This window comes from Kitasatospora sp. NPDC043949 (assembly GCF_056435365.1).
Window position 1 is genome coordinate 43,623 of record NZ_JBWKEQ010000003.1, and the last position, 57,671, is coordinate 101,293.

The 57,671-nt window shown below is 71.7% G+C and carries 46 protein-coding genes and 4 tRNA genes (1 of these 50 only partly in view); 41 read left to right on the plus strand and 9 right to left on the minus strand.

Translation table 11 applies throughout. The features are described 5' to 3' along the window. The first annotated feature begins 698 nt into the window (after nt 1–698). The 8 genes from AC07AL_RS03840 to AC07AL_RS03875 all read left to right on the plus strand — a co-directional run bounded on the left by AC07AL_RS03840 (nt 699) and on the right by AC07AL_RS03875 (nt 13,193). Complete coding sequence (locus tag AC07AL_RS03840; RefSeq protein WP_478316755.1) at nt 699–2,531, plus strand: APC family permease; 1,833 nt, start codon at nt 699–701, stop codon at nt 2,529–2,531. 272 nt (nt 2,532–2,803) lie between these two features. Beyond that, entirely contained in the window at nt 2,804–4,801 is a 1,998-nt protein-coding gene (locus AC07AL_RS03845; protein WP_363580293.1) for an APC family permease, read from the plus strand. Between the two features lie 411 nt (nt 4,802–5,212). Beyond that, the gene (gene kdpF / locus AC07AL_RS03850) at nt 5,213–5,302 is read left to right on the plus strand and encodes a K(+)-transporting ATPase subunit F (protein ID WP_037971201.1); all 90 of its coding nucleotides are present in this window, start codon (nt 5,213–5,215) and stop codon (nt 5,300–5,302) included. Nucleotide 5,303: 1 nt separating this feature from the next. Beyond that, nucleotides 5,304–6,965, plus strand: a complete 1,662-nt coding sequence (kdpA, locus tag AC07AL_RS03855) for a potassium-transporting ATPase subunit KdpA (protein ID WP_363580036.1) — start codon at nt 5,304–5,306, stop codon at nt 6,963–6,965. Continuing rightward, complete coding sequence (gene kdpB, locus AC07AL_RS03860) at nt 6,965–9,079, plus strand: potassium-transporting ATPase subunit KdpB (protein ID WP_363580038.1); 2,115 nt, start codon at nt 6,965–6,967, stop codon at nt 9,077–9,079. Before kdpA ends, kdpB begins: the two co-directional genes overlap by 1 nt. Nucleotides 9,080–9,093: 14 nt before the next feature. Further along, complete coding sequence (kdpC, locus tag AC07AL_RS03865) at nt 9,094–9,729, plus strand: potassium-transporting ATPase subunit KdpC (RefSeq protein WP_363580040.1); 636 nt, start codon at nt 9,094–9,096, stop codon at nt 9,727–9,729. Nucleotides 9,730–9,905: 176 nt separating this feature from the next. Beyond that, nucleotides 9,906–12,458 carry a sensor histidine kinase KdpD gene (locus tag AC07AL_RS03870; RefSeq protein ID WP_363580042.1) on the plus strand — a complete coding sequence of 851 codons (2,553 nt, stop codon included), beginning with the start codon at nt 9,906–9,908 and terminating at the stop codon, nt 12,456–12,458. Between the two features lie 60 nt (nt 12,459–12,518). Beyond that, complete coding sequence (locus AC07AL_RS03875; protein WP_363580044.1) at nt 12,519–13,193, plus strand: response regulator; 675 nt, start codon at nt 12,519–12,521, stop codon at nt 13,191–13,193. 248 nt (nt 13,194–13,441) lie between these two features. On the opposite strand, the gene AC07AL_RS03880 is transcribed toward AC07AL_RS03875, so the two are convergent. Next, nucleotides 13,442–14,713 (minus strand): amidohydrolase family protein, encoded by a 1,272-nt coding sequence (locus AC07AL_RS03880; RefSeq protein WP_363629363.1) that lies wholly within the window; start codon nt 14,711–14,713, stop codon nt 13,442–13,444. Nucleotides 14,714–14,999: 286 nt separating this feature from the next. On the opposite strand from AC07AL_RS03880, the gene AC07AL_RS03885 reads away from it, so the two are divergent. The 8 genes from AC07AL_RS03885 to AC07AL_RS03920 all read left to right on the plus strand — a co-directional run bounded on the left by AC07AL_RS03885 (nt 15,000) and on the right by AC07AL_RS03920 (nt 19,862). Then, nucleotides 15,000–15,072 (plus strand) — tRNA-Thr (locus AC07AL_RS03885). A gap of 43 nt (nt 15,073–15,115) precedes the next feature. Continuing rightward, nucleotides 15,116–15,188: transfer RNA gene (locus AC07AL_RS03890), tRNA-Met, on the plus strand. An 83-nt stretch (nt 15,189–15,271) separates the two neighbouring features. Next, nucleotides 15,272–15,436 (plus strand): 50S ribosomal protein L33, encoded by a 165-nt coding sequence (rpmG, locus tag AC07AL_RS03895; RefSeq protein WP_006604855.1) that lies wholly within the window; start codon nt 15,272–15,274, stop codon nt 15,434–15,436. 156 nt (nt 15,437–15,592) lie between these two features. Then, nucleotides 15,593–16,051: a MaoC family dehydratase N-terminal domain-containing protein gene (locus tag AC07AL_RS03900; RefSeq protein WP_363369376.1), complete on the plus strand. Its 459-nt coding sequence runs from the start codon at nt 15,593–15,595 to the stop codon at nt 16,049–16,051. A gap of 5 nt (nt 16,052–16,056) precedes the next feature. Further along, complete coding sequence (locus tag AC07AL_RS03905) at nt 16,057–16,479, plus strand: MaoC family dehydratase (protein ID WP_063351327.1); 423 nt, start codon at nt 16,057–16,059, stop codon at nt 16,477–16,479. A 109-nt stretch (nt 16,480–16,588) separates the two neighbouring features. Beyond that, nucleotides 16,589–17,170 (plus strand): TetR/AcrR family transcriptional regulator, encoded by a 582-nt coding sequence (locus AC07AL_RS03910; protein WP_363580047.1) that lies wholly within the window; start codon nt 16,589–16,591, stop codon nt 17,168–17,170. 87 nt (nt 17,171–17,257) lie between these two features. Then, nucleotides 17,258–18,757, plus strand: coding sequence for an MFS transporter (locus tag AC07AL_RS03915; protein WP_478316760.1), 1,500 nt, complete (start codon nt 17,258–17,260; stop codon nt 18,755–18,757). Between the two features lie 61 nt (nt 18,758–18,818). Further along, nucleotides 18,819–19,862, plus strand: a complete 1,044-nt coding sequence (locus AC07AL_RS03920) for a UDP-N-acetylmuramate dehydrogenase (protein WP_478316762.1) — start codon at nt 18,819–18,821, stop codon at nt 19,860–19,862. A gap of 21 nt (nt 19,863–19,883) precedes the next feature. Here AC07AL_RS03920 and AC07AL_RS03925 read toward each other — a convergent pair whose 3' ends face one another. After that, nucleotides 19,884–20,918, minus strand: a complete 1,035-nt coding sequence (locus tag AC07AL_RS03925; RefSeq protein ID WP_350877043.1) for an adenosine deaminase — start codon at nt 20,916–20,918, stop codon at nt 19,884–19,886. A gap of 128 nt (nt 20,919–21,046) precedes the next feature. After that, the gene (locus tag AC07AL_RS03930) at nt 21,047–22,294 is read right to left on the minus strand and encodes a pyridoxal phosphate-dependent aminotransferase (RefSeq protein ID WP_363580053.1); all 1,248 of its coding nucleotides are present in this window, start codon (nt 22,292–22,294) and stop codon (nt 21,047–21,049) included. A 284-nt stretch (nt 22,295–22,578) separates the two neighbouring features. Between AC07AL_RS03930 and AC07AL_RS03935 the strand changes: the two genes are divergently transcribed. The 17 genes from AC07AL_RS03935 to AC07AL_RS04015 all read left to right on the plus strand — a co-directional run bounded on the left by AC07AL_RS03935 (nt 22,579) and on the right by AC07AL_RS04015 (nt 42,105). Then, nucleotides 22,579–22,651: transfer RNA gene (locus AC07AL_RS03935), tRNA-Trp, on the plus strand. 147 nt (nt 22,652–22,798) lie between these two features. Then, nucleotides 22,799–23,158, plus strand: coding sequence for a preprotein translocase subunit SecE (gene secE / locus AC07AL_RS03940; RefSeq protein ID WP_350877047.1), 360 nt, complete (start codon nt 22,799–22,801; stop codon nt 23,156–23,158). A 212-nt stretch (nt 23,159–23,370) separates the two neighbouring features. After that, nucleotides 23,371–24,258: a transcription termination/antitermination protein NusG gene (gene nusG, locus AC07AL_RS03945; protein WP_363580055.1), complete on the plus strand. Its 888-nt coding sequence runs from the start codon at nt 23,371–23,373 to the stop codon at nt 24,256–24,258. A gap of 165 nt (nt 24,259–24,423) precedes the next feature. Continuing rightward, nucleotides 24,424–24,858: a 50S ribosomal protein L11 gene (gene rplK / locus AC07AL_RS03950; protein ID WP_063348931.1), complete on the plus strand. Its 435-nt coding sequence runs from the start codon at nt 24,424–24,426 to the stop codon at nt 24,856–24,858. 77 nt (nt 24,859–24,935) lie between these two features. Continuing rightward, nucleotides 24,936–25,658, plus strand: a complete 723-nt coding sequence (gene rplA, locus AC07AL_RS03955) for a 50S ribosomal protein L1 (RefSeq protein ID WP_363580057.1) — start codon at nt 24,936–24,938, stop codon at nt 25,656–25,658. A 171-nt stretch (nt 25,659–25,829) separates the two neighbouring features. Beyond that, nucleotides 25,830–26,615, plus strand: a complete 786-nt coding sequence (locus AC07AL_RS03960) for an SCO4651 family lipoprotein (RefSeq protein WP_363580059.1) — start codon at nt 25,830–25,832, stop codon at nt 26,613–26,615. A gap of 111 nt (nt 26,616–26,726) precedes the next feature. Next, nucleotides 26,727–27,539 (plus strand): SCO4651 family lipoprotein, encoded by an 813-nt coding sequence (locus AC07AL_RS03965; protein WP_478316765.1) that lies wholly within the window; start codon nt 26,727–26,729, stop codon nt 27,537–27,539. Between the two features lie 267 nt (nt 27,540–27,806). Then, the gene (locus AC07AL_RS03970; RefSeq protein WP_363580063.1) at nt 27,807–28,670 is read left to right on the plus strand and encodes an SCO4651 family lipoprotein; all 864 of its coding nucleotides are present in this window, start codon (nt 27,807–27,809) and stop codon (nt 28,668–28,670) included. Nucleotides 28,671–29,036: 366 nt separating this feature from the next. After that, a complete protein-coding gene (gene rplJ / locus AC07AL_RS03975) occupies nt 29,037–29,600 on the plus strand; it encodes a 50S ribosomal protein L10 (RefSeq protein ID WP_063348937.1) in 564 nt (187 codons plus the stop codon). An 84-nt stretch (nt 29,601–29,684) separates the two neighbouring features. Then, entirely contained in the window at nt 29,685–30,068 is a 384-nt protein-coding gene (gene rplL, locus AC07AL_RS03980; protein WP_208869184.1) for a 50S ribosomal protein L7/L12, read from the plus strand. 722 nt (nt 30,069–30,790) lie between these two features. After that, nucleotides 30,791–34,267 carry a DNA-directed RNA polymerase subunit beta gene (gene rpoB, locus AC07AL_RS03985; RefSeq protein ID WP_350877059.1) on the plus strand — a complete coding sequence of 1,159 codons (3,477 nt, stop codon included), beginning with the start codon at nt 30,791–30,793 and terminating at the stop codon, nt 34,265–34,267. 98 nt (nt 34,268–34,365) lie between these two features. After that, complete coding sequence (locus AC07AL_RS03990; RefSeq protein ID WP_350877062.1) at nt 34,366–38,259, plus strand: DNA-directed RNA polymerase subunit beta'; 3,894 nt, start codon at nt 34,366–34,368, stop codon at nt 38,257–38,259. Nucleotides 38,260–38,427: 168 nt separating this feature from the next. Beyond that, nucleotides 38,428–38,501: transfer RNA gene (locus tag AC07AL_RS03995), tRNA-Met, on the plus strand. A 180-nt stretch (nt 38,502–38,681) separates the two neighbouring features. After that, nucleotides 38,682–39,356 carry a DUF4097 family beta strand repeat-containing protein gene (locus AC07AL_RS04000; RefSeq protein ID WP_363580066.1) on the plus strand — a complete coding sequence of 225 codons (675 nt, stop codon included), beginning with the start codon at nt 38,682–38,684 and terminating at the stop codon, nt 39,354–39,356. Nucleotides 39,357–39,438: 82 nt separating this feature from the next. Next, nucleotides 39,439–40,626 carry a sensor histidine kinase gene (locus AC07AL_RS04005; RefSeq protein WP_363629370.1) on the plus strand — a complete coding sequence of 396 codons (1,188 nt, stop codon included), beginning with the start codon at nt 39,439–39,441 and terminating at the stop codon, nt 40,624–40,626. Beyond that, complete coding sequence (locus AC07AL_RS04010; RefSeq protein WP_363580070.1) at nt 40,623–41,303, plus strand: response regulator transcription factor; 681 nt, start codon at nt 40,623–40,625, stop codon at nt 41,301–41,303. The genes AC07AL_RS04005 and AC07AL_RS04010 overlap by 4 nt, the downstream gene beginning before the upstream one ends. Nucleotides 41,304–41,493: 190 nt before the next feature. Beyond that, complete coding sequence (locus AC07AL_RS04015; RefSeq protein ID WP_363580072.1) at nt 41,494–42,105, plus strand: hypothetical protein; 612 nt, start codon at nt 41,494–41,496, stop codon at nt 42,103–42,105. 81 nt (nt 42,106–42,186) lie between these two features. Here AC07AL_RS04015 and AC07AL_RS04020 read toward each other — a convergent pair whose 3' ends face one another. Further along, on the minus strand, nt 42,187–43,986 hold the full coding sequence (locus AC07AL_RS04020; protein ID WP_363580074.1) for a vWA domain-containing protein: 1,800 nt from the start codon (nt 43,984–43,986) through the stop codon (nt 42,187–42,189). Beyond that, nucleotides 43,983–45,047 (minus strand): ATP-binding protein, encoded by a 1,065-nt coding sequence (locus AC07AL_RS04025; RefSeq protein WP_363369345.1) that lies wholly within the window; start codon nt 45,045–45,047, stop codon nt 43,983–43,985. Before AC07AL_RS04025 ends, AC07AL_RS04020 begins: the two co-directional genes overlap by 4 nt. A 112-nt stretch (nt 45,048–45,159) precedes the next feature. Here AC07AL_RS04025 and AC07AL_RS04030 point away from each other — a divergent pair, with 112 nt between their 5' ends. From AC07AL_RS04030 to AC07AL_RS04045, 4 genes are all read left to right on the plus strand, one after another. Next, the gene (locus AC07AL_RS04030; protein WP_363617965.1) at nt 45,160–45,900 is read left to right on the plus strand and encodes an SIR2 family NAD-dependent protein deacylase; all 741 of its coding nucleotides are present in this window, start codon (nt 45,160–45,162) and stop codon (nt 45,898–45,900) included. A gap of 81 nt (nt 45,901–45,981) precedes the next feature. Next, a complete protein-coding gene (locus AC07AL_RS04035) occupies nt 45,982–47,196 on the plus strand; it encodes a cytochrome P450 (RefSeq protein WP_363629372.1) in 1,215 nt (404 codons plus the stop codon). Nucleotides 47,197–47,266: 70 nt separating this feature from the next. Next, nucleotides 47,267–48,244: an ADP-ribosylglycohydrolase family protein gene (locus AC07AL_RS04040; RefSeq protein WP_400809161.1), complete on the plus strand. Its 978-nt coding sequence runs from the start codon at nt 47,267–47,269 to the stop codon at nt 48,242–48,244. A gap of 252 nt (nt 48,245–48,496) precedes the next feature. Then, complete coding sequence (locus AC07AL_RS04045) at nt 48,497–49,681, plus strand: serpin family protein (RefSeq protein WP_363629375.1); 1,185 nt, start codon at nt 48,497–48,499, stop codon at nt 49,679–49,681. A 78-nt stretch (nt 49,682–49,759) separates the two neighbouring features. Here AC07AL_RS04045 and AC07AL_RS04050 read toward each other — a convergent pair whose 3' ends face one another. From AC07AL_RS04050 to AC07AL_RS04065, 4 genes are all read right to left on the minus strand, one after another. Next, a complete protein-coding gene (locus tag AC07AL_RS04050) occupies nt 49,760–50,872 on the minus strand; it encodes an ADP-ribosylglycohydrolase family protein (RefSeq protein WP_363617973.1) in 1,113 nt (370 codons plus the stop codon). A gap of 42 nt (nt 50,873–50,914) precedes the next feature. Next, entirely contained in the window at nt 50,915–52,195 is a 1,281-nt protein-coding gene (locus tag AC07AL_RS04055; protein WP_478316769.1) for a DUF2786 domain-containing protein, read from the minus strand. A 101-nt stretch (nt 52,196–52,296) separates the two neighbouring features. Continuing rightward, nucleotides 52,297–53,928 (minus strand): transporter, encoded by a 1,632-nt coding sequence (locus tag AC07AL_RS04060; RefSeq protein WP_478316771.1) that lies wholly within the window; start codon nt 53,926–53,928, stop codon nt 52,297–52,299. After that, on the minus strand, nt 53,925–54,767 hold the full coding sequence (locus AC07AL_RS04065) for an ABC transporter ATP-binding protein (RefSeq protein WP_478316773.1): 843 nt from the start codon (nt 54,765–54,767) through the stop codon (nt 53,925–53,927). The genes AC07AL_RS04060 and AC07AL_RS04065 overlap by 4 nt, the downstream gene beginning before the upstream one ends. Before the next feature lie 253 nt (nt 54,768–55,020). On the opposite strand from AC07AL_RS04065, the gene AC07AL_RS04070 reads away from it, so the two are divergent. The 4 genes from AC07AL_RS04070 to fusA form a co-directional block, all read left to right on the plus strand. Beyond that, nucleotides 55,021–55,584 carry a DUF1707 and DUF4190 domain-containing protein gene (locus tag AC07AL_RS04070; protein WP_363580092.1) on the plus strand — a complete coding sequence of 188 codons (564 nt, stop codon included), beginning with the start codon at nt 55,021–55,023 and terminating at the stop codon, nt 55,582–55,584. 421 nt (nt 55,585–56,005) lie between these two features. After that, a complete protein-coding gene (rpsL, locus tag AC07AL_RS04075; RefSeq protein WP_014144289.1) occupies nt 56,006–56,377 on the plus strand; it encodes a 30S ribosomal protein S12 in 372 nt (123 codons plus the stop codon). A 2-nt stretch (nt 56,378–56,379) separates the two neighbouring features. After that, nucleotides 56,380–56,850, plus strand: a complete 471-nt coding sequence (gene rpsG, locus AC07AL_RS04080; RefSeq protein WP_148644378.1) for a 30S ribosomal protein S7 — start codon at nt 56,380–56,382, stop codon at nt 56,848–56,850. Nucleotides 56,851–56,889: 39 nt separating this feature from the next. Beyond that, nucleotides 56,890–57,671: the start of an elongation factor G gene (fusA, locus tag AC07AL_RS04085; protein WP_063348955.1), read on the plus strand. 1,324 nt of this gene lie beyond the right edge of the window; 782 of the gene's 2,106 nt are visible here — the first part of the coding sequence; it begins with the start codon at nt 56,890–56,892; the stop codon falls past the right edge of the window.

The window sequence follows — 57,671 nt, forward strand, 5'->3', positions numbered from 1 at the left end:
GGGGGGGGGGGGGGGGGGGGGGGGGGGGGGGAAAAAAGAACGGGTGGGGTGGGGGAGGGCCCCCCCCCCCCCCCCCGCGGCCCTTCGGGTGGTCGCGAAGGTGGGGTGGCAGGGGGCCGTCGAGACCATGATCCGGACCAGGGGCGGACCAGGTGGGGCCCGTGATCAAGAGTTGCCTGGTCAGAGCGGCCCTGGTCAGCGGCCTGTAAATCTGCCGCGTAAGCTACGCAGGTTCGAACCCTGCACCAGCCACAGGACAGAGAACGGCCCCCGATCTGCGGAGACGCGGATCGGGGGCCGTTGTCGTTTTCCCGCCGCGTGATCGCCGCGTGGGCGCCGCGGCGCTGCCGTGCCGGCGACGGGGACACTTATTGCGCATTGCTTGCAATTACGGTCAGCAGGCAGCAGAGTGGGTGCGGGGGTGGGTGGGGCCGTTCAGCGTGATTGTGGTGGTGTCCCGGGTGTGCGTAGGGCGCGCCGGGGGTTCTTCGCAAGAGCTGGTCGTCTTCCCAACCGGCGCCCGCCGGGACAGCGGCCCACCCATCCCCGCCACCCCCCCCGCCATGAGCTCTCCCGCGGTGCGTCAAGGGCCCGTCAATGGTTCCTGGGACGGCGTCAGGAACGCGTAGGGGTCGGGGGGAGGGCGGGGGTGCGGCCCGCAGGATCGGAGGAACAACCGATCGCGGAGGTTCCGTCCGATGCCCAGCGCCATCACCACCCAGGCCGTCACGGCCGAACCCGAACCGCCGGACACCGGCGCGGGCGACGAGCGGCACCGGCTGAGTGCGCTGGGCGGTCTGGCGGCGCTGTCGTTGGACGCCATGGCCTCGGTCGCGTACGGGCCGGAGTCGATCGTGCTGGTGCTGGCCGCGGCCGGGGCGTACGGGCTGGGCTTCACACTGCCGGTGACGGTGGCGATCGCGGTGCTGCTGGGCGTGCTGGTGGCGTCGTACCGGCAGGTGATCGCGGCGTTCCCGGACGGCGGCGGCTCGTACGCGGTGGCGAAGGAGCACCTGGGCCGGCGGACGGCGCTGACCGCGGCCGCCTCGCTGGTGATCGACTACATCCTGAACGTGGCGGTCTCGGTGACCGCGGGGGTGGCGGCGCTGACCTCGGCGGTGCCGAGCCTGTACGACCACCGGGTCTGGCTGTGCCTGGGCGTGCTGGCCCTGGTGACGGCGGTGAACCTGCGCGGGATCGCCGAGTCGGCGCGCTGGTTCATGGCGCCGACGGCCGTCTTCGTGGTGTCGATCCTGGCGATCATCGTGGTCGGCCTGTTCCGGGACGGCCCGGCGAGCACCGCGGCCGCCGCGGGCCACGCCTCGACGCTGGCCGAGAACGCCACGACCGTCGGCGCGCTGCTGCTGCTCAAGGCGTTCGCGGCCGGGTGCTCGGCGCTGACCGGGGTGGAGGCGGTGGCGAACGCCGTCCCGTCGTTCCGGACCCCGCGGGTGAAGCGGGCGCAGCACACCGAGGTGGTGCTCGGCGCCCTGCTCGGCGTGATGCTGATCGGGCTGGCCGTGCTGATCGGCCGTTTCCACCTCCAGCCGGTGGAGGGCGTCACGGTGCTGGCCCAGCTCGCCGACGCCTCGCTCGGCCACGGCGCCGCCTTCTACGTCGTCCAGTTCGCCACCGTGGTGCTGCTCGGGCTGGCCGCGAACACCTCCTTCGGCGGGCTGCCGGTGCTGCTGCACCTGCTCGCCCGGGACAACCACCTGCCGCACGTGTTCGCGCTGCGGGCCGACCGCCAGGTGCACCGGCACGGGGTGCTGTTCCTCGCCCTGGTGTCGGCGGCGCTGCTGGTCGGCTCGGGCGGGGACGTGAACAGCCTGGTGCCGCTGTTCTCGATCGGCGTGTTCGTCGGGTTCACGATCTGTCAGGTCGGCATGGTCCGGCACTGGTCCGTGCACCGGCCGGCCGGCTGGGTGCGGAAGGCCGTGCTGAACGGGTTCGGCGCGCTGCTCACCGGGGTCGCGACGGTGGTGGTGACCGGCACCAAGTTCACCGAGGGCGCCTGGGGCATCGTGGTGGCGCTGCCGCTGCTGGTGGTGCTGTTCGAGGCGGTGCACCGCAGCTACGGGCTGATCGGGGAGCGGCTGGAGCTGGGCCGGGTGCCGGGCGCGGTGACCCGCCAGCGCAGCCTGGTGGTCGTACCGGTGACGGCCATCACCCGGCTCACCCGGGACGGCCTGTCGGCGGCGCTGTCGCTCGGGGACGAGGTGCTGGCGGTGACGGTGGTGCACGAGCAGGCCGAGGCGGAGGCGCTGCGGCGGGACTGGGAGCTGTGGCAGCCGGGCGTGCCGCTGGTGGAGATCCCGGAGGACCGCCGCCGGCTGGGCCAGCCGATCGCCGCGTTCGTGAACCGGCTCGGCGAGGAGCACGCCTACGACCGGCTGACGGTGCTGATCCCGGAGGTGGAGCCGGCCCGCTGGTGGCAGCGGGCGCTGCAGAACCGGCGCGGCGCCGTGATCGACCGCGCGCTGCGCCGGCACACCGACGCGGTGGTCTGCCGGCTGCGGATGCGGATGTGACCGGGGCCGCCACCGCTGAGGTGCTGGGCGTCCACAGCCTGGACGCCCGATAACAACCCGGTATCTTGACGCGGTCTTAACGGGGCGGCCCTGACGCCCTCGATACGCCCGGCACGTGCCCGCCCGCAGTGGCCCTGACCTGCGGGAAGTCCATGAGGGCGGGACGTGCCGGGCCGGCGCCGCAACGGATTCCGTCGTGTCCGACCGAACTTACGCTCGCCAACGTGTTCAACGTGCCCCAGGCGCTCAAGCGCCTCGTCATCGGCCGGGCCATGCGCAGCGAGGAGCTCGGCGAGACGCTGCTGCCCAAGCGGCTGGCGCTGCCGATCTTCGCCTCCGACCCGCTCTCCTCGGTCGCCTACGCGACCCAGGAGATCCTGCTGGTGCTCACCGTCGGTGGCGCCGCCTTCCTCTACCTGACCCCGTGGGTCGCGGCCGGCGTGGTCGCGCTGATGGCGGTCGTGGTGATGTCCTACCGCCAGGTGGTGCACGCCTACCCGAGCGGCGGCGGCTCGTACGAGGTGGTGTCCCGCAACCTCGGCGCCAACTCCGGCCTGGTGGTGGCCGCCTCGCTGCTGGTCGACTACGTGATGACGGTCGCGGTGTCGGTGGCCTCCGGGGTGGACAACATCATCTCGGCGCTGCCCTCGCTGGCCGGTCACCGGGTCTGGCTGGCGCTGGGCTTCGTGCTGCTGCTGATGGCGGTGAACCTGCGCGGCGTCCGGGAGTCCGGCAAGGCCTTCGCCGCGCCGACGTACCTGTTCATCGGCGGCATCCTGCTGATGGTGGTCACCGGGCTGGTCCGGGTCGCGCTCGGCGACGCGCCGGTGGCGTCCAGCGCCTCGTACGGGATCCTCCCGGAGGACGGCAAGGACACGGTGGCCGGCCTCGGCCTGCTGATGCTGGGCCTGCGGGCGTTCGCCTCCGGCTGTACGGCGCTGACCGGGGTGGAGGCGATCTCCAACGGAGTCCCGGCCTTCCGGGCGCCGAAGGCGAGGAACGCCGCGCGCACCATGGCCGTGATGGGCACCACGGCCGTGGTGATGTTCGCCGGCATCACCGCCCTCGCGCTGATCGCCAAGGTGCACATCACCGAGGGCGGCGCCTGCCGGCTGTCCGGCTTCCCCGGCGACTGCGCGAGCACGCCCCAGCAGACCGTGATCGCCCAGCTCGCGGCGGCGATCTTCGGCGGCGACCACAGCGTGCTGTTCTACGCGATCCAGGCGGTCACCGCGTTGGTGCTGATCCTGGCCGCCAACACCGCCTTCAACGGCTTCCCGCTGCTGGCCTCGATCCTGGCCGAGCACCGCTACCTGCCCCGGCAGATGCACACCCGCGGGGACCGGCTGGCCTTCTCCAACGGCATCATCGCGCTCGCGGTGGTGGCCGGCGGGCTGCTCTGGCTGTACGACGCGAACGTCACCAGCCTGATCCACCTGTACATCCTGGGCGTCTTCACCTCCTTCACGCTGTCCCAGATCGGCATGGTCCGGCACTGGAACCGGGCGCTGGCCACCGAGACCGACCCGGCGGTGCGCCGCTCGGCGCTGCGCTCCCGGGTGATCAACGCCTTCGGCGCGGTCGTCACCGCGCTGGTGCTGGTGATCGTGCTGCTCACCAAGTTCACCCAGGGCGCCTGGCTGGCCGTGGTCGCCGCGCTGGTGCTGTGGCTGATGATGCGCGGCATCCGCCGGCACTACGACGGCGTCGCCGCCGAGCTGGCGGTGGACGACCCGGAGGCCGAGTCGGCGCGGCCCGCCCGGGTGCACGGGATCGTGCTGGTGTCCAAGCTGCACAAGCCGACGCTGCGGGCGCTCGGCTACGCGGAGGCGTTCCGGCCGGACTCGCTGGAGGCGCTGACCGTGGCGGTGGAGCCGGAGGCGACCGGCGAGTTGGAGCGGCAGTGGACGGAGGCCGGCGTCCGGGTGCCGCTGAAGGTGCTGGACTCGCCGTACCGGGAGATCACCAAGCCGGTGCTGGCGTACGTGCGGGAGCACCGCCGGGACAGCCCCCGGGAGGCGGTCGCCGTGTTCATCCCGGAGTACGTGGTCGGCCACTGGTGGGAGCACCTGCTGCACAACCAGTCGGCGCTGTGGCTGAAGAGCCGGCTGCTGTTCACGGCGGGCGTGATGGTGATCAGCGTGCCGTGGCAGCTGACCTCCTCCGGGCGCGCGGGCGGTCCGTCGCGCCGGGCGCCCGGCGCGGTGCGCCGGGGCGAGCCGGCCCCGGGGAGCGGGTACGAGCGGCTCCCGGCGCCGGAGAAGGTCTGACCGGAGCAGTAGCCGGCCCCCCGGGCCTCCGTCGGCCCCGCCCGCACGAAGCCCGTACCAACCCGCACCCCCACCCGTACGGAAGCCCCGGAATCCCGGGGCTTCCGGCGTTCCGGCGCCGGGCCGATCACGGCCTGATGACGACGGTCACGGCCCGGTGAAGCGGGCGTCAAGGTCGCGTCAACGTCCCGCAGTCACCCGTATGGAGGGCGTCAGGGAGCCATAACGCGCCTCTGACGGCTGCTTTGCTGCATCTGCCGGTCGTCCGCCGGCGCCGCGCGAAGCCCCCGGCCCGCCCGCGGCAGTCTCCCGAACCGCTCTGGTGGAGCCCATGTCCGATCTCATCTACGTCGGTGTCACGGTCGCCGTGTTCGCCGTCATCGCCCTGATCGCGCGGGGGGTGGAGAAGCTGTGAGCGCGGAGAACATCGCAGGTCTGATCGTGGCCGTCGCGCTCGTCGGCTATCTCGTCGTGGCGCTGATCTTCCCGGAGAAGTTCTGACATGGGATCCACTCTCGCGGGCTGGCTGCAGGCCCTGGCCCTGGTCGGGGCACTGGCCCTGTGCTACCGCCCCCTTGGCGACTACATCGCCAAGCTCCTCACCACCACCAAGCACCTCAGAGTCGAGCGCGGCATCTACAAGGTGATCGGCGTCGACGGCGACGCCGATCAGCGCTGGCCGGTGTACCTCCGCTCGGTGCTGGCCTTCTCGGCCGTCTCCGTCCTCTTCCTCTACGGCCTGATCCGCCTCCAGGGCTACCTGCTGCTGAACCTGGGCGTTCCGCAGATGGAGGGCCACCAGGCCTGGAACACCGCGATCTCGTTCGTCGCCAACACCAACTGGCAGTCCTACGCCGGTGAGTCCGCGATGGGCCACCTGGCGCAGATGGCGGGCCTGGCGGTGCAGAACTTCGTCTCCGCGGCCGTCGGCATCGCCGTCGTCGGCGCGCTGATCCGGGGCTTCACCCGCAACCGGACCGACCGGGTCGGCAACTTCTGGGTGGACCTCACCCGGATCAACCTGCGCCTGTTGCTGCCGATCTCGATCGTCTTCGCCCTGGTCCTGGCCGCCTCCGGCGTGATCCAGAACTTCCACGGCTTCCACGAGGTGGCCACGCTCAGCGGCGAGGTGCAGAAGATCCCGGGCGGCCCGGTGGCCTCCCAGGAGGTCATCAAGCTGCTCGGCACCAACGGCGGCGGCTTCTTCAACGCCAACTCCGCGCACCCGTTCGAGAACCCGACCGGCTTCTCCAACCTGGTCGAGATCTTCCTGATCCTGCTGATCCCGTTCGCGCTGCCGCGGGCCTTCGGTCGGATGGTGGGGGACAACCGCCAGGGCTACGCGATCCTCGCCGTGATGGGCCTGTTCTGGGTCGCCTCGGTCGCCCTGCTCACCTTCGCCGAGTCGCAGCACCAGGGCACCGCCCTCCAGGCCGCGGGCGCCGCGATGGAGGGCAAGGAGCAGCGCTTCGGCATCGCCGCCTCCGGCCTGTTCGCCGCCTCGACCACGCTGACCTCGACCGGCGCGGTGAACTCCTTCCACGACTCGTACACGCCGTTCGGCGGCGGGCTGACGGTCTTCAACATGATGCTGGGCGAGATCGCGCCCGGCGGTGTGGGCTCCGGCCTGTACGGCATGCTCGTGCTGGCGATCGTCGCGGTGTTCGTCGCCGGTCTGATGGTCGGCCGCACCCCCGAGTACCTGGGCAAGAAGCTCGGCGGCCGGGAGATGAAGTTCGCCTCGCTGTACATCCTCACCACGCCGACCCTGGTGCTGGTCGGCACGGGCCTGGCGATGGCCCTGCCGGGGGAGCGGGCCGGGATGCTCAACTCGGGCGCCCACGGCTTCTCCGAGGTGCTGTACGCCTTCACCTCGGCCGCCAACAACAACGGCTCGGCCTTCGGCGGCATCACCGTCAACACCGACTGGTACGACACGGCGCTCGGCCTGGCGATGATCTTCGGCCGCCTCCTGCCGATCGTCTTCGTCCTGGCGCTGTCCGGTTCGCTCGCCCAGCAGCAGCCGGTCCCGGCCACCCCGGGCACCCTGCCCACCCACAAGCCGCTGTTCGTGGGCCTGCTGTCGGGCGTCATCCTGATCGTCGTCGGCCTCACCTACTTCCCGGCCCTGGCTCTCGGGCCGATCGCGGAAGGTCTCTCCTGATGTCCACCCCTACGCTCAACCCCGCACCGGCCGACAAGGCTGAGCCCGCCGCGCAGCACAGAGTGGCCAGCGGCCTGCTCGACCCGAAGCTGATCGTCGCGTCCCTGCCGGACGCGGTGAAGAAGCTCGACCCCCGGGTGATGGTCAAGAACCCGGTCATGTTCGTGGTCGAGGTCGGCTCGGTGGTCACCACCGTCTCCGCGATCGCCAGCCCGTCCGTGTTCGCCTGGGCCATCACCGTCTGGCTCTGGCTCACCACGATCTTCGCCAACCTGGCCGAGGCCGTCGCCGAGGGCCGCGGCAAGGCCCAGGCCGACACCCTGCGCAAGACCAAGACCGAGAGCGTCGCCCGCCGGCTCACCGACTGGCCCGCCACGCAGGCCGAGGAGGAGGTGCCGGGCACCGCGCTGCGGCTCGGCGACCACGTGGTGGTCGAGGCCGGTCAGATCATCCCCGGCGACGGCGACGTCGTCGAGGGCGTCGCGAGCGTCGACGAGTCGGCGATCACCGGCGAGTCCGCGCCGGTCATCCGCGAGTCCGGCGGTGACCGCTCGGCGGTGACCGGCGGCACCAAGGTGCTGTCCGACCGGATCGTGGTGAAGATCGCCTCGGAGCCCGGCAAGTCGTTCATCGACCGGATGATCGCCCTGGTCGAGGGCGCCGCCCGGCAGAAGACGCCGAACGAGATCGCGCTGAACATCCTGCTCGCCTCGCTGACCATCGTCTTCCTGGTCGCCGTGGTGACCCTGCAGCCGATGGCCACCTACGCGGGCGCGCCGCAGTCGATGATCGTCCTGGTCGCCCTGATCGTGGCGCTCATCCCGACCACCATCGGCGCGCTGCTCTCCGCGATCGGCATCGCCGGCATGGACCGGCTGGTGCAGCGCAACGTGCTGGCGATGTCCGGCCGGGCCGTCGAGGCGGCCGGCGACGTCAACACCCTGCTGCTGGACAAGACCGGCACCATCACCCTGGGCAACCGCCAGGCCGCCGAGTTCCTGCCCGCCCCGGGCGTGTCCACCGAGGAACTGGCCAGCGCCGCGCAGCTGTCCTCCCTCGCGGACGAGACCCCGGAGGGCCGCTCGATCGTGGTCCTCGCCAAGACCGAGTACGGCCTGCGGGCCCGCGCCCAGGGCGAGCTGACGCACGCCACCTGGGTCCCGTTCACCGCCCAGACCCGGATGTCCGGCGTCGACCTGGACGAGGCCGAGGCGGTCCACCAGGTCCGCAAGGGCGCGGCCGGCGCGGTCACCAACTGGGTGACCGAGAACGGCGGTTCGGTCGGCAACGAGGTCTCCGCCCTGGTCGACGGGATCTCCGCGGCCGGCGGCACCCCGCTGGTGGTGGCCACCAAGGTCGGCGCCAAGCCGGCCCGCGTCCTCGGGGTGATCCACCTCAAGGACGTGGTCAAGGAGGGCATGCGGGAGCGCTTCGACGAGCTCCGCCGGATGGGCATCAAGACCATCATGATCACGGGCGACAACCCGCTGACCGCCAAGGCGATCGCGGAGGAGGCGGGCGTGGACGACTTCCTCGCCGAGGCCACCCCCGAGGACAAGATGGCGCTGATCAAGAAGGAGCAGGAGGGCGGCAAGCTGGTCGCGATGACCGGCGACGGCACCAACGACGCCCCCGCGCTCGCCCAGGCCGACGTCGGCGTGGCCATGAACACCGGGACCATGGCGGCCAAGGAGGCCGGCAACATGGTCGACCTGGACTCCAACCCGACCAAGCTGATCGAGATCGTCGAGATCGGCAAGCAGCTGCTGATCACCCGTGGCGCGCTGACCACCTTCTCGATCGCCAACGACGTGGCCAAGTACTTCGCGATCATCCCCGCGATGTTCGCCGGGGTCTACCCGGGCCTGAGCCACCTCAACATCATGGGCCTGCACAGCCCGCAGTCCGCGATCACCTCGGCGATCATCTTCAACGCCCTCGTCATCATCGGCCTGATCCCGCTCGCCCTGCGCGGCGTGCGCTACCGCCCGTCCGACGCCAGCTCCCTGCTGCGCCGCAACATCGGGGTCTACGGCTTCGGCGGTCTGGTGGTGCCGTTCGTCGGCATCAAGCTGATCGACCTGATCGTCCAGTTCATCCCCGGCCTGAGCTGAGAGAGGAGAATCCGATGTCCAAGCCCCTGCCGACGACCGTCCGCACCCACTTCACCGCACTGCGGGCGCTGCTGGTGCTCACCGCGATCCTCGGGATCGCCTACCCGCTGCTGGTCACCGGGATCAGCCAGGTCGCCTTCACCGAGAAGGCCAACGGCTCGCTCGTGAAGTCCGACGGCAAGGAGGTCGGTTCCAGCCTGATCGGCCAGAACTTCAACCTCCCGAAGAAGAACCCCGACGACCCGAAGGAGGAGGCGCAGCCGGACCCGAAGTGGTTCCAGCCCCGCCCCTCCGCGGCCGGGACCGGCTACGACTCGTCCTCGTCCGGCGCCTCCAACCTCGGCCCGAACAGTGACGACCTGCTGAAGGCCGTCAACGACCGCCGCGCCGCCGCCGCCGAGTTCGACGGCGTCGCCCCGGAGAGCGTCCCGGCCGACGCGCTGACCGCCTCCGGCTCCGGCCTCGACCCGTACATCTCGGTCGCCTACGCCGAGGAGCAGGTGAACCGGGTCGCCAAGACCCGGAACCTGTCGGCGGACGCGGTGCACAAGCTGGTCGAGAAGTACACCGAAGGCCGCTCGCTCGGCTTCCTCGGGCAGGAGGGCGTCAACGTCCTCCTGCTGAACCGGGCACTCGCGGAACAGAAGTGACCGGCGGAACAGGAATGACCGGCGGAGCAGAAGTGACAGGTCAACGGCTGGATCCGTGAAACAGGCCGACCCGGGCCGGGGCACCACCCCCGCGCCCGGGTCGGCCGCCGTACGTCCCGACCCCGGCCCGAGGACGCCCTGGCGGCAGCCCTCGCAGGAACGAAAGAGCAGTGCCCATGGCCCGCGACCTCACCCCCGGCACCGGCGTCCGCAAGGGCCGGCTGAGGGTGTACCTCGGTTCCGCCCCGGGGGTCGGCAAGACCTACCGGATGCTGGACGAGGCCCGGCGCAGACAGGAGCGCGGGGCCGACGTCGCGGTCGGGTACATCGAGTGCCACGGCCGCCGCCACACCGAGGGCATGCTGGACGGCCTGGAGGTCCTGCCGCGTGTCCAACGCTCCTACCGCGACGCCGAGTTCGACGAGATGGACCTCGACGCGGTGCTCACCCGCCGTCCGTCCGTCGTGCTGGTCGACGAACTGGCGCACACCAACATCCCCGGAGGCCGCCACGCCAAGCGCTGGCAGGACGTCGAGGAACTGCTGGCCGCCGGGATCGACGTCATCACCACCGTCAACATCCAGCACCTGGAATCGCTGAACGACGTCGTCCAGAAGATCACCGGCATCCCGCAGCGCGAGACCGTCCCGGACGAGGTGGTCCGCCGGGCCGACCAGATCGAACTCGTCGACATGGCCCCGCAGGCGCTGCGCCGCCGGATGGCCCACGGCAACGTCTACAGGGCGGAGAAGGTGGACGCCGCGCTCTCCAACTACTTCCGGGTCGGCAACCTCACCGCCCTGCGCGAACTCGCCCTGCTCTGGGTGGCCGGGCGGGTCGACGAGGGCCTGCGCGACTACCGGGCCAGCCACAACATCGACCGCGTCTGGGAGACCCGCGAACGCGTCGTGGTCGCCCTCACCGGCGGCCCCGAGGGCGAGACCCTGATCCGCCGCGCCGCCCGGATCGCCGACCGCACCGCCGGCGGCGACCTGCTGGCCGTCCACGTCACCCGCAGCGACGGCCTGGCCGGCGCCTCCTCCGGCGCGCTCGCCCAGCAGCGCCAGCTGGTCGAGACCCTCGGCGGCAGCTACCACGTGGTGGTCGGCGACGACATCCCCACCGCGCTGCTCACCTTCGCCCGCGCCCACGACGCCACCCAGCTGGTGCTCGGCACCAGCCGCCGCGGCCGGATCAACCGCTTCCTCACCGGACCCGGCATCGGCGAGACCACCGTGGACGACTCCGAGGACATCGACGTCCACATGGTCACCCACGAGTTCACCGGCCGCGGCCGGCTGCCCTCGCTCGGCCGCCGCCACTCCAAGCGCCGCACCATCGCCGGCTACGCGGCCGGCCTCGTGGTGCCCTGGCTGCTGACCGCGGTCCTGTCCCAGGCGCACGAGAGCATCAACCTCACCACCGACGCGCTGATCTTCCAGCTCGGCGTGGTCATCGTCGCCCTGCTCGGCGGCGCCACCTCCGCCCTGCTGGCCTCGGTCACCGCCTCGCTGCTGCTCAACTACTACTTCATCCCGCCGATACACGCCCTGACCATCGGCGAGACCAACAACATCGTCGCCCTGGTCGTCTTCGCCACCGTCGCGCTCGCCGTCGCCACCATCGTCGACCACGCCAGCCGGCTCACCAGTCGCGCCGCCCGGGCCACCGCCGAGGCCGAGACCCTCTCCACCCTGGCCGGCAGCGTGCTGCGCGGCGCCGACGCCCTGTCCGCCCTGATGGAGAAGTCCCGGACGGCCTTCGGCATGCAGGCCGTCGCCCTGCTCTCCCGGGTCGACGACGAGGTGCTCGCCCACTCCGAGGCCGAGCACCAGGACGACCCCGACGGGCAGAGCGAGACCACCGAGGTGCCGGTCGGCGCGGACGCCGTCCTGGTCCTCACCGGCCGCCGGCTGCCGGCCGCCGACCAGCGCGTCCTCACCGCCTTCGCCGCGCACGTCGCCGTCGCCCTGGAACGCGACCGGCTCGCCGTGGTCGCCGCCGAGGTCGAGCCGATCAAGGCCGCCGACCGGATGCGCACCGCCCTGCTCGCCGCCGTCAGCCACGACCTGCGCACCCCGCTTGCCGCCGCGCTCGCCTCGGTCGGCTCGCTGCGCAGCCCCGACGTCGAGTTCTCGCCCGAGGACCAGGCCGAACTGCTCGCCACCGCCGACGAGTCGCTGGTCAAGCTCACCCGCCTGGTCGACAACCTGCTCGACATGAGCCGCCTCCAGGCCGGCGCGCTCACCCTGCACCTCGCCGAGACCCACCTCGACGAGATCCTGCCCCGGGCGCTCGACAGCCTCCCCGACCCGTACGCCCCGATCCAGCCGCTCGACCTGGACACCGCGCCGCCGGTGCTCGCCGACCCGCCGCTGCTGGAGCGGGTGCTCGCCAACGTGATCACCAACGCGCTGCGCTACAACGCGCCCGGCGCGCCCGTCCTGGTCACCGCCAGCCACCACGCCGACCAGGTCGAGATCCGGGTGATCGACCGCGGCCCCGGCATCGCCCCCGAGGAGCGCGACCGGGTCTTCCTGCCCTTCCAGCGCCTCGGCGACACCGACAACACCACCGGTGTCGGCCTCGGCCTCGCGCTCTCCCGCGGTCTGGCCGAGGCCATGGGCGGCAGCCTGGAGGTCGAGGACACCCCCGGGGGCGGCACCACCATGCTGCTCACCCTGCCCGCCGCCACTCGGGAGGAGCCCGTTCATGAGTGGACGAACTGAACGAACCGCGGAAAGGCGCGTGTCCCGCGAAGTGACCGCCGGGCGGAGCGAGGTGGCCGCATGAGCGAGATCCTGATCGTCGACGACGAACCGGCCCTGCTGCGCACGCTGCGGATCAACCTCAGCGCCCGGCAGTACGCCGTGCGGACGGCCGCCAGCGGCGGCGAGGCGCTGGACCGCGCCGCGCACTCCGCCCCGGACGCCGTGCTGCTCGACCTCGGCCTGCCGGACCTGGACGGCATGGACGTGCTGCGCGGCCTGCGCACCCGCAGCGCGATGCCGATCATCGTGCTCTCCGGCCGGTCCGGTGCCGCCGACAAGGTGGGCGCCCTCGACGCGGGCGCCGACGACTACCTCACCAAGCCGTTCCTGATGGAGGAACTGCTGGCCCGGCTGCGCGCCGTGCTGCGCCGGCCGCTGGGCGGTGCCCCGCTGGGGCGGCCGGTGATAGGCGACCACACCGTCGACCTGACGGCCACCACGGTGACCGGCCCGCGGGGCCCGGTGCGGCTCACCCCGACCGAGTGGCGGATCCTCGCCCTGCTGGTGGCCAACCCGGGCCGGCTGGTGCCCGGGCGGCAGATCCTGCGCGAGGTGTGGGGACCGGCCCAGGAGGCGCGCGGCAACTACCTGCGGGTCTACCTGGCCGGGCTGCGGCGCAAGTTGGAGCGCGACCCGGGCCGCCCGCGGCACCTGATCACCGAACCGGGGATCGGGTACCGGTACGAGCCCTGAACGCCGCCCCGGCAGCCGCCGCGTCAACGGCCCGTCAAGAGCGGGCCGGAGACCGACAGGGGAGCGTCAAGGCAGGCCCGGAGCGGTGTTCCGTGGGCGTAGCGTCAGTGCTGACCGAGCGGGCCCGGCTCCAATGTGGGGGAGGCCCGGGACCGCTCCAGCCGCCGTCGAACGGCGGCCAGCAGGTGGGGGAGGGGCGCGCGACATCCGTCGCGCGCCCCTTGAACTTTCTGGGAGGGGGAGGCTGTTCAGCCCCCGCCGGCGCTCCCGGACTGCCGGGGCAGCGCCAGCGCCACGGTGTCCGCGAACTCCCGCACCGCGCTCGTCCGGCTGACCACCCGGCCGCTGTGCACCACCAGCCGGCTGTGGCCGCCCGCGAGCGCCCCGGCCAGGCTGTCCCCGCGCACCGCCAGCAGCTCCGCCGGGAACCCGGCGTCCACCCGGACCGGCGGCAGCCCGAGCACCGCCCGGGCCTGGTTCGCCACCGCGTCGTACGCCGCCTCCAGGCCCAGCTCCCCGCCGGCCGCCAGCAGGTACGCCGACTCCAGCGGATCCGCCCGGCCGACCGGGTTGGACTGGTCCCGCAGCGCGCCGCTGCCGGCCGCCAACGGCACCCGGGCCTCCGTCAACTCCCGCAGCAGGCCCGGCCGCAGCCCCGGCGACCGGCCCTCCAGCCCGGTGCAGCCGCCGTTCTGCGGCAGGCAGACCACCCGCACCCCGCCGGTCGCCAGCACCGTGGACGCGCCCCGGGCCAGCGCCCCGCACGGCCCGAGCGTCACCCGCGGCCGCAGCGGGGCCAACGCGCCGACCAGCCGGGAGAGTTGGGCCGGATCGCCGGCCGTGGTGTGCAGGTCCACCGAGCAGTCCGCCTCCCGGGCGGCCTCCAGCAGCACCTGGACGTACCCGGCCGGATCCGGGTCCAGCTCCGGGCAGCCGCCGGCCGCGGTGGCGCCCAGCTTGAGCGCCTCGCGCAGTTGTGCCCGGCCGTCGGCGCCGGCCCGGCCGGTGAGCAGCCGGGGCATCGCCACCGCCTGGAGTTCGGCCAGGCCGCGCAGCGCCTGCCGGGCGGTGAGCACCGCCTCCAGCCGGCGCAGCCCGTGCACGTCGCCGATCCGGACGTGGGTGCGCTGGGCGGTGGCGCCGTAGCCGAGCGAGGCGAGCGCGGCCTCGGTGACCCGCCGGGTGAGGTCGGAGGGGCTCTCCGGCGGCGGGGCGGACAGGGCGGCGGAGAAGGCGGTGTCGTAGTGGGCGTGCGCCTCGGCGGGGGCCGGCAGCAGCAGGTAGCCCTTGAGGTCGATCCTGGCGCCGGTGGTGATGGTGGGCGCGCCGGGCAGGGCGGGCAGCGGGCCGAGGCTGCCGACGGTGCCGACGGCCTGGATCCGGTCGCCGCTGATCCGGACGTCCACCACCCGCCCGTCGGCCAGCCGGGCGCCGGTGAGCAGGAGGACCGGTCCGTGCCCGAGCGGGTTGGCTGTCGGGCCGGAGCCGGAGTGCGGTCCGTCGGCGGCTGCGCTGTCCATCGCAGGCTCCTTCCCGCGCTGGCCCGTCCGGTCGGCCGGACCGTCCTGATCCCGGGTCGTCCTGACGCCCCGGGCCGTCCCCGTCAATGAGGGTCGAGCCTATGGCGCGTGGGGGCGGGGCGCTCGGAGGCGGGCAATAGTCGTATCGGGTCGGGCCGTGCGGCTGGTGGGCCGATCGAACGCGGGGCCTTGGATCGTCCGTCCGTTCACCTCGCCGACCTGCGGTCTTCGCGTCGGGATACGGATTTCACCTCTGGGCGCGGAACGTGTAATCTCTTCCTCGTTCGCCCCTATAGCTCAGTCGGTAGAGCGTCTCCATGGTAAGGAGAAGGTCTGCGGTTCGATTCCGCATGGGGGCTCTGGTGAAAAGCAGTCGGCTTCGGTTGTGCTGCGGATCACTGTGGCGGTGTAGCTCAGTTGGTAGAGCAAGCGGCTCATAATCGCTGTGTCACCGGTTCAAGTCCGGTCACCGCTACCCCGCGTAGTCGGTCGGGAGATCGCACTCCCGGTCGGCTACTCTTGTTGTGTTCTTATTCGTTGTCCCAGGAAGGCACTCCCGTGGCTGCCACCGACGTCCGCCCGAAGATCACGCTGGCCTGCGTGGAGTGCAAGGAGCGGAACTACATCACCAAGAAGAACCGGCGTAACGACCCGGACCGTCTTGAGATGAAGAAGCACTGCCCCCGCTGCAACTCGCACACCGCGCACCGCGAGACCCGCTGACCCTCTCGCAGGGCATCGGGCCTGTGTGACACAGGTCTTGAGCTCCGGGCCGCATCCCTCAGGGGGTGCGGCCCGGAGTTTTTCGCGTATGCACCCATGCGCGCCCCGCCGGCGGCAACGGCCGCCGGATCCACCGTGCTTCCGAGGAGTTGCCCCATGGCACTCGACCCCTCCTTCATCGGGCGGACCTACCCGCCCACCGAGCCGTACGAGGTCGGCCGGGAGAAGATCCGCGAGTTCGCGATCGCGATCGGGGACACCAATCCGGCGTTCACCGATCCGGCGGTGGCGAAGGCGCTGGGCCACCCCGATGTGATCGCCCCGACGACCTTCCCGTTCGTGATCACCTACCAGGCGGCCTCCCAGGTGGTCGAGGACCCGGAGCTGGGCCTGGACTACAGCCGCGTGGTGCACGGGGACCAGAAGTTCTCCTACTCCCGCCCGGTGCTGGCCGGCGACCGGCTGACGGTCGCGGTCACCATCGACAACATCAAGTCGCTGGCGGGCAACGACGTGCTCACCGTGCGTGGCGAGGTGTCGGACGCGATCGGCGAGCACGTGGTGACGTCGGTCATGACGCTGGTGGCCCGGGCCGCCGACGAGACGGGGAAGTGAACACGATGGCGATCAGCTACGACGAGGTCGAGGTCGGCACCCAGCTGCCGGCGCAGTCCTTCCCGGTGACCCGCGACACCCTGGTGCGGTACGCGGGCGCCTCCGGCGACTTCAACCCGATCCACTGGAACGAGAAGTTCGCCGTGGAGGTCGGCCTGCCGGACGTCATCGCGCACGGAATGTTCACCATGGCCGCGGCCATTCGGGTGGTCACCGACTGGGTCGGCGACCCGGCCGCGGTGGTCGAGTACGGCGTCCGATTCACCCGCCCCGTCCCGGTGCCGAACGACGGCGTCGGTGCGGTGGTCGAGGTGTCGGCCAAGGTCGCCAAGCTGCTGGACGACCGCAAGGTGCAGGTCGACCTGCTGGCCACCACCGGCGGGCAGAAGGTGCTCGGGATGTCCAGGGCGGTCGTCCGGCTCGCCTGAAGGCCCCTCGGCCCCAGGTGTGTCCGGCCGCGGCGGGGCCCGTCCGACGGGATTCCCGCCGTGCCCGGCGACCTTGCGAAGATAGTGATTGGCCACTAACTTGACTCCCATGGCGAGGACGAGCATGCGGATGAGCGCCGAGGAGCGGCGCGAGAGCGTCGTTCGTGCCGCGGTGATCGAATTCGCCAGGAGCGGCTACCGGGGGACGTCCACCGAGGCGATCGCCCGCCGGGTGGGTGTCTCGCAGCCGTACCTGTTCCGGCTGTTCCCCGGCAAGCAGGCGATCTTCACGGCCGCCGCCGAGCGCTGCATCGAGGAGACCTGGAAGGTCTTCGACGAGGCCTCGGTCGGGCTGACCGGGCCGGCGGCCGCCGAAGCGATGTCCGAGGCGTACCTGGGCCTGGTCGCGGACAGCGAGCAGCTCATGATGCAGATGCAGCTCTACGTCTCGGTGTTCGCGGCCCGGACGACCGGCGAGGACGAGATCGGGGAGACCGCCCGGAGGCTCTGGGAGGAGCTGTTCGAGCGGGTCAGGGGCCGGATCGGCGGTGACGTGCAGGGCGCCGCGGAGTTCTTCGCGTACGGGATGCTGATCAACACGCTGGTGGCACTGGGGTACCCCCGGGACCACCGGATCTGGAGCGGCCTGGGCTTCGGAGAGCATGGAGAGCACGGCGAGGGCGGGGAGTAGCGGGCCGCACGGTGGAGTCCGTGCGGCCTTTTTTCGGGCCTCGAAAGTTAGTGATCAATAACTATCTAAGACCCCTGGGGGGAAGTCATGACGGAGAGAACGGAAGAACAGGGCCTGGGACGGCTCGGTGTCTGGACCCTGGTGATCACCAGCGTCGCGGGCTTCATGGCCAGCCTGGACAACCTGGTCGTCACCACCGCGCTGCCGTCCATCCGCGAGGACCTCGGCGGCGGGCTGTCCGACCTGGAGTGGACGGTCAGCGCCTACACCCTGTCCTTCGCCGTCCTGCTGATGTTCGGCGCCGCGCTCGGCGACCGGTTCGGCCGCCGCCGGATCTTCCTGGTCGGGCTCACGCTCTTCACCGTCGGCTCCGCCGCCGCCGCCCTCTCGCCGGGCATCGGCGCGCTGATCGCCGCCCGCGCCGTCCAGGGCGCCGGCGCCGCGGTCTCCATGCCGCTCACCCTCACCCTGCTCACCGCCGCGGTGCCGGCGGCCAGGCGGGGTCTGGCCTTCGGCATCTGGGCGGGCGTCAACGGCCTGGCCGTCGCCACCGGACCGCTGGTCGGCGGGACGCTCACCGAGCACTTCTCCTGGCAGTGGATCTTCTGGGTGAACGTCCCGGTCGGCCTCGTCCTGATCCCGCTCGCCGCCCTCAAGCTCCGCGAGAGCCGGGGCGCCAACCCGGCGCTGGACGTGGTCGGCACGATCCTGGTCAGCCTGGGCCTGTTCGGCGTCGTCCTCGGCCTGATCCGCGGCAACCCGAACGGCTGGACCAGCCCGCTGGTGCTCGGCTCCCTGATCGGCGGCGTCGCGCTGCTCACCGCCTTCGTGCTGTACGAGCAGCGCTGGGCCGAGCACCCGATGCTCCCGATGCGGCTGTTCCGCAGCCGGGCCTTCTCCGCCGTCAACGCCTCCGGCCTGCTGATGTTCCTCGGGATGTTCGGCTCGATCTTCCTGATCAGCCAGCACCTGCAGAGCGTGGGCGGCTACAGCCCGCAGGAGGCCGGCATCCGGATGCTCCCGTGGACCGGCATGCCGCTGATCGTCGCCCCGATCGCGGGCATCCTGGCCGACCGCTTCGGCGGCCGCCCCATCGTGGTCACCGGGCTGCTGCTGCAGGGCGCCGGCCTGGCGATGTACGCGGCGATCACCGGCGGCAGCACCGGCTACGACTACGCCGCCGAGATCCCCGCCGTGGTGATCTGCGGCATCGGCATGTCGCTGTACTTCGCCCCGACCGCCGCCCTGGTGATGGACAGCGTCCGGCCGGAGGAGCAGGGCATCGCCTCCGGCGCCAACAACGCGCTGCGCGAGGTCGGCGGCGCGCTCGGCGTGGCCGTCCTCTCGGCGGTGTTCTCGGCGCAGGGCGGGTACACGTCGGAGCAGTCCTTCATCGACGGGCTGGTGCCCGCGCTGTACGTCGGCGCCGGGGTGGTGGCGGTCGCTGCGGTCTGCGCGTTCTTCCTCCCGCGCCGGGTGGAGCCCGCGGTCGTCGCCGACGAGCCGGCGGCCGTGGAGCCGGAGCAGGCCGGTGCCGAGCGGGCCGAGGACGCGGCGCCCGTCCACGCCGAGGCCTCGAAGGCCTGACCGGCCGATCCGGGTGCGGGGGCGGCCGGGCGGCCGTCCCCGCACCCGTACGCTGGTGGGCGTGCTGGTAGAAAACGACGCCCCCCTCGCCCCGCTGACCACGCTCCGGCTCGGCGGCCCGGCCCGCCGCCTGGTGACCGCCCACACCGACGACGAGGTGATCGCCGCCGTCCGCGCGGCCGACGAGGCCGGCGAGCCGCTGCTGGTCCTCGGCGGCGGCTCCAACCTGGTGATCGGCGACGCCGGCTTCCCCGGCACCGTGCTGCGGATCGCGACCACCGGCTTCGCCCTGGACGGCACCGTGCTGGAGCTGGCGGCCGGCGAGGTCTGGTCGGAGGCGGTCGCCCGCGCGGTGCGCGAGCACGGCCTGGCGGGCGTCGAGTTCCTGGCCGGCATCCCCGGCTCGGCCGGTGCCACCCCGGTGCAGAACGTCGGCGCGTACGGCCAGGAGGTCGCCCAGTCGATCACCGAGGTGGTCGCCTACGACCGCACGGCCGGCGAGGTGGTCACGCTCCCCAACGCCGAGTGCGCGTTCTCCTACCGGCACAGCCGCTTCAAGGCCGAGCCGGACCGCTACGTGGTGCTGCGGGTGCGGTTCGCCCTGGCCGACCACGAGGGGCTCTCCACTCCGGTCAAGTACGCCGAGGTGGCCAGGCACTTCGGCGTCGAGCAGGGCGAGCGGGTGCCGCTGGAGCGGGCGCACGACGCGGTGCTGGGGCTGCGCTCCGGCAAGGGCATGGTGCTGGACCCGGCGGACCACGACACCTGGTCGGCCGGCTCCTTCTTCACCAACCCGGTGCTCACGGCCGCCCAGTACGAGTCCTTCCGGACCCGCCCGGGCACCGGGAACGCCCCCGCCTACCCGGCGCCGGAGGGCTGCACCAAGACCTCGGCCGCCTGGCTGATCGACCGGGCCGGTTTCGGCAAGGGCTACGGCAGCGGCCCGGCGACGCTCTCCACCAAGCACACCCTGGCGCTCACCAACCGCGGCGCGGCCACCGCCGAGGACCTGCTGGCGCTGGCCCGGGAGATCCGGGACGGCGTCCGCGAGGCCTTCGGGGTCGAGCTGGTGAACGAGCCGGTGATGATCGGCGTCAAGCTCTAGGCCCGGTCCACAGGGCACGCCTCAGGTGCCGCTGACCAGCCAGGTGTCGATGTCCGCCAGCAGCTCCTTGCGGACGGCCTCCGGCGCACGTGAGCCGCGGACGGACTGCCGTGCCAGCTCGGCGAGTTCGGCGTCGCCGAAGCCGAGGACGTCGCGGGCCAGGTCGTACTGGGCGGCCAGCCGGCTGCCGAACAGCAGCGGGTCGTCCGCGCCCAGGGCCAGCGGCACGCCGGCGTCGAACAGCCGCCGCAGCGGGACGTCCTCGGGTCGCTCGTAGACGCCGAGCGAGACGTTCGAGGACGGGCAGACCTCGCAGGTGATCTGGCGGTCCGCCAGCCGTTCCATCAGCCGGGGGTCCTCGGCGGCGCGGACGCCGTGGCCGATCCGGCCGGCGCCCAGGTCGTCCAGGCAGTCCCGGACGGATTCGGGCCCGGCCAGCTCGCCGCCGTGCGGGGCGGCCAGCAGCCCGCCCTTGCGGGCGATCTCGAAGGCCCGGTCGAAGTCCCGGGCGAGGCCGCGCCGCTCGTCGTTGGAGAGGCCGAAGCCGACCACGCCCTGGTCGGCGTACCGGACGGCGAGCCGGGCCAGCGTCCGGGCGTCCATCGGGGACTTCATCCGGTTCGCCGCGACCAGCACCCGGATGCCCACCCCGGTGGCCGTGGCGGCGTGCTCCACGGCGTCCAGGATCAGCTCCAGCGCGGGGATCAGCCCGCCCAGCCGGGGCGCGTACGAGGTCGGGTCGACCTGGATCTCCAGCCAGCGGGAGCCGTCCCGCCGCTCGTCCTGGGCGGTCTCCAGGACCAGCCGGCGGATGTCCTCCTCGTCCCGCAGCACCGAGCGGGCGGTGTCGTACAGGCGCTGGAAGCGGAACCAGCCGCGTTCGTCGGTGGCCCGCAGTCGCGGCGGCTCGCCGGAGCTGAGCGCCTCCGGCAGTCGGACGCCGTGCTTGTCGGCCAGCTCCAGCAGGGTGGCGGGCCGCATCGAGCCGGTGAAGTGCAGGTGCAGGTGGGCCTTCGGGAGGTCCCTGACGTCTCGCGGATTCAACAGGCGTTCCATTCGCCGATACTGCCGCATCGGACCCCCAAACGGGAACCGCCCTCCTTCCGTCCCCCGAAGGGGTGAAAGAGGGCGGTACCCGACGTGAAGCGCGGGTGTCAGCGGGCGTCAGCGGGCGCCGACGGGTGTCAGTCGCGGGCCTCGCCGAGCAGCTTCTGCAGCCGGCCGATGCCCTCGGCCAGGTCGGCGTCGCCGAGCGCGTAGGAGAACCGCAGGTAGCCGGGGGTGCCGAAGGCCTCGCCCGGGACGGCCGCGACCTCGGCCTCGTCCAGGATCAGCGACGCCAGCTCGCCGGAGCTCTCCGGGCGCCGGCCGCGGATCTCCTTGCCCAGCAGGCCCTTGACGGACGGGTACACGTAGAACGCGCCCTCCGGCTCGGGGCAGTACACGCCCTCGATCTCGTTGAGCATCCGCACGATGGTCTTGCGGCGGCGGTCGAAGGCGGTGCGCATCTCGTGCACCGCGGCCAGGTCGCCGCTGACGGCGGCGATCGCGGCGCGCTGGGCGACGTTGGAGACGTTCGAGGTGGCGTGCGACTGCAGGTTGGTCGCGGCCTTGATGACGTCCTTGGGGCCGATCACCCAGCCCACCCGCCAGCCGGTCATCGCGTAGGTCTTGGCGACGCCGTTGACCACGACGCACTTGTCGGCCAGCTCGGGCAGCAGGGCCGGCAGCGAGGTGAAGGAGGCGTCGCCGTACACCAGGTGCTCGTAGATCTCGTCGGTGAGCACCCAGAGGCCGTGCTCCAGCGCCCAGCGGCCGATCGCCTCGGCCTCGGCCTCGGTGTACACCGCGCCGGTCGGGTTGGACGGCGAGACGAAGAGCACCACCTTGGTGTTCTCGGTGCGGGCGGCCTCCAGCTGCTCGACCGAGACCTTGTAACCGGTGGTCTCGTCGGTCACGACCTCCACCGGGACGCCGCCGGCGAGCTGGACCGACTCCGGGTAGGTGGTCCAGTACGGGGCCGGGACGATGACCTCGTCGCCCGGGTCCAGGATCGCGGCGAACGCCTCGTAGATCGCCTGCTTGCCGCCGTTGGTGACCAGCACCTGGGAGGCGTCCACCTCGTAGCCGGAGTCGCGCAGCGTCTTGGCGGCGATCGCGGACTTCAGCTCGGGCAGGCCACCCGCCGGGGTGTAGCGGTGGTTCTTCGGGTCGCGGCAGGCCTCGACGGCCGCCTCGACGATGTAGTCCGGGGTGGGGAAGTCGGGCTCGCCGGCTCCGAAGCCGATCACCGGACGGCCGGCCGCCTTGAGGGCCTTGGCCTTGGCGTCCACGGCGAGGGTCGCGGACTCGGCGATCGCGCCGACCCGGGCGGAGACCCGGCGGTCGGCGGGGCGGATGGAACGGTCGGGCTGCGGGGTGGAAGCGCTCATGCCTGCATCGTCGCAGAACCGGGACGGACCGGGCATCGCGGTTTCACCATCCGTACCGGACCGTCCACATGGCGGCGCCCGCCGATCCGCCGGTGATCATGCGGGCATGCCGGACATATGCCGGACAACCGGTGCTCCCGGAAGAAGAGGTTCGACCAAACACCCCTCGACCACGTATGCTCACTGCTCGACGGCCCGCCGAAAAAGAACCGGAGCTTCACCAGCTGTGCAGACAGCCGGGGGAGATGCGGTAGGTTGGTCGCTACGGAGTCGCGAGACCCCGTAGGGCAATAGCTCAATTGGTAGAGCACCGGTCTCCAAAACCGGCGGTTGGGGGTTCAAGTCCCTCTTGCCCTGCTGCTTGATCCGTTTTCAGCCCGTTCGCTCCACAGAGCGAGCGGGCTTGATGCGGAGAGGGCGCCGAATCAGCACCGCTTGTAGCCGGCCGTTCGTGCCCCATCGGGCGCGAGCCGCTCGGCCGGACCCGGATTCAGGTGAGGACGAGTGACGGAGACCACGGGCTCCACCGCAACGCCTGAGAGCGGCAACCCCGAGGGGGCCGACGGCGCTGCCGACACCACGCCCGCCGAGGGCGAGGAGAAGTCGCTCTCGCGCCGCGAGCGCAAGCGCGCCGCCCGCGCCGGTGACAAGAAGTCCGGCAAGCGCGGCAAGATGGGCCCGTTCGCCCGAATCGGCCTGTTCTACCGCCAGATCATCGCCGAACTGCGCAAGGTCGTCTGGCCCACCCGCAGCGAGCTCACCCAGTACACGACCGTCGTCGTCGTGTTCGTGGTGGTCGTGATGGGCTTCGTGGCCGGCCTCGACTACGGCCTCTCCAAGCTGAGCCTCCTGGTCTTCGGCTGACCTGGCCGTCCCACCTCCGTAGCAGTCTCCCGACCCGGGCCGAATCATCGGCCCGGGTCGTGCTGTCTGCGCCGGACGTACGAGGCCGCTACCGTGGACTCGGTACTGTTGAAGTCTCCGAGTCCTCTCCTGGCGCCCGCGCGAGCGGCAGCCCGCCGGAGCCGGCCCCGGAGCGCGCCACCTTCACCATCTCCAGGAAAGAAGCAGCCACCGTGTCTGAGTCCCCCCTGTACGACGCCGACGAGACCGTCCGCGAGGCGGATGTCGCCGCCGAGCTGGACGCGGCCGAGCTGGCTGACGAAGCCGAGTCCGCCGAGCAGATCGTTGACGCCGTGGACGGCGACGAGGACGAGGTCGACGCGCACGACGAGGCCGAGGCCGGCGAGCCCGCCGAGGAGGCGGCGCTGCACGTGGAGGACGACGTGGAGCCCGCCGCCGAGGAGACCGAGGCCGACGCCGACGCCGAGGAGGCCGAGGCTGAGGAGGCCGTCGAGGTCGACCCGGTCGCCAAGTTCCGCGAGGACCTGCGCTTCATGCCGGGCGAGTGGTACGTGATCCACACCTACGCCGGCTACGAGAACCGGGTGAAGCAGAACCTGGAGCAGCGCGCCGTCTCGCTGAACGTCGAGGAGTACATCTTCCAGGCCGAGGTGCCGCAGGAGGAGGTCGTCCAGATCAAGAACGGCGACCGCAAGACCATCCGCCAGAACAAGCTCCCCGGCTACGTCCTGGTGCGCATGGACCTCACCCCCGAGTCCTGGGGCGTCGTGCGCAACACCCCCGGTGTCACCGGCTTCGTCGGCAACGCCTACGACCCGTACCCGCTGACCCTGGACGAGGTCGTCAAGATGCTCGCCCCGGACGTCGAGCGCCAGGCGGCCAAGGATGCTGGCAAGCCCTCGCCGATCAAGCCGAGCGAGATCCAGGTGCTGGACTTCGAGGTCGGCGACTCGGTCACCGTCACCGACGGTCCGTTCGCGACGCTGCAGGCGACCATCAACGAGATCAACCCCGACTCGAAGAAGGTCAAGGGCCTGGTCGAGATCTTCGGCCGGGAGACCCCGGTCGAGCTCTCCTTCGACCAGATCCAGAAGAACTAGTCCCACGGTCTTCGGATCCGGGGCGGGGCCGAGGGCCCTGCCCCGGATCCGTTTTGGTCCAGCGGCGCTAAGGCGTTAGCCTGGTTCGATGTGTGTGTTGGCGGCCGGGTGTCGCCCCGGTTCCGCACACACCAGCACTCACCTCTCGGAAGGACCCGGAGAGACATGCCTCCCAAGAAGAAGAAGGTCACGGGGCTTATCAAGCTCCAGATCAACGCCGGTGCGGCCAACCCGGCGCCGCCGGTCGGCCCCGCGCTGGGCCAGCACGGCGTCAACATCATGGAGTTCTGCAAGGCCTACAACGCTGCGACCGAGTCGCAGCGCGGCATGATCGTGCCGGTGGAGATCACGGTCTACGACGACCGTTCCTTCACCTTCATCACGAAGACGCCGCCGGCCGCGCGCCTCATCCTGAAGGCCGCCGGTGTGGACAAGGGCTCCAGCGAGCCGCACAAGACCAAGGTCGCCAAGCTCACCAGCGCCCAGGTCCGCGACATCGCCACCACCAAGATGCCCGACCTGAACGCCAACGACCTGGACGCGGCGGAGAAGATCATCGCCGGCACCGCCCGGTCGATGGGCATCACCGTCGAGGGCTGACCAGCTCTTTTCGTCCCTGTGGTAGGGCCTGCGCAGGCCCGTGATACCACGACTCCCATCACCATTCAGGAGCAGCAGTGAAGCGCAGCAAGGCTCTGAAGGCCGCGGACGCTCAGGTCGACCGCGACCGCCTCTACGCCCCCCTCGAGGCCATCCGCCTCGCCAAGGCCACCAGCACCACCAAGTTCGACGGCACCGTCGAGGTCGCCATGCGTCTGGGCGTCGACCCGCGCAAGGCCGACCAGATGGTCCGCAGCACCGTGATCCTCCCGCACGGCACCGGTAAGACCGCTCGGGTCCTGGTCTTCGCGACCGGTGACCGTGCCGAGGCCGCGCGTGCTGCGGGCGCCGACATCGTCGGCTCCGACGAGCTGATCGACGAGGTCGCCAAGGGCCGTCTGGACTTCGACGCCGTCGTCGCCACCCCGGACCTCATGGGCAAGGTCGGCCGCCTCGGCCGCGTGCTCGGTCCCCGTGGTCTGATGCCGAACCCGAAGACCGGCACCGTGACCCCGGATGTCGCCAAGGCTGTCAACGACATCAAGGGCGGCAAGATCGAGTTCCGCGTCGACAAGCACTCGAACCTGCACTTCATCATCGGTAAGGCCTCCTTCACCGACGAGCAGCTGGTCGAGAACTACGCCGCCGCGCTGGACGAGGTGCTCCGCGCCAAGCCGTCCGCCGCCAAGGGCCGCTACATCAAGAAGACCGCCATCAGCACCACGATCGGCCCCGGCATCCCCGTGGACCCGAACCGCACCCGCAACCTCTTCGTCGAAGAGGACCCGGCCGCGGTCTGAGCCGATCGGCTCTGAAGCAGTCCGTACAGCGGGCCCGTACCCCCTTCACCGGGGGTGCGGGCCCGCAGTCGTTTCCGGATCGGGACGGGGGTGGATGGGAACGGTTGCCCGAAGCGTCGTACGCTCTGCCGGTCAGATCATGTGCAGAACGTGTGACCGTCGGAGCGTGCCGTGCCGCCCACCCTTCGCCCCGCCGTCGCGGTGGCCACCCTGCTGCTGATCGGTGCCACCACCGGGTGCAGCCTGCTGGCCGCCCCGGGAACCCGCACCCCCGACGGCGACCCCGCGCCCGTACCGCCCCGCCAGGTGGTGCTCGCCGCTGCCCAGGCGCTGGACGACGCCGGCGGCGCCCGGATCGACGTGGTCGAGGAGGGCCCGGCCGGCCGCCGCACCGCGAGCGGCACCCTGACCTGGGGCACCCGGGACGAGGGCGCCCTGACCGTCACCGACGAGCAGGGCACCGGGCAGCTGACCCTGAGGGACGGTGCACTCGACCTCAGCTACCAGGGCGCCCCGCCCAAGCACGCGGACCGGGACGGCGCCGAGTCGCTCGATCCGCGGGCGACCACCGGCCCGGGCGGCTACGCGGGTGGCTGGATGACCGCCCTGGTCACCAACCCGGGCAGCCGCGCGTACGAGATCGCGCAGACCGGGAAGCTCGGCTCGCTCGGCGGCGAACAGCTGGCCGGGACGACCGTGGCGCACTACCAGGGCACCACGCCGGTGGCCGAATACTTCGGCGCGGACCAGGAGTTGACCCCCGCGCGACTCGCTGCGGTGGTCGACTGGTACCGCCGGCGGGGGGTGACGGCGATCGGTTACGACGTCTGGGTCGGGCCCGGCGAGCGGCTGCTGAGACTGCGTGAGACGGCCCGGGGGAGCGACGGCACCACGGTGACCACGACGGATGTCTCGACCCCCGGAGAAGGCGACGCGCCCCCTGTCGAAGCCGGGTGACGGGAGGGGGCTGTCCGGCGCGTGGGACATCTGGCGATCCGTTAGAGTCCGCGTGAGAAGAAGCCGAAAATCGGTTCTTCATCGGATCGTTCGGATCTCACGGGGGACTCCATGCGCGCTGCGCGCCTCGCCTCGACCGTCGTCACCGCGGCCGTGCTGCTCGGTGCCGCCACCGCCTGCGGCAGCAAGGGCGGCGACGCCAAGAGCGGCGACGCGGCGCCGGCCGGAGACCCCAAGGCCGCGTTGGCCGCCTCCGCCCTGGTGATGCAGAAGGCCAGCAACGGCAAGGTCACCATGGTCTCCCCGGACGGCTCGACCCACACCGCGGGCAGCGGCGACGCCGACTGGAAGGACCCGAACCGGACGGCCGTCGACCTGACGGGCGAGGTGGAGACCAAGAAGATCCGGTTCCGGGTGATCGGCACCGACGGCTACCTCGGCGGCGGCGACACCGAGGCCGCCGCCATGGGCGGCAAGCACTGGATCAAGCTGCCCGCCTCGAACGAACTCGGCGACGGCGTCCTGCTGATGAGCCAGCTGCTCAACCCGGTCGCCCAGCTCGGGCTCGCCGCGCAGAGCGGCAAGCCCGCCAAGGTCGGCCAGGAGAGCCTCGACGGCGTCCAGGTCACCCACCTGCGGGTGGTCGAGGAGGCCTCCGCCATGGTGGCCGGCATGCCGGCGCTCACGGCCGAACAGCGCACGGCCGTCCAGAAGTCCCTGGAAGAGGACGGCAGGACCCTCACCATCGACTTCTGGCTCAACGGCCGGCAGGAACTCGTCCAGTACCAGGAGTACGGCGACAAGAACGGCGAGCACGACGCCGTCACCGTCAAGTACGCGGACCTCGGCAAGGCCGCGAAGATCGACGCCCCCGCCGCCACCGACCTCGGCAGCGAGACCGACCTCCTCAAACTGCTCGGCTGATCCGCCGAGCCCGCGCACCGGAGCCGACACGGCTCCCTCCGTACCGAACGGCTGACCCCCGGGGCGCAGAACGGCAAGTCCACCGTCCTCCACTCGGACTACGGCACGCCGGTCACCGCTGCGGTGCCGGAGGCGGCCGACACGGTGGAACTGGCCGAGCTGGCGAAGCTGGGCAAGGGGGGCGCCACCGGCTGATCCGGGGCAGGGTGGCAAGGTGGCCGGAACGAAAGCCGCCGACGCGGCGCCCGGGCGAGAGGGGACCAGACGATGGCGGGACGACGGCGGTTGGCGGCGCTGGCCGCGGTCGTCCTGCTGGCGAGCGGGCTGGCCGGATGCGGCGGGGGTGGCGGCACGCCGGCCGTGCCCTCCGGCAGCCCGACCCCGACCAGTTCCTCGTCGACCGAGGCGGCCAAGCCCAGCGACCGCTCGCCGCACGGCGTCCTGGTCTCCGCCCAGCTGGCCATGCAGACCGCCCGCCGGGCCAAGGTCAGCTACCGGCTGGGAGCGGACGCCGGGGCCGGGCCGCTGTTCTGGCAGCCCAAGACGGCGCTCCAGATCAAGCGCTCCACCCCGGCCGACGCCGAGCAGCTGATCGTCGTGGACACCGTCGCCTACCAGGGCGGTGACGCCGCCACCGCGGCTCGCCAGGGCGGCCGGCACTGGGAGCGCTTCTCCGTCCCGCCGGACCCGGACGGCCACCGGGAGGTCCCGTACGCGGGGCTGATCGACCTGCTGAACCCGGTCGAGGCGCTGGCCGCCGCCACCGCCGACGGGGTGGACCCGCGGTTCGTGGGTGAGGAGAAGTTCGACGACTCGACGGTCGAGCACTACCGGATCACCACCACCGCCGAGCGCTACGCCGCCGCCCAGACCCAGCTGACCCAGGCCCGCCGGGACGGCCTGCGGGCCGCGCTGGCCCCCGGCGGCTCGATCTCGCTCACCGTGGACCTCTGGCTCAACGACAAGGACCAGCTGGTCCGGCTCCAGCGCACCGGCAGCGGTGACAGCGGCCGGGCGGACGACTCGATCCTCTACTCCGACTTCGCCGGCGCCCTGCTCTCGGTGCAGGCCCCGGCCGAGGCGGACACCGTGGACACCGGGCCCCGGACGGTCTCCCCACTGGCCCGCTGAGCCCCGTCCGGCGCGGCCGGCCCGGCGGGGATCGGCCGTTCAGGGGCGATTTGCCCCGGACGGCCGAGTCCGGTTACTGTTACCGAAGCCAAAGACCGCTGGTTGTCACCGTTCTCGCGAGGGATTCGGTGGCCGAAGGATCTGCGCTTCGTCGCAGGCAGCCCGCGCAGGTGTGTCTGGAGCTTCGACTTCCGGGTCCGCGTTCGCGCGAACATCCGTTGAGGTCGTTTCGAGCCCCGTGCGCCCTGCGCACCGGGGCTCATCTGCTTTTCCGCAGGCTTTCCTTCCGTCCGGTTGGTTCGAGGCGTGAATGGTCGACTTTCGCGGTCGGCCGGATTTCGACATCACGGAAGGAGGCGTAAGCCTATGGCAAGGCCCGACAAGGCTGCTGCCGTCGCCGAGATCACGGACAAGTTCCGTGGCTCCTCCGCGGCGCTGCTGACCGAGTACCGCGGTCTCTCGGTGAAGCAGGTCAAGACCCTGCGTCGCTCGCTCGGCGAGAACGCCGAGTACGCCGTGGTGAAGAACACGCTGACCAAGATCGCGGCCAACGAGGCCGGGATTTCGGAGCTCGACGACCTGTTCAACGGTCCGACGGCTGTCGCCTTCGTCACCGGTGACCCGGTGGAGTCGGCGAAGGCTCTGCGTGACTTCGCCAAGGAGAACCCCGCTCTCATCATCAAGGGCGGTGTCCTTGACGGTAAGGCGCTGTCCGCCGATGAGATCAAGAAGCTCGCGGACCTCGAGTCCCGCGAGGTGCTGCTCGCCAAGCTGGCGGGTGCCCTGAAGGCCAAGCAGTCCCAGGCTGCCGCGCTCTTCCAGGCCCTGCCGTCGAAGCTCGTCCGCACTGTGGACGCGCTGCGCGACAAGGTCGAGCAGGGCGGTGCCGGTACGCCGGCTCCCGCCGCCGAGGACGCCGCCGCCGAGTAATCGGCAGGCTCACGCCTCGCTGCGGGCCCGTGCCCGCCCCACCCGTACATACGGCATCACCTGCCGATTTAGTGGAAGGACGCCATCATGGCGAAGCTGTCCCAGGACGAGCTGCTCGCGCAGTTCGAGGACCTCACCCTCATCGAGCTCGCTGGCTTCGTGAAGGCCTTCGAGGAGAAGTTCGACGTCACCGCCGCCGCCCCGGTCGCCGTTGCCGCCGCCGGTGGCCCGGCCGCCGTTGAGGCCGTCGAGGAGCAGGACGAGTTCGACGTCATCCTCGATGGTGCCGGCGACAAGAAGATCCAGGTCATCAAGGAGGTGCGCACCCTGACCTCCCTCGGCCTGAAGGAGGCCAAGGACCTCGTTGACACCGCTGGTGCCAAGGTCCTGGAGAAGGTTGCCAAGGACGTTGCCGAGAAGGCCAAGGCCGCCCTCGAGGGTGCCGGCGCCAAGGTCACCGTCAAGTGACTTCTCGCCCCCTCTGAGGGGGCCTGAAGCCGGGCCGATCACCCTTGTGGGTGGTCGGCCCGGCTTTTTCGCGTTTCCGGCCCTGAGCGGCCCTGGGACGGCCCCGGGGCCGGTCCGCGGCCGGGATGTGCCGGTGTGGCCGAGAGCCCACTCGGCAGCGTCGGTGCGGACGGGTATGGTGATCACCGTCATCGACTGTGGCCCCCACCACGGCTTCTGTAACGCCGGGGGGCGTCCGGCCGATGGACGGGTCGAGGTCCGCACCGCCTGCGGGCCCTTGACGAACCCGGCGAGGCGCGCGATTCTCAAGGCGCGAGTCCGCCCGGTTGGTTTGCCCCTGGATGCATAACCAGTGGCTCAGGCGGGAAATGACTCCACGTGAGTTATGGGGCCCGGGCAGTGCCCGGGCCGGTGCAGTACCCGGTGGGCGTTCGCGTCCGCCGGCTACCGGGAGGAGTCTCCGATTCGGTTTCCGAATCAGAGCTGGACAGCAGTGTGCCCTTTGGCTACACTGTCCCTTTGCGCTGCCTGTTAGCTGCTCCGTGACTCGTCGCCCGGAGTCTGCGTTGCCCTGAAGGGGTCTGGCATCGCCTCCGCAAAGCGGCTCTGACCTGGGATCTCGATCCCGGCGGAGGCCAGTGGCGAGGGAGGCGGGACCAAGCCCGTGAAGGCCCGGCTGGTACGCGCGTAGTGAGCTCCGAGCCCTCGGAAGGACCCCCCTCTTGGCCGCGCCGCGCAACGCCTCGAACAATTCCGCCGCATCCACCGCCCCGCTCCGCGTCTCCTTCGCGAAGATCAAGGAGCCCCTCGAGGTCCCCAACCTCCTGGCCCTGCAGACCGAGAGCTTTGACTGGCTGCTCGGCAATGCGGCCTGGAAGTCCCGGGTCGAGGCGGCGTTGGAGAACGGTCAGGACGTCCCCACTAAGTCCGGTCTGGAGGAGATCTTCGAGGAGATCTCCCCGATCGAGGACTTCAGTGGGTCGATGTCGCTGACCTTCCGCGACCACCGTTTCGAGCCGCCGAAGAACTCGATTGACGAGTGCAAGGACCGCGACTTCACGTTCGCGGCTCCGCTCTTCGTCACGGCCGAGTTCACCAACAACGAGACCGGTGAGATCAAGTCTCAGACGGTCTTCATGGGCGACTTCCCGCTCATGACCCACAAGGGCACGTTCGTGATCAACGGCACCGAGCGTGTCGTCGTGTCGCAGCTGGTCCGCTCCCCGGGCGTGTACTTCGACTCCACCCTGGACAAGGTGTCCGACAAGGACATCTACTCCTGCAAGGTCATCCCCTCGCGTGGTGCCTGGCTGGAGATGGAGATCGACAAGCGCGACATGGTCGGCGTCCGCATCGACCGTAAGCGCAAGCAGTCCGTCACCGTGCTGCTCAAGGCGCTCGGCTGGACCAACGAGATGATTCTCGAGGAGTTCGGCGAGTACGAGTCCATGCGCAACACCCTGGAGAAGGACCACACCCAGGGCCAGGACGACGCGCTGCTGGACATCTACCGCAAGCTGCGTCCTGGCGAGCCGCCGACGCGCGAGGCCGCGCAGACGCTTCTGGAGAACCTGTACTTCAACCCGAAGCGCTACGACCTCGCCAAGGTGGGCCGCTACAAGGTCAACCGGAAGCTGGGCAACGCCGAGTCGCTGGACTCCGGCGTGCTCACCGAGCCCGACATCATCGGTGCGATCAAGTACCTGGTGAAGCTGCACGCCGGTGAGACCGAGTGGAACGACCAGACCGGTCGCGACATCGTGGTCGAGGTCGACGACATCGACCACTTCGGCAACCGTCGCCTGCGCAACGTCGGCGAGCTCATCCAGAACCAGGTCCGTACGGGTCTCGCCCGTATGGAGCGCGTCGTGCGCGAGCGCATGACCACCCAGGACGTCGAGGCGATCACGCCGCAGACCCTGATCAACATCCGGCCGGTCGTCGCCTCCATCAAGGAGTTCTTCGGCACCAGCCAGCTGTCGCAGTTCATGGACCAGACGAACCCGCTGTCGGGCCTGACCCACAAGCGTCGTCTGTCCGCCCTCGGCCCCGGTGGTCTCTCCCGTGAGCGCGCCGGCTTCGAGGTCCGTGACGTGCACCCCTCGCACTACGGGCGCATGTGTCCGATCGAGACCCCCGAAGGCCCGAACATCGGTCTGATCGGGTCGCTGGCCTCGTACGGCCGGGTCAACGCCTTCGGCTTCATCGAGACCCCGTACCGCAAGGTCATCGAGGGTGTCGTCACGGAGCAGGTCGACTACCTCACGGCCGACGAGGAGGACCGCTACGTCATCGCGCAGGCCAACGCCCCGCTGACGACGGAGCTGACCTTCGCCGAGCCGCGTGTCCTGGTCCGCCGCCGTGGCGGCGAGATCGACTACATCCCGGGCACCGAGATCGACTACATGGACGTCTCGCCGCGCCAGATGGTGTCGGTCGCGACCGCCATGATCCCGTTCCTCGAGCACGACGACGCCAACCGCGCGCTCATGGGCTCGAACATGATGCGCCAGGCGGTGCCGCTGCTGAAGAGCGAGGCTCCGCTGGTCGGTACCGGCATGGAGTACCGCTGCGCCGTCGACGCCGCGGACGTCATCACCGCCGAGAAGGCCGGTGTCGTCCAGGAGGTCTCGGCCGACTACGTCACCGTCGCCAACGACGACGGCACGTACACCACGTACCGCGCCGCCAAGTTCACCCGCTCCAACCAGGGCACCGCCTTCAACCAGAAGGTGCTCGTGGACGAGGGCGCCCGGGTCGAGTCCGGCCAGGTGCTGGCCGACGGCCCGTGCACCGACGAGGGCGAGATGGCCCTCGGCAAGAACCTGCTCGTGGCGTTCATGTCGTGGGAGGGTCACAACTACGAGGACGCGATCATCCTGTCGCAGCGCCTCGTGCAGGACGACGTCCTCTCCTCGATCCACATCGAGGAGCACGAGGTCGACGCCCGTGACACCAAGCTCGGCCCCGAGGAGATCACCCGGGACATCCCGAACGTCTCCGAGGAGGTCCTCGCCGACCTCGACGAGCGCGGCATCATCCGCATCGGCGCCGACGTCGTCACCGGCGACATCCTGGTCGGCAAGGTCACGCCCAAGGGCGAGACCGAGCTGACCCCGGAGGAGCGCCTGCTCCGCGCGATCTTCGGTGAGAAGGCCCGTGAGGTCCGCGACACCTCGCTGAAGGTGCCGCACGGTGAGTCCGGCAAGGTCATCGGCGTCCGCGTCTTCGACCGCGAAGAGGGCGACGAGCTGCCCCCGGGCGTGAACCAGCTGGTCCGCGTCTACGTGGCCCAGAAGCGCAAGATCACCAACGGTGACAAGCTCGCCGGCCGTCACGGCAACAAGGGCGTCATCTCGAAGATCCTGCCGGTCGAGGACATGCCGTTCCTGGAGGACGGCACCCCGGTCGACATCATCCTCAACCCGCTGGGCGTCCCGTCCCGAATGAACCCGGGACAGGTCCTGGAGATCCACCTCGGGTGGCTCGCCAAGCAGGGCTGGGACGTCTCCGGCCTCGCCGACGAGTGGGCCCAGCGCCTCCAGGCGATCGGCGCCGACACCGTCCAGGGCGGCACCAACCTCGCCACCCCGGTCTTCGACGGCGCCCGCGAGGACGAGATCACCGGCCTGCTGGACAACACCACCCTCACCCGTGACGGTGAGCGCCTGGTGAACTCCACCGGCAAGGCCCGGCTGTTCGACGGCCGCTCCGGCGAGCCGTTCCCGATGCCGGTCTCGGTCGGCTACATGTACATCCTCAAGCTGCACCACCTGGTCGACGACAAGCTGCACGCCCGTTCGACCGGTCCGTACTCGATGATCACCCAGCAGCCGCTCGGTGGTAAGGCGCAGTTCGGTGGTCAGCGCTTCGGTGAGATGGAGGTGTGGGCCCTTGAGGCGTACGGCGCTGCTTACGCGCTGCAGGAGCTGCTCACCATCAAGTCCGACGACGTCCTCGGCCGCGTGAAGGTCTACGAGGCCATCGTCAAGGGCGAGAACATCCCCGAGCCCGGCATTCCCGAGTCCTTCAAGGTCCTCATCAAGGAAATGCAGTCGCTCTGCCTCAACGTGGAGGTGCTGTCCTCGGACGGCCAGTCCATCGAGATGCGGGACTCCGACGAGGACGTGTTCCGCGCCGCCGAGGAGCTCGGCATTGACCTGTCCCGGCGCGAGCCGAGCAGCGTCGAAGAGGTCTGACGGAGGTTGGGCCGGCTGCCCGAGCAGCCGGCCCGCCCCCAGGCCCCCCTCAGACCACATGAACGACTCTCGACTTACGAAAGAGGGCTTGACGACCAGTGCTTGACGTCAACTTCTTCGACGAGCTCCGCATCGGCCTGGCCACCGCCGACGACATCCGCCAGTGGTCGCACGGCGAGGTCAAGAAGCCGGAGACCATCAACTACCGCACCCTGAAGCCCGAAAAGGACGGACTCTTCTGCGAGAAGATCTTCGGCCCCACCCGGGACTGGGAGTGCTACTGCGGTAAGTACAAGCGCGTCCGCTTCAAGGGCATCATCTGTGAGCGCTGCGGCGTCGAGGTGACCCGCGCCAAGGTGCGCCGTGAGCGGATGGGCCACATCGAGCTGGCCGCCCCGGTCACCCACATCTGGTACTTCAAGGGCGTGCCGTCCCGCCTGGGCTACCTGCTCGACCTGGCGCCGAAGGACCTCGAGAAGGTCATCTACTTCGCCGCCTACATGATCACCTGGGTCGACGACGAGCGCCGCCAGCGCGACCTGCCGTCCCTGGAGGCGCACGTCTCGGTCGAGCGCCAGCAGATCGAGAACCGCCGCGACTCCGACCTCGAGGCCCGTGCCAAGAAGGCCGAGACCGACCTGGCCGAGCTGGAGGCCGAGGGCGCCAAGGCCGACGTGCGCCGCAAGGTGCGCGAGGGCGCCGAGCGCGAGATGAAGCAGCTGCGCGACCGCGCGCAGCGCGAGCTCGACCGCCTCGACGAGGTGTGGGCCCGCTTCAAGAACCTCAAGGTCCAGGACCTCGAGGGCGACGAGCTGCTCTACCGCGAGCTGCGCGACCGCTTCGGCACCTACTTCTCCGGCTCGATGGGCGCGGCGGCCCTCAAGGACCGCCTCGAGACCTTCGACCTGGCGGAGGAGTCCGAGCGCCTGCGCGAGATCATCCGCACCGGCAAGGGCCAGAAGAAGACCCGTGCGCTGAAGCGCCTCAAGGTCGTCTCCGCGTTCCTGCAGACCACCAACAAGCCCAACGGCATGGTGCTGGACTGCGTCCCGGTCATCCCGCCGGACCTGCGTCCGATGGTGCAGCTGGACGGTGGCCGCTTCGCGACCTCCGACCTGAACGACCTGTACCGCCGCGTGATCAACCGCAACAACCGCCTGAAGCGGCTTCTCGACCTCGGCGCGCCCGAGATCATCGTGAACAACGAGAAGCGCATGCTCCAGGAGGCCGTCGACGCCCTGTTCGACAACGGCCGTCGCGGCCGTCCGGTCACCGGCCCGGGCAACCGCCCGCTGAAGTCCCTCAGCGACATGCTGAAGGGCAAGCAGGGTCGTTTCCGCCAGAACCTGCTCGGCAAGCGCGTCGACTACTCGGCCCGTTCGGTCATCGTCGTCGGCCCGCAGCTCAAGCTGCACCAGTGCGGTCTGCCCAAGGCCATGGCGCTGGAGCTCTTCAAGCCGTTCGTGATGAAGCGCCTGGTCGACCTGAACCACGCGCAGAACATCAAGTCGGCCAAGCGCATGGTCGAGCGTGCCCGCCCGGTCGTGTGGGACGTGCTCGAAGAGGTCATCGCCGAGCACCCCGTCCTGCTGAACCGTGCGCCCACCCTGCACCGCCTCGGCATCCAGGCCTTCGAGCCCCAGCTGGTCGAGGGCAAGGCCATCCAGATCCACCCGCTCGTCTGCACCGCGTTCAACGCGGACTTCGACGGTGACCAGATGGCCGTCCACCTGCCGCTCTCCGCGGAGGCGCAGGCCGAGGCCCGCATCCTGATGCTGTCCTCGAACAACATCCTGAAGCCGGCCGACGGTCGCCCCGTCACCATGCCGACCCAGGACATGGTGCTCGGCCTGTTCTTCCTGACCTCGGACCGGGAGACGGTGAAGGGCGGTGGCCGTTCCTTCTCCTCGACCGCCGAGGCCGTCATGGCCTTCGACGCCCGCGAGCTGGACGTCCAGGCCCCGATCGAGCTGCGCCTGCCGGCCGGCACCGTCCCGCCGCGCGGCTGGACCCCGCCGGTGGACGAGGAGGGCCAGACGGCCTGGTTCGACGGCGAGCCGTTCCGCCTGACCACCACCCTGGGCCGCGCGCTCTTCAACGAGCTGCTGCCCGAGGACTACCCGTTCGTCGACTACGAGGTGGGCAAGAAGCAGCTCTCCGCGATCGTCAACGACCTGGCGGAGCGCTACCCCAAGGTCGTCGTCGCGGCGACCCTGGACAACCTGAAGGCGGCCGGTTTCCACTGGTCGACCCGCTCGGGTGTCACCGTCTCGATCTCCGACGTCGTCGTCCCGCCGAACAAGCCCCAGATCCTCGAGGGCTACGAGGCGAAGGCGGAGAAGGTCCAGCGTCAGTACGAGCGCGGCCTGATCACCAACGACGAGCGCAAGCAGGAGCTCATCGGCATCTGGACCCAGGCGACCAACGAGGTCGCCGAGGCCATGAACGAGAACTTCCCGAAGACGAACCCCATCTTCATGATGGTCGACTCGGGTGCTCGTGGAAACATGATGCAGATGCGCCAGATCGCCGGTATGCGTGGTCTGGTGTCGAACGCCAAGAACGAGACCATCCCGCGACCCATCAAGGCGTCGTTCCGTGAGGGTCTCACCGTGCTGGAGTACTTCATCTCCACCCACGGTGCCCGTAAGGGTCTGGCGGACACCGCCCTCCGTACCGCCGACTCCGGCTACCTCACCCGTCGTCTGGTCGACGTCTCCCAGGACGTCATCATTCGCGAGGAGGACTGCGGTACCGAGCGCGGCCTGAAGCTGGCGATCGGCACCGTCGGTGCGGACGGCGTGCTGCGCAAGGCCGACGACGTCGAGACCAGCGTGTACGCCCGCATGCTCGCCGAGGACATCACGGTGGACGGCAAGCTCCTTGCCACCGCCAACACCGACCTCGGTGACGTGCTGATCGACGAGCTGATCCGCCACGGCATCGGCGAGGTCAAGACCCGCTCGATCCTGACCTGCGAGTCGGCCGTCGGCACCTGCGCCTTCTGCTACGGGCGTTCGCTGGCCACCGGCAAGCTGGTCGACATCGGTGAGGCGGTCGGCATCATCGCCGCCCAGTCCATCGGTGAGCCCGGTACCCAGCTGACGATGCGTACCTTCCACACCGGTGGTGTGGCCGGTGACGACATCACCCAGGGTCTGCCGCGTGTCGTCGAGCTCTTCGAGGCCCGTACCCCCAAGGGTGTGGCCCCGATCTCGGAGGCCACCGGCCGGGCGCGGATCGAGGACACCGAGAAGACCCGCAAGCTCGTCATCACCCCGGACGACGGCAGCGACGAGATCGCCTACCCCGTCTCCAAGCGTGTGAAGCTGCTGGTCAGCGAGGGCGAGGCGGTCGAGGTCGGCCAGAAGCTGACCATGGGTGCCACCAACCCGCACGACGTCCTGCGCATCATGGGCCAGCGTGCCGTCCAGATCCACCTGGTCGCCGAGGTCCAGAAGGTCTACAACTCGCAGGGTGTGTCGATCCACGACAAGCACATCGAGATCATCATCCGGCAGATGCTCCGCCGCGTGACGATCATCGAGTCGGGCGACGCCGAGCTGCTCCCGGGCGAGCTCGTCGAGCGCGGCCGCTTCGAGACCGAGAACCGTCGCGTGGTCGCCGAGGGCGGTCACCCCGCCTCCGGCCGTCCGCAGCTGATGGGTATCACCAAGGCCTCGCTGGCCACCGAGTCCTGGCTGTCGGCCGCCTCCTTCCAGGAGACGACCCGGGTCCTCACCGACGCGGCGATCCACGCCAAGTCGGACCCGCTGCTGGGCCTCAAGGAGAACGTCATCCTCGGTAAGCTCATCCCGGCCGGTACGGGTCTGCCCCGCTACCGCAACATCCGGGTCGAGCCGACCGAGGAGGCCAAGGCCGCGATGTACTCGGCCGTCGGCTACGACGACTACGACCTGTCGCCCTTCGGCGCCGGCTCCGGCCAGGCGGTCCCGCTGGACGACTACGACTACGGCCCGTACACCGGCTGAGTCCGACGTTCGGCTGTCAGGGCGGTCACCCCTCGCGGGGTGGCCGCCCTGCGGCGTTCCCGCTGCGGGGGCGAGGGGGCGAGGGGGCGAGGGGGCGAGGGGGCCGGGGGCCCTGCGGGGCACGGATTAGGTTCCCCGGCAGAAGTCGCGTAGAGTCGTGTTTACCGACGCGGGGTGGAGCAGCTCGGTAGCTCGCTGGGCTCATAACCCAGAGGTCGCAGGTTCAAATCCTGTCCCCGCTACTCAGTAGCAACGAAGGGCCCGGAGGCATCAAGCCTCCGGGCCCTTTCGTCGTTCCCGGGAGCGGCCCCTCCCTCGTGCGGGGGAGGGGCCGGAACCGCTCTGGCGAGGGAGGCGGGAGAGGGGACGGCCGGGGGAGGCTTCGCGTGTCGGGACGGCGGGGCTTTCGAAGGGGGCCGGGCATGAAGCGGGTACTGGGCGCGATGGCGATCACGGGGACGGTGCTGGTCGGGATGTCCGCCTGCCTGCCCTTCGGGGACGACCAGGAGCACCGGACCGTGGACTACGGGGTGTCGGAGCCGGTCGGGGAACTGGTGGTCGAGGCGCACACCGGCGGGATCGTGGTGACCGGCGGCGGCGACGCGGTGCACGTGACCGAGGAGCAGAACTATCGGGGCGAGGCGCCGCGGACCACGCACGAGGTGAAGGACGGCGTGCTGCGGCTGACGTACGACTGCCGGGGCTGCGGCGTCGGGTACACCGTGCAGGTGCCGGCCGGGACGAAGGTGCGGGTGACCCAGGAGACCGGCGGGGTACGGCTGGTCGGGCTGGCCGCCGAGGTGGAGGCCTCGGTGGACACCGGCGGGGTCGAGGCCACCCGGCTGACCTCGCAGACCGTCCGGTTGAGCACCCGGACCGGCGGGGTGCGGGCCGACTTCGCGGCGGCACCCGTGAAGGTGGAGGCGAAGGCGGAGACCGGCGGGGTGCGGGTCAGGGTGCCGGCCGGGGAGGCGTACGCGGTGGACGCGCACGCCGGGGCCGGCGGAGTGGAACTCGGGATCCCCTCGCAGCCGGGGGCGGCGCGCAGCATCGCGGCGCGCACGGGCGCCGGCGGAGTGTCGGTCGACGGTGTCTGACCGGGCCGTTCCGGAGGTCCTGCCGGTAGGGCATGATCTTCTCCGCGGGGGCGGCGCCCCCGGACCCGGGGGAGGGGCGGCGGTGGTGCGAGCGGCGCGCTGGCAGAGCTGGTCGGCCGGGCTGAGTCCGTACGTGCTGGACTCGCTGCTGGCCGTGGCATCGGCCGGGATCTCGGTCTGGGCGGTCGGCAACGACGACACGGCCTGGCCGTGGTGGGTCTACCTGGTGGCGGTGTCCACCTCGCTGTCGCTGCCCTGGCGGCGCCGGGCGCCGCTGGCCGCGCTGGCGGCGGGCAGCGTGGCCCTCATGACGCTGTCCGTGGTGGCGCACTCGGCGAGTCCGCAGGTGCCGCTGGCCGGGGTGATCGGCATCTACACGGTGGCGGAGCGCTCCCCGGACCGGCAGCGCTGGACGGTGCTGGCGGTGGTGGTGGTCGCCAACGTGATCGGCACCCACTCGCCCAACGGCATGCTGTTCAGCCTGCTCACCTCGGTCGGCTCGTTCGTCTTCGGCTCGCTGGTGCGCGCCCAGCGGCGGCTGGCCCGGCTGGAGGCCGAGCGGGCCCGCGAGGCGGGGGAACGGGCGGCGAGTGAGGCGGGCCGCGCGGTGGTGGAGGAGCGGGCCCGGATCGCCCGGGAGATGCACGACATCCTGGCGCACGCCGTCTCACTGATGATCATCCAGGCCGAGGCCGGGCCGCTGGTGGTGCACGCCAACCCGGACCGGGCGATCCGCGCCTTCGACACCATCGCCGACGCGGGCCGCGACGCGATGGTCCAACTGCGTCGCGTCCTCGGAGTACTGAAGGAGGAGGGGGCCGGCCCTGAGCTGGCTCCGCAGCCCCGGTTGGCCGAACTCGCCGACGTGGCAGAGCGGGTGCGCCGGGCCGGACCGGCGGTGGAGCTCGAACTGGCCGACGGGCTGGGCGCGGTGCCCGCCGACCTCCAGGCGGCGGCGTACCGGATCGTGCAGGAGGCGCTGACCAACACGGTCAAGCACTCCGGCGCCGACCGGGTGGCGGTCCGGGTGCGGCGGTCCGGGGACACCCTGGAGGTCATGGTGTCCGACAACGGGCGCGGGCTGCCGGTGACCGTCGGCGGCGCGGTGAACGGCTGGTCCGGCGGCCGCGGGCTGGTCGGCATCCGGGAGCGGGCGGCGGCCTGCGGCGGGCGGGCCGAGGCCGGGCCCGGACCGGAGGGCAAGGGCTTCCTGGTGAGTGCCCGGCTGCCGTTGGGGGTGGCGGGCGTGGTGGAGAAGGCGGGCGGATGAATCCGATTCGGGTGGTCGTCGCGGACGACCAGGAGCTGGTGCGGGCAGGGTTCGGGATGATCCTGGACGCGCAGCCCGACATCGAGGTGGTGGCCGAGGCGCGCGACGGCGCCGAGGCGGTCGAGGCGGTCCGCGCCCACGGCCCGGACGTCCTGCTGCTGGACGTCCGGATGCCGGTCATGGACGGGCTGGAGGCGGCCCGCCGGGTCTGCGCCGAGTTTCCGTCCACCAAGGTGATCATGCTGACCACCTTCGACGCCGACGACTACGTCTTCGACGCGCTGTACGCGGGCGCCAGCGGCTTCCTGCTCAAGGACGTCCGGCGGGACGACCTGGCGCACGGGGTGCGGATGGTGGCCTCCGGGGAGGCGCTGCTCGCGCCCTCGGTGACCAGGCGGCTGATCGGCGAGTTCGCCGCCCGCCGCCCGGGCTCGCCCGAGCGGGCGGTCCGGCCGCCGTCCAAGCTGCTGGAGCAGCTCACCCTGCGCGAGCAGGAGACCCTGCGGCTGCTGGCGCGCGGGCTCTCCAACGCGGAGATCGCGGCCGAGCTGGTGGTCAGCGAGCACACGGTGAAGACGCACGTCAGCAATGTGCTGAGCAAGCTGGGGCTGCGGGACCGGGTGCACGCGGTGGTGTTCGCGTACGAGGCCGGCGCGGTGGTGGCGGGGGAGGCGTAGGGCCCCCCTCCGGATCACGCCGGGCGCGCGGGGCCCCTGGTCGGGGCTCCCCCGTGCGGGGGAGGCGGCGGGTTCGCCGGTGCGGGCGATCCGCGACGAGGGGTGCGGCGGACAGCATCTGTGGTGTCGGAACGGACCACGGGCCACCAGCTACCTGCCGGGGCCGCGGATCACCACAGGAGATCGTCGGATGAACACCCCGCAGCAGAACCGCCGCACCGCCTACGCCGTCGTCGGCGCCCCCGCCCTGATGGCCCTCTACGGGGGGATCAGGCTGGTCCCGGGCTCCCGGGAACCCGGCCTCGGCTGGACGGTCGGCCACACCGCGATGTTCGCCGGGCTGCTGCTGTTCGCCCCGGTCCTGCTCGCCCTGCGCGGGCTGCTCGCCCCGCGCGGCACCACGGCCGGGCGGCTCGCGGCCGGTGCCGCGCTCGGGACGGCGTTCGTCGGCCTGGCGGCCTCGCTGGTGCAGATCGGGATCGATCTGTACGTCGGCCTGGCGGCGGCGGACAAGGCCGGGCAGTCGCGGCTGTTCGACCGCGTCCAGGGCGTCCCCGGGGTACTGCCGGCCGTCTACCAGATCGGCCCGCTGCTGTTCTACGTCGGCCTGCTGGCTCTGCTGGTCGCCGCCGCGGTGGGCGCGGCCCGGACGCTGCCCTGGTGGAGCCCGGTGTTGATGCTGGCCGGCACCGCCGCCTCGGGGGTCGACCTGGCGCTGATCCCGGTGGCCGCGGTCTGCTACCTGGCGGCGCTGGCCCCGCTGGCCCGCCGCTCCGCCGCTCCCCGCCCGGCACTGGTCTGACCGGCGCCGGTCTGACCGGTGTTGGTCCGACCGGGCGGTACGGACGGACGGCCGCTCCCGCAGGGGAGGGGCGGGCGCCCGTCAGCTCATCCGGAACACCGGTCCGCGCGGGGTGAACGGCAGCCCGGCGCCCCGGGGAACGAGGAAGGCGTGCTCGCGGCGCACCCGCAGCACGTCGCACGCGCCGTCGGTGATGACCAGCACGGGCGCCCCGCGCGGGAAGTCCTCGGCCCGCTCCAGCAGGTCGACGCCCGGCTGCAGCTCGGTGCCGCCGCGCCCGCGCACCCGGACCCGGCCGGCGATCTCGCCGACCGGGACGTACCCGGCGTCGTGCGGTGCGGCGTCGCAGTGCACCACCCGGGCCGCGGGCACGTCCCGGGCGGCCGCGTACGAGGCGATCGCGCCGAGCGCCTTGCCGAGCAGTACCCGGTTCATCGAGCCGGAGGTGTCCAGGACGACGCCGAAGGTGCAGCGCGGCACCTCCTCGGGCGGGTGGTAGCGGCCGGCCCGGGGGATGTCCGGGGTGGCGGACTGCCGGCGGGCCGGCCGGGAGTAGCTGCGGACCGGCTCCGGGCGGGGCACGAACTCGTCGAACCAGCGGGCCAGCCGGGCGTCCCAGGGCAGCGGCGGGTGGGCGAGGGCGCGGATCTCCTCGACCAGCCCGGCGGGCAGCAGCCCGCGTTCGCGCTGGTGCAGCTCGAAGCCCTGCTGGAGGCCGCGGCGGTAGAAGTCGTCGAGGTCCACGTAGTCGCGCGGGCCGCGGTCCAGCGGTGCGCCGAGGATGTCCGGGCGGTTCTTGCCGGCCAGGGTGGCGAGTCGGCGGATCCGGCGCTCGTCGCGGACGATCCGGTCGTACACCTCCTCGGCGGACAGCCCCTTCAGCTGCGGGTCGTGCAGCAGGCCTTCCGGCATGTCGCCGACGCCCATCTCCAGCAGCCACCCGTTGATGACGTAGTCGGCGGCGACGTTGAAGAGGAACGGATCCCGGCCGCCGCGACGCTCGCCGTGCCGCAGGGCGGCGTGCAGCATCTCGTGGCCGAGGATGAACCGCCACTCCTCGTCGGTCTGCTGGCGCAGCGGGTTGATGTAGACCTCGCCGGCCTCGGCGTTGACGGCGGCGATGGTGATGCCGTGGGCGCGGGCCAGTTCGGCGTCGGCGACGACGGTGAGGCCGGCCGCGATGCCGCCGAGCAGCGGGTAGGAGGAGACGAACCAGCCGAGCGCCCTGGTCCACGGCCGTACGGGCAGGCGCTCGCCGGTCTCCTGGTCGAAACGGCCGCCGGCCCGGTCCATCGCGGCGGACATGGTGCGGGTGAGGGCGGCGGCGAAGGCCATCGACCAGTCCTTCGGGGTGTGGCCGTAGTTCTGCCACTCGACCAGCAGCTGGTCGTGGTCGGCGGTGCCGGCCGTCCCGGCGGTGACGGCCGGCGGCAGGCCGTCGCGGCGCCAGCGGGCGGTCAGCTCCTCCTCGTCGCCGCCCGGGTACTCCTGCGGGAGGGCGACCGGGGGGCGGCCGACCGGGAAGGTCGCGAGGAAACGGTTCACCACCGCGCAGCGGGCCGCCTCCTCGTAGACGTCGGGCTGGACCCGGATACCCCGGGCGGCCGGGACGTGGCCGAAGCCCAGGTGCAGCAGGCAGTGCGCCAGCACCCAGGCCCACTCCTCCGGTTCGGCCCGGCGGCGCGGGTTGACGTGCACGGTGCCGTCGGAGTCGACCACCGCCCAGCCGCCGGGCGGGGCCAGCCCGCAGTCGTCCCGGCGGCAGAAATCGGCGGGCACGGCGTCGAAGGCCGGATTCTGGCGCAGCAGCCGGACTCCCTCGGCGAAGACCTCCGCGCCCGGGTCCGGCTTCTTCGCACCCTTCTGGACGGAAGGACTCACCGGCGGGCCTCGACCAGCCGGGGCATGTCCCGGGCCGCCTCGATCAGGAACCAGGAGGGCAGCACCGGATTGCCGTCCGCGCCGTCGGCGATCACCGTCTGGGCGACCTCCACCGAGATCTCGGCCAGCTGCACCAGCAGCGACTTGGCCCGGAAGGCGGTCTGCCGCTGCGCCCCCGAGGCGTGCTCCTTGCTGGCCGGCAGCTCCTTGACCAGGCGGCCGCGGAAGGCGTCGGCCAGGTAGTAGAGCAGGTCGCGGTCCTCCAGCCGGTGCGGCCAGCGGGCGTCGCCCTTGAGGATCGCCTCCAGGCCGTACGCGTTGCGGACGATCTTGGCGTAGCCGCAGAAGGCGATCGCGTGCTGCGGGGTGAGCAGCCCGTACGCGAGCACCTTGAGGGTCTCCTCGTCCAAGGTGGGGCCGAAGGAGTGCAGCGCGTCGGAGAGCATGTGCCAGGCGCGCGGGGTGGAGAACGGCTCCTCGGTCTTCGGCGGGGCGGACCACAGGTGGTCGGGCCGGTCGGTGACGTAGTCGATGACCCAGGGGTGGATGCCGGCGCCGGCCGCCCAGCGCAGCCAGTCCGCGGCGCTGGCCCGCAGGTGCACGTGGACCATGCGGTTGACCAGCGCGGACGCCATCGGCCGGGCGAGCGCGCCGTCGGTGGCGCGGTTCCCGGCGCCGATCACGATCGAGCCGGGCGGCAGCTCGTACGAGCCGATCCGGCGGTCCAGGATCAGCGAGTAGAACGCCTTCTGGACGTCCGGGGTCGCTGCGTTGAGCTCGTCCAGGAACAGGCAGTACGGCTCGTCGCGGGCGATCTGCTCGGGCGGGCAGAACCGGGAACGGCCCTCCGGGGTCAGCTGAGGGACACCGATCAGGTCCTCCGGGGCGAGCTGGGTGCCGACCAGGCTCACGCACTCCAGGCCGAGCGACTCGGCGAACTCCCGCACCAGCGAGGACTTCCCGATCCCGGGCGCGCCCCAGAGGAACACCGGCCGGACGGTGGCCAGCCCGAGCAGCAACTCGGGAATCTGGACGGGCGAGACGCTGACTGCTCCCTGCACGGGGCTCCTTGGCAAGTGGTGGGGTGACCGGCCCAGTGTGCGGCGGTAGTTGGCGCGGCGCACCCGGATTTTCGCTGGCGCCCCGAACCGGGCCGCCCGTACCGTCCGGGGCATGAACGCGAAACGCCCCCTGATCGCCGTCCTCACCGGCGCGGGCATCTCGACCGACTCGGGCATCCCCGACTACCGCGGCCCGCAGGGGCTCTGGCAGCGGGACCCGTCGGCCCAGGACCTGGTCACCATCGGCCCGTACCGTGCCGATCCCGAGGTGCGGCGGCGGGCGTGGCGGCTGAGGCTGGAGACGGGTGTGCTGGGGGCCGAGCCGAACGCCGGGCACCGGGCGCTGGTCGATCTGGAGCGCTCGGGGCTGCCGCTGCGGGTGCTCACCCAGAACGTGGACGGGCTGCACCAGCGGGCCGGGCTGGCCCCGCGCAAGGTGCTCGAACTGCACGGCACCGCACTGGAGGTGCAGTGTCTGGGCTGCGCGGCGACGGGGCCGATGGCGGAGGCGCTGCGGCGGGTCGAGGCGGGCGAGCCGGACCCGGCCTGCCGGGCGTGCGGGGGGATCCTGAAGCCGCGCACGGTGATGTTCGGCGAGAACCTGGACCAGGAGGTGCTCGGGCAGGCCGACTCGATCGCCCGCGCCTGCGACGTGTTCATCGCGGTCGGTACCAGCCTTCAGGTGTTCCCGGTGGCGGCGCTGCCGTACAACGCGGTGCGGACCGGGTCGAAGCTGATCATCCTGAACGCCGAGCCGACGCCGTACGACGAGGCCGCCGACGAGGTGATCCGCGAGCCGATCTCCCAGGCACTGCCGGCCCTGGTGCGCAGGCTGGTGGGGGAGGGGCTCTGAAGAAGGGGCTTAAAAACGGGTGAACCGCATGCGTACGATGATCCTTCCGGCTCCCCCCTCATGGCCTGGAGTGATCGAGCGATGACGACGACGGCGAAGTTCGACCCCTGGGCGGCGGCGTTCGTGGCCCACCCGTACGACGCGTACGCCGAGTTGCGCGAGCACGCGCCGGTGACGTACTTCGAGCCGACCGGGCAGTGGCTCGTCTCGCGGCACGAGGACGTCAGCGCGCTCCTGCGCGACCGGCGGCTCGGGCGCACCTACACCCACCGCTTCAGCCACCAGGAGTTCGGGCGGCCCGAACCCGACCCGGCGCACGAGCCCTTCCACACCCTCAACGACTTCGGGCTGCTCGACCTGGAGGCCCCCGACCACACCCGGATCCGCCGGCTGGTCTCCAAGGCCTTCACCCCGCGCATGGTCGAGGGCCTGCGGCCGACCGTCCAGCGGCTCGCCGGGGAACTCGTCGACGGCCTGCTCGCGGCCGGCGGCGGCGACCTGATCGCCGCCGTCGCCGAGCCACTGCCGGTCGCCGTGATCGCCGAGATGCTCGGCGTGCCGGAGGGCGACCGGCACCTGCTGCGGCCCTGGTCCGCCGACATCACCGGCATGTACGAGCTCAACCCGAGCGAGGAGGCCGCCCGCAAGGCCGTCACCGCGAGCACCGAGTTCTCCGACTACCTGCGCGCCCTCATCCGCGAACGCCGCACCGCCCCCGGCACCGACCTGATCAGCGCGCTGATCCAGGCCCAGGAGGGCTCCGACGCGCTCAGCGAGCAGGAGATGATCTCCACCTGCGTGCTGCTGCTCAACGCCGGCCACGAGGCGACCGTCAACACCACCGGCAACGGCTGGTGGGCGCTGTTCCGCAACCCCGGCGAACTCGCCCGGCTGCGCGGCGCGACCGACGCGCTCCTGCCCACCGCCATCGAGGAGCTGATGCGCTGGGACACCCCGCTGCAGCTGTTCGAACGGTGGGTCCTGGAGGACATCGAGCTGCGCGGCGTCACCATCCCGAGCGGCTCCGAGGTCGCCCTCCTCTTCGGCTCCGCCAACCGCGACCCCGAGCGCTTCACCGACCCCGACCGCCTCGACCTCGGCCGCACCGACAACCCCCACATCACCTTCGGCGCCGGCATCCACTTCTGCCTCGGCGCCCCGCTCGCCAGACTGGAACTCACCGAGTCCTACGGCGCCCTCCTGCGCCGCGCCCCCGGCCTGCGCCTGGCCCGCGAACCGGAGTGGAACCCGGGCTACGTGATCCGGGGCCTCAGGGAACTGGTGGTCGAGGTCTAGATCGAGGGCTGGGACAGGTCGGGGTCGGTTCGAGGAACGGGGGAGAGCTGTGGGCAAGGCGACGGGGTCACTGCTGGGGCTGGCGATCGGGGATGCGATCGGCCGGGTGACCGAGTTCAAGACGGTAGGGATGATTGCCGACGACCACCCGGACTGGCGGCAACTTCCGCTGCCCCCAAGGGCGCTGGTCACCGACGACACCCAGATGACCCTCGCCCTCGGCCGTGGTCTGCGCATTGCCCTGGAGCGCGGGCCGCTGACCCCGCTACGGCTGGAGCGGCCCGTTCGCGAGGAGTTCGTCGACTGGTGGCGCTCCCCGCAGAACAACCGTGCTCCCGGCATGACCTGCCTGCGCGCCTGCGAGCGGCTGAGCCGCCCCGCGTACCGCTGGCAGCAGGCGAGCGACGTCGGCTCCAAGGGCTGCGGCGCCAACATGCGGGTCGCTCCGGTCGGGCTGATCCGCGAACTCGACGCCCGCCAGCTCGCGGGCGCCGCGCAGTTGCAGTCCGCGCTCACCCACGGGCACCCGACCGCACTCGCCGCCAGTGACCTCACCGCGTACGCCATCCGCAAGCTCGCCGAGGACGTTCCGCCGGCCGGCCTGCCCGCGGTGCTGCGGGCGTACGCGCTGGCGAGCCGCGAGCGGTACGACGAGTTCTGGCTCGGCGACCTCGCCGCGCGCTGGCACGGCCACTCGCCGCAGGACGTCATCGCCCGCGGCTGGGACGACTGCCTGGCCGTGCTCGACCGGCTGGACGCCGCGCTCGCCGCGCCCGACGTCGAAGCGGACCCGTGTCTGGCCACCGGTGAGGGCTGGGTCGCCGAGGAGGCCTTCGCCACCGGCCTGCTCTGCTTTCTGCTGCTGCCGGACGACCCGGTGGCCGCCGTCCGCCGGGCCGCCTACTCCAGCGGCGACTCGGACTCCCTGGCCTGTCTGACCGGCGCCTTCGCCGGGGCCCGTCACGGGGAGTCGGTCTGGCCGCAGGAGTGGGTGGAGCGGATCGAGTACCGGGACGAGCTGCTCGAGCTCGGGGCGCTCTGGGACTGAGCTCCACGACCTGCGCTCTGGGACTGAGCTCCACGACCTGCGCTCTGGGCCCGGGCGGAACCGGGTTCGGGGGTGGTGCGTCGAAGGGCCATGACGAAGCGCAGCACCGCAGGGCATGGCCGTTCCCGCCGTCGGGTGGGGCTGCTTCTCGCCGCCGGGTTGGCCGTCGGCCCGGCGCTGGCCGGGTGCGGGAGTGCGGCGGGCGGGGGGCCCGTGGTGGTGCGGGCCTCGACGTCGGGGAGCCGGGCGGCGGTGGATCCGGGGCAGGTGGCGGCGGTGGCGGCCGGGACCAGCGCCTTCGGGCTGGACCTGCTGCACGCGCTGACCGCGACACCGGACGGGGCGGGGCGCAACGTCGTGGTCTCGCCGGCCGGGCTGGCGAGCGTGCTCGGGATGCTGCTGCCGGGGGCGCGCGGCGCCACCGCCGAGGAGTTGGCCAAGGCCCTGCACACCGGGCTCGACCCGCGACAGTACGCCCTCGCCGTCGGCGCGCCGGACCGCGGGAGCCGGGCCGGCGGCGACCAGGTCGTCCTGCGCCGGTCCGACGACCTGTGGACGCAGCAGGGCCTGGCCGTCGCCCCGGAGTACCTGGACACGCTCGCCGCCGCCTTCGACACCGGCGTGCACCCCGTCGACTTCGCCAAGGACCCGGCCGACGCCTGCAGGAGCATCAACGCGGCGGTGGAGAAGGCCACCGAGGGGCGGATCAAGGAACTCTTCGGCCCGCGACAGATCACCGCCGACACCCGGCTGGCACTCACCGACGCGCTCTACCTGAAGGCGGCGTGGGCCTCCGGGTTCAAGCCCGCGAACACCTCCGAGCGCCCCTTCCACCGGCTGGACGGCTCCACCCCGTCGGTGAGCACGATGAGCCGCACCGGCACCCTCCGGTACGCCGAGGGTTCCGGCGGCATCGTCGGCGAACCCTGGCAGGCCGTCGAACTCCCTTATGCGGGAGGCGGGTTGGCGATGGACCTGATCGTCCCCGCGCAGGGCGGGTACACGGCCTTCAGCAAGGGCCTGGACCAGGCCCAGCTCGACCGGATCCTCGGCGGGCTCGACGAGCGGTCCGTCGACCTGACCCTGCCGCGGTTCCACTTCGACACGGCCAACGACCTCGTCCCCGCCCTGCGCTCACTCGGCGTCAAGGCGGCCTTCGAAGCGCCCGACTTCACCGGCATCACCGGCATCACCGGCATCACCGCCAAGGAGCCGCTCGGTCTGGGCGCGGTGGTGCAGAAGGCCACCGTCGAGGTGAACGAGGACGGTACGGTCGCGGCGGCCGGCAGCGGCGCCGGGGTGGCGGCGATGGCAGCGCCGGCCGCGCCGGAGTCCGTCCAACTGCACATCGACCGGCCGTTCCTGTTCCTGATCCGCGACACCGCCGACGGGCGGCCGCTGTTCCTCGGCCAGGTCACCGACCCGCAGGCGTCCTGAGCCGACCCGCAGGCGCCCTGAACCGACCCGCGGACGAAGCGGGCGAAGCGGGCGAAGCAGCCGGAGGAGGACCGGGCGTCACCAGGCCGGGTAGCGCCCGCCGAGCGCCGGGTGGGCCGGGTCGCGGCTGCCGAACAGCACCAGCAGGTCGTCCGCGACCCGCAGCAGTTCGGCCCGGCCCTCGACCGCCCCCGCCCACTCGGCGGGCAGCGCCGAGGCGCCGTACGCGGCGCCGACCAGGTTGCCGCAGACCGCGCCGGTGGAGTCGCTGTCCCCGGAGTGGTTCACCGACAGCAGCAGCGCGCTGCGCACCGGGTCGGGTTCGAGGGTGGTCGCCAGCAGCGAGTACACCGCGATGGCCAGGCACTCCTCGGCGATCCAGCCGAGCCCGACCCGCTCCACGGACTCCGCCGTCGGCTGCGACTCCTGGGCCACCCGGACGGCCCGGGCCAGCGCCTGCACCGTCTCCTTGGACCCCGGCAGCTCGCGGATCTGCTCCACGGTCTCGCCGACCGCCGCCCACGGCTCGGTCCCGTTGGCGAGCCGCTCGACCAGCGCCGCGAAGGCGCCCGCCGAGAGATAGCCGGTCGGGTGCCCGTGGGTGATCTGGGCGCACTGCACGGCCAGCCCGAAGGACAGCTCGACGCCGAGCCGTGCCAGCCCGAACGGCGCCGAGCGCATCACCGTGCCGCAGCCCTTGGAGCCCGGGTTGATCGGCCCCGGCTGCCCGATCACGGACGGCGACTCGAACTCCGGGTGCTCGGACACCCCGCTCATGCAGGCGTTGCCGGGCGCCCGCGACGCGTACAGGAAGGGCCTGGTCAGCAGCCAGCCGTCGTACGGGCGGGGCTGCGGCGCGGTGTCCGGCGAGCCCTGGCGCTGGGTCAGCAGCCAGCGCCGGTACGCGGCGTGGACGGCCTCCGGCACCGAGCCGCCGCCGCCCGTCCAGCCGCGGACGAACGCGCGGATCAGGCCCTCGGCGGTGAACAGGGTCATCTGGGTGTCGTCGGTGACTTCGACCGGCCCGGCGCCGGCCGGCAGCCCGGTCACGCCGTCCGGCCCGTACCGCTGCTGGATCTGGTGGAGCTGCTGGAACTCCACCGGCCAGCCCAGCGCGTCGCCGACGGCCCCGCCGAGCAGCGCCCCGCGCACCCGGTCGCGGTATCCCGATTCGGCCGCCGACTCCGTCACGTCGATCCCCCTTGGTTCATGGCGGGATCCGTTCTATCAGGTCTACCGGCGGATCTGCCCGGCGCGCCCGTGCAGCGCGGCGCGGTCGGCGGCGGCGCGCCCGGCCGCCCAGCCCACGCCGTCGCTCACCCGGACCCGCTGCGAGACCAGCTTGGGGAACAGCCGGCCGACCTCGTCGTCCACCGCCTCGGAGCGGGCCGCGAGCGCGGGCAGCAGCCGCTCGTCGGGCAGCAGCTGCTCCTCGGTGCCGTCCTCGCGCAGGTGCCGGCCGGCCGCGGCGGCGCTGGTCGCGCGCTCGGTGGCGGCGGTCAGCCGCTCGCGGATCCGCGCCGCGTACGCGACCAGGAAGGAGTGCCGGAACGCCTTGCTGCGCGAGTCCCGGCGGGAGCCGGCCTTGTTGAGCGCGTGGGTGGCCTGCACCAGCAGCGAGGTGTAGAGCAGCTCGACGCCGTCCAGGTCGCCGTCGAAGCCGACGACGGTGCAGAACCCGAACTCCTTGGCCCACACCGCCCGGCACCGGTTGGCCGCCGCGACGGCGTCCAGCAGCATCGTCTTGGGGCTCTCGTACGGGTTGTCCACGCCGATCCGCAGCGCCGCCGGGGTGTTCCGGTCGTCGCCGGTGGCGGCCAGCAGCGCGTCGTCGATGCTGTGCTGGGCCATCAGCTGCTGGGCCTTGGCGGTGAGCGCCTCGGCCTCCTCCGGGTACTCGGTGGACTCGGCCTTGGCCAGCAGCGCCCGGATCCGGGCCAGCATCCGCGGCTCGCCGGCCTGCGGGCCGGCGGCGCGTTCGGCCTGCGGCCGCCGGCCGGGCGCGGGGCCGACCGGGGAGATCGGCGGCAGCCGGCCCCAGGTCCGCAGCAGCTCCAGGGCGGCGGTGGCGAGCGCGAAGCGGTCCAGCCGGTGCCGGTCGGCGAAGGCGCCGAGGTACTGCTCGTCACCCGGCCACCACACCTCGGCCTCCAGCTCGCGCAGCTGCTCGTGCCAGCGCCGGTCGAGGGCGGCCGCGGGGTGCCGACGGCCCTCGGCGGCGATCAGGTCCACCGCGAGGGTCAGGTGGACGGGCTTCAGCCCGCGTCGGACCACCCGGGCCAGGTCGGCCGGACGCCACCCGGCGGACCAGCAGCGGCCGACGGCGGTGTCCGCGTACCCCAGCAGGGCCCGGCTGACCGCCGGCCACTGCCCGGCCGAGGCGGCGAGCAGCGACGCCCCGGTGTCCAGGGCGAGGTCCAGCGTCTCGTCCGGGGCCGTCAGCACCGATCGCACCGCCTGCTCCAGCAGTGGGCCGGCGCCCCCGTCCCCGTCCTGCTGCGCGCGCTTGCCCACGGTGTGTCCCTGCTCTCCTCGACGGTCCGGCCCTCCCGCCCATGATGCCGGAGCGCCCGGCCCCTTCGACGGGACCGGGCGCTCCGGGTGACGCAGGTGACTCAGCGCTCGACGGCCTTGGCCAGGATCTCCGGGGCGCGCTCCAGCAGCCGCCCGGCCGCGAAGCGGATGCCGAGGGCGGCGATCAGGGCGCCGTAGAGCGGGCCGACCAGCAGAACCGGCCAGGTCGGGCCGGCGGAGAGCAGCGCCCAGCCGAGATAGCCGCTCACCGGCAGGGAGAGCAACGCCACACCGAACAGCGAGCCGAACTGGTTGACCAGCACCAGGCCGCCCTGCCCGGGGGCGGCGTTGCGCATCGGGTTGCTGTCGGCCGGCATGGTGTACGGCGCGAGCACGCTGAGCGTCGCGCCGAGCGCGACGCCGCAGCCGAGCAGAGCGAGCGCGAGGCCGAGTGCGGACGGCAGGCCGGCCCAGTCGCCGGTGGCGGCGGCCAGCACGGGCCCGAGCACCAGCGTCACCGGAACGGCGTACGACAGCACCGCGTAGGCCCGGCCGCGCAGCTCGTCCCGGGCGTCGGCCGGGGTGAGCAGGGTGGCGGCGACCATCCAGAACGCCGAGCCGTCCATGCCGAACAGGTTGAGCATCTGCAGCCCGAGGAACATCCCGGTCATCGCCAGCAGGTAGACGCTCGACCAGCCCTGGACCATCGACAGCACGCAGATCACCAGCGTCATGCCGATGCTGGTGAACACCGCGGCCTTGGCCCGCGGCTCCCGCCAGGCGTACCGGAGGTGGCGCTGCATCACCGCGCCGACCCGGCCCTCGGGCAGGAAGCTCCAGCCGCGCGAGCTCTGCACGCCGCGGGCCACCTCCAGGGTGGAGGAGTCGGCGGTGACCATCAGCTCCTGGAGGCTGCCGCGCCACCAGCGCAGCAGCAGGGCGAGCAGCGCCGCGGCCGCGGCGAGCTGGAACAGCGCCAGCCCGTACCGCCCCTCGCCGGCGGTGCGGGCCGCGTCCGCCGCGCCGACCGGCGGCAGCCAGCGCAGCACGGAGGCGATCGGCGCCAGCGGGCTGAGGTCGAGGTGGTCCCCGGGCCGGCCGAAGACGCTCTGCGAGCCGACGTTGGCGGCCTGCACGAGCAGGGCGAACAGCAGTCCGCCGAAGATCGCGAAGTCCTTGCCGCGCCGGCTGGAGAGCATCCGGGCGTTGCCGGCGGCGACCGCCCGGGAGAGCGTGACCAGGCAGAGCACGGCCAGCGGGACGCCGACCAGCGCGGCCGCGGCCGAGGCACCGCCGTTGGCGCCGGACAGCGCCGCGCCGGTCACCAGCACCAGGCTGACCAGCGGGCCGGGCCCGATCAGCGCGGCCAGCAGTGAGCCGCGCAGCAGCGGGCCGGGCCGCAGCGGGAGCATGGTGAGCCGGGTCGGGTCGGCGCTCTCGTCGCTGGAGAAGAGGAACAGCGGCAGCGCCGCCCAGCCGAGGGTGAGCACGCCGAGCAGCATCGCCCCGGCGTCCCCGGAGCCGTCGAAGCGCCCGTTCATCATGGCGAGGGCGAAGGCGACGCCGGCCGCGAAGGCCAGGCCGAGGACGCCGCCGATGACGTACACGGCGGTCCGGCCGGGGCTGCGCCGCAGGCCGTTGCGCAGCAGCCGCAGCTTGAGCGCCACCAGGGCGCGGACCACCGTCCGCCCGTCGGGCACCGGGGTACGGGCGGCCGCGGGGGCGGTGCTCACTGCCCGCCCCCGAGCTGCGCGCCGGCCTGTCCGCCGGCCTGCCCGCCGAGCCAGCCGAGCGCCTGGCCGTCGTCCTCGCGGACGCCGATCAGGCCGAGGAAGGCCTCGTGGAGGCTGCGCCCGCCGCGGACGGTGTCCAGCGGGCCGTGGGCGATCACCCGGCCAGCGTTGACCACGGCGACCCAGTCGCAGAGCTGTTCGACCAGTTCCATCACGTGGCTGGAGAAGACCACCGTGGATCCGGCCGCCGCGTACCGCTTGAGCACGCCGCGGATGGTCTGCGCGGAGACCGGGTCGACGCCCTCGAAGGGCTCGTCGAGGAACAGCACGTCGGGGTTGTGCAGCAGCGCGGCGGCCAGACCGATCTTCTTGCGCATGCCGGTGGAGTAGTCGGCGACCAGCTTGTCGGCGTCGCGGGCGAGGTCCAGGACGGCCAGCAGTTCCTCCGCGCGGCGGTCCACCTCGGCGCCGGGCAGGCCGCGCAGCCGCCCGTTGTACTGCAGCAGTTCGCGGCCGCTGAGCCGCTCGAACATCCGCAGCCCCTCGGGCAGGATGCCGATCCGGGCCTTGACCGCGACCGGGTCGGCCCAGACGTCGCCGCCGTGGATGAGGACGGTGCCCTGGTCGGGCCGGAGCAGGCCGGTGGCCATGGACAGCGTGGTGGTCTTGCCGGCGCCGTTCGGGCCGACCAGGCCGATGAAGGAGCCGGCCGGGAGCTCCAGGCTGAGTCCGGCGACGGCGGCCTGGCCGCCGAAGTGCTTCCACAGCCCCTGGATGCTGACGGCGGAGGGGGGAACGGGTACGGGGCGGTCGGACGGCGGCGGCGCTGACGCCTGCATGGCGGCCTTCTCTGTTCGCTGGCGGATGGGTGTCTCGGACTCAGCCTGTCACTGCGGAAACGGACTGTCTCCCGAGTTGAGGATCCCCTGAGAGAGTGGGCCGAACGGGTGAGGCGCGCCGTCCGGACGGCGCGTTACGGCGGGTGCCGGGCTGGAATTGGCAACTACTCAGCTGCGCCGTTCGTCCTGCACTATGAGGGGCAGTGAGGGACAGCGAGGGGCGCGGGGCCGCGCCGGGTGCCGGGAGGTGCGGATGGCCGTTCAACCGTGGGGAGCCTCGGGCCCCGGCGAGCCGGATCGCCGCGGGGACCGGCAGCCCCAGCCCGTCCCGCAGTCCGTCCCGCAGCCCGGGTTCCACACGGGGATGCGCGCCGGGCACGCGGACCGGGACCGGACGATCGACGTGCTGAAGGCCGCGTTCGCCGAGGGCCGGCTCTCCGCCGAGGAGTACGAGCAGCGCCACGAGCAGGCCTCCGTCGCGCAGACCTACGGCCAGCTGGCCGGGCTGGTGTCCGACCTGCCCTCCGGCCCGATGCCGGCGCCGATGGCCTTCGCCGCCCCGCCCGTCCCGGCGACCTTCCTCCCGCCGCCTCCGCCGCCGGTTCGCTCCACCAACGGGCTGGCGGTCACCTCACTGGTCTTCGGCCTGACCGGCCTCTCGCTGCCCGCAGTGGTCGTCGGGCACATCGCGAAGGCCCAGCAGAGCAGCCACGACCGGGCCGGCGACTGGGTTTCCACCCTCGGCCTGCTCTTCGGCTACGCGGGCTGCGCGCTCTGGACGCTGCTGCTCCTGGTGATGCTGCAGGTGCCGGTCTGAGCGGGCCGCCCCGGGCGCGTCCCGCCCCGGTGGCGGCGGTCGGCGGGCTGTGGTAGAGCGGGTGGAGGGCGGCCCGACACCGGGTGGTCGCGTCCGGGACACTCCCGGGACATCCGGCCGAAGGTCGCGACCTGCGGCGTTGCATTTGTTTTGACCGCGCCCGATGCGCTAGGTACGCTCTGACCTTGTGCCTGGGGTGTCCCCGGGTCCTTGTGCGTGCATGCACACCGGTCGCCGCGCCGAGCCGGAGCGCCTTCCAGCGCCCCGCGCGTTGAGCGCCGTCGCTGTACATCAGCTCATGGGATTCCGTGTCGGAATAAGCCCAACACACCCGACCGCGTGGGTCGACCACGGGGCCGTGTGCGGGGGATCACCGCAGGTTAGTTTTACCAAGCCTTGGCACACAGAAAACGGAGAAACGGTGCCTACGATCCAGCAGCTGGTCCGAAAGGGCCGGCAGGACAAGGTCGAGAAGAACAAGACTCCCGCGCTGAAGGGTTCCCCGCAGCGTCGTGGGGTCTGCACGCGTGTGTACACGACCACCCCGAAGAAGCCGAACTCGGCTCTCCGCAAGGTCGCCCGTGTGCGCCTCACCAGCGGGATCGAGGTCACCGCTTACATCCCGGGCGAGGGCCACAATCTGCAGGAGCACTCCATCGTGCTGGTGCGCGGTGGTCGTGTGAAGGACCTTCCTGGTGTCCGCTACAAGATCATTCGCGGTTCGCTTGACACCCAGGGTGTCAAGAACCGCAAGCAGGCTCGCAGCCGCTACGGCGCCAAGAAGGAGAAGTAAGAATGCCTCGTAAGGGCCCCGCCCCGAAGCGCCCGGTCATCATCGACCCGGTTTACGGCTCCCCGGTCGTCACCCAGCTGGTCAACAAGATCCTGCTGCACGGCAAGCGCTCCACCGCCGAGCGGATCGTCTACGGCGCCCTCGAGGGCGTCCGTGAGAAGACCGGCTCGGACCCGGTCGTGGCGCTGAAGCGTGCGCTGGAGAACGTCAAGCCGGCCCTCGAGGTCAAGTCCCGCCGTGTCGGTGGCGCGACCTACCAGGTTCCGGTCGAGGTCCGTCCGGGCCGCGCCAGCACCCTGGCGCTGCGCTGGATGGTCGGTTACTCCCGCGCCCGTCGCGAGAAGACCATGACCGAGCGCCTGATGAACGAGATCCTCGACGCCAGCAACGGTCTGGGCGCTTCCGTGAAGCGTCGCGAGGACACCCACAAGATGGCCGAGTCCAACAAGGCCTTCGCGCACTACCGCTGGTAGTCCCTACCCCGTCACTAGACAGAGAGAGAACGAGCCACCATGGCTGCAACCTCCCTTGACCTCGCCAGGGTCCGCAACATCGGGATCATGGCGCACATCGACGCGGGCAAGACCACCACCACCGAGCGGATCCTGTTCTACACCGGCGTCTCGTACAAGATCGGTGAGGTCCACGATGGCGCTGCCACCATGGACTGGATGGAGCAGGAGCAGGAGCGCGGCATCACGATCACGTCGGCCGCGACGACCTGTCACTGGACGGTCGACGACGTCGACAACACCATCAACATCATCGACACCCCGGGTCACGTCGACTTCACCGTCGAGGTGGAGCGCTCGCTGCGCGTCCTCGACGGTGCCGTGACGGTGTTCGACGGTGTTGCCGGTGTCGAGCCCCAGTCCGAGACCGTGTGGCGGCAGGCTGACCGCTACGGCGTCCCGCGCATCTGCTTCATCAACAAGCTGGACCGCACGGGCGCGAACTTCTTCTTCTGCGTCAAGACCATCGTGGACCGCCTCGGCGCGACCCCGCTGGTCATGCAGCTCCCGATCGGTGCCGAGGCGGACTTCAAGGGCGTTGTCGACCTTGTCCGTATGAAGGCGCTGGTCTGGTCCGCCGAGGCCGCCAAGGGCGAGATGTACGACATCGTCGACATCCCGGCCGAGCTGCAGGAGCAGGCGAACGAGTACCGCGAGATGCTCCTGGACGAGGTGTCGAACGTCAGCGATGACGTGATGATGCTCGCCATGGAGGGCGAGGACGTCCCCGAGGAGCTGCTGTACGAGGCGATCCGCAAGGGCACCCTGGAGTCGGCCTTCAC

Excerpts from the sequence above, each read along its gene's own strand:
- AC07AL_RS03840 (WP_478316755.1), top strand. The coding sequence starts at position 699 with ATGCCCAGCGCCATCACCACCCAGGCCGTCACGGCCGAACCCGAACCG.
- AC07AL_RS03845 (WP_363580293.1), top strand. The coding sequence starts at position 2,804 with ATGCGCAGCGAGGAGCTCGGCGAGACGCTGCTGCCCAAGCGGCTGGCG.
- kdpA (WP_363580036.1), top strand. The coding sequence starts at position 5,304 with ATGGGATCCACTCTCGCGGGCTGGCTGCAGGCCCTGGCCCTGGTCGGG.
- kdpB (WP_363580038.1), top strand. The coding sequence starts at position 6,965 with ATGTCCACCCCTACGCTCAACCCCGCACCGGCCGACAAGGCTGAGCCC.
- kdpC (WP_363580040.1), top strand. The coding sequence starts at position 9,094 with ATGTCCAAGCCCCTGCCGACGACCGTCCGCACCCACTTCACCGCACTG.
- AC07AL_RS03870 (WP_363580042.1), top strand. The coding sequence starts at position 9,906 with ATGGCCCGCGACCTCACCCCCGGCACCGGCGTCCGCAAGGGCCGGCTG.
- AC07AL_RS03875 (WP_363580044.1), top strand. The coding sequence starts at position 12,519 with ATGAGCGAGATCCTGATCGTCGACGACGAACCGGCCCTGCTGCGCACG.
- AC07AL_RS03880 (WP_363629363.1), bottom strand. The coding sequence starts at position 14,713 with ATGGACAGCGCAGCCGCCGACGGACCGCACTCCGGCTCCGGCCCGACA.
- AC07AL_RS03900 (WP_363369376.1), top strand. The coding sequence starts at position 15,593 with ATGGCACTCGACCCCTCCTTCATCGGGCGGACCTACCCGCCCACCGAG.
- AC07AL_RS03905 (WP_063351327.1), top strand. The coding sequence starts at position 16,057 with ATGGCGATCAGCTACGACGAGGTCGAGGTCGGCACCCAGCTGCCGGCG.
- AC07AL_RS03910 (WP_363580047.1), top strand. The coding sequence starts at position 16,589 with ATGGCGAGGACGAGCATGCGGATGAGCGCCGAGGAGCGGCGCGAGAGC.
- AC07AL_RS03915 (WP_478316760.1), top strand. The coding sequence starts at position 17,258 with ATGACGGAGAGAACGGAAGAACAGGGCCTGGGACGGCTCGGTGTCTGG.
- AC07AL_RS03925 (WP_350877043.1), bottom strand. The coding sequence starts at position 20,918 with ATGGAACGCCTGTTGAATCCGCGAGACGTCAGGGACCTCCCGAAGGCC.
- AC07AL_RS03930 (WP_363580053.1), bottom strand. The coding sequence starts at position 22,294 with ATGAGCGCTTCCACCCCGCAGCCCGACCGTTCCATCCGCCCCGCCGAC.
- rplK (WP_063348931.1), top strand. The coding sequence starts at position 24,424 with ATGCCTCCCAAGAAGAAGAAGGTCACGGGGCTTATCAAGCTCCAGATC.
- AC07AL_RS03965 (WP_478316765.1), top strand. The coding sequence starts at position 26,727 with ATGCGCGCTGCGCGCCTCGCCTCGACCGTCGTCACCGCGGCCGTGCTG.
- AC07AL_RS03970 (WP_363580063.1), top strand. The coding sequence starts at position 27,807 with ATGGCGGGACGACGGCGGTTGGCGGCGCTGGCCGCGGTCGTCCTGCTG.
- rplJ (WP_063348937.1), top strand. The coding sequence starts at position 29,037 with ATGGCAAGGCCCGACAAGGCTGCTGCCGTCGCCGAGATCACGGACAAG.
- AC07AL_RS04000 (WP_363580066.1), top strand. The coding sequence starts at position 38,682 with ATGAAGCGGGTACTGGGCGCGATGGCGATCACGGGGACGGTGCTGGTC.
- AC07AL_RS04010 (WP_363580070.1), top strand. The coding sequence starts at position 40,623 with ATGAATCCGATTCGGGTGGTCGTCGCGGACGACCAGGAGCTGGTGCGG.
- AC07AL_RS04015 (WP_363580072.1), top strand. The coding sequence starts at position 41,494 with ATGAACACCCCGCAGCAGAACCGCCGCACCGCCTACGCCGTCGTCGGC.
- AC07AL_RS04030 (WP_363617965.1), top strand. The coding sequence starts at position 45,160 with ATGAACGCGAAACGCCCCCTGATCGCCGTCCTCACCGGCGCGGGCATC.
- AC07AL_RS04035 (WP_363629372.1), top strand. The coding sequence starts at position 45,982 with ATGACGACGACGGCGAAGTTCGACCCCTGGGCGGCGGCGTTCGTGGCC.
- AC07AL_RS04065 (WP_478316773.1), bottom strand. The coding sequence starts at position 54,767 with ATGCAGGCGTCAGCGCCGCCGCCGTCCGACCGCCCCGTACCCGTTCCC.
- AC07AL_RS04070 (WP_363580092.1), top strand. The coding sequence starts at position 55,021 with ATGGCCGTTCAACCGTGGGGAGCCTCGGGCCCCGGCGAGCCGGATCGC.
- rpsG (WP_148644378.1), top strand. The coding sequence starts at position 56,380 with ATGCCTCGTAAGGGCCCCGCCCCGAAGCGCCCGGTCATCATCGACCCG.